Here is a 40,508-nt window from a genome sequence, read left to right as displayed (position 1 = left end):
TGGCGTCCCCTAGGGGACTCGAACCCCTGTTACCGCCGTGAAAGGGCGGTGTCCTAGGCCACTAGACGAAGGGGACAAAACCTTCTGTACAACATGATCAGCGCTGAGAACTGATCGATTCAAGGACGGTGTGGCCAGACCTTGAACCTGTAAATTGGTGGAGCTAAACGGGATCGAACCGTTGACCTCTTGCATGCCATGCAAGCGCTCTCCCAGCTGAGCTATAGCCCCTCATCGGTGAGGACGGGGCGAATCTTAATGGCGGTTTGGAAGTGTGTCAAATTTATTTTCAACAATTTCCAAAGTTTTTTGCCGGGATAACAATCACTTACCGGCGAAACCCCGGAAAACCTGGGTTTCGCCGTTGCAGCAGGCTGATTAAGCGATAGCGCCCAACAGCTTTTCCCACTCTTTGTTTTCTTTCTTCGACACACCACCAAGCAAATCAAGGGCTTGGCGAAGACGGAAACGCGTGAGGTCCGGGCCGAGAATTTCCATCGCATCCAGCACCGATACCGAACTGGCCTGCCCGGTGATCGCGGCAAACATCAGCGGCATGGCATCGCGCAATTTCAATTCAAGGGATTCCACCACCGCCTGGATCGTCGCGGTGATCGCGTCCTTCTCCCATTGGCGCAGGCTTTCCAGCTTCCACAGGATCAACTGCATCAACTGGCGCACCTGATCGCCCGAGAGCTTCTTGGATTCGAACAACTTGGCATCCGGGTTCACGCCACCGGCAAAGAAGAAGCTGGCCAACGGTGCGACCTGGCTGAACGTCTCCACCCTGCCCTGCACCAGCGGTGCGATCTTCATCATGTACTCGGGGTTCAACGCCCACTGCTGCACGCGGCTGGCGAACTCTTCCACCGGCAGGTCACGCAACCATTGGCCGTTGAGCCACGACAGCTTCTCGATGTCGAAGATCGGCCCCCCCAAGGACACGCGGGACAGGTCAAAATTGTCGACCATTTCCTGCAGCGAGAACTTCTCGCGCTCGTCCGGCATCGACCAGCCCATGCGGCCCAGGTAGTTGAGCATCGCTTCCGGCATGAAGCCCATGCGCTCGTAGAACGTCACCGAGGTCGGGTTCTTGCGCTTGGACAGCTTGCTCTTGTCCGGGTTACGCAACAGCGGCATGTAGCACAGTTGTGGTTGTTCCCAACCGAAGTACTCGTAGAGCAGGATCAGCTTAGGCGCCGACGGCAGCCATTCTTCACCGCGCAGCACGTGGGTGATGCCCATCAGGTGGTCGTCGACCACGTTGGCCAGGAAGTACGTCGGCAGGCCGTCGGTCTTCATCAGCACTTGCATGTCCATGCGATCCCACGGGATCTCGACGTCACCGCGCAGCATGTCCGGCACCACGCACACGCCTTCGCTCGGCACCTTCATGCGGATCACATGGGGCTCGCCGGCCGCCAGGCGCTGGGCCACTTCTTCTTTCGACAGCAGCAGCGCGCGGCCGTCGTAACGCGGGGTTTCGCCACGCGCCTGTTGCTCGGCACGCATCTGGTCCAGCTCTTCGGCGGTGCAGAAGCATGGGAACGCGTGGCCCATGTCGACCAGTTGCTGGGTGTACTGCTTGTAGATGTCGCTGCGCTCGCTCTGGCGATACGGGCCGTGGGGACCACCGACGTCCGGGCCCTCGGCCCAGGTAATGCCCAACCAGCGCAGGGCATCGAAAATCTGCTGCTCCGACTCACGGGTCGAGCGCAGTTGGTCGGTGTCTTCGATCCGCAGGATGAATTCACCACCGTGCTGCTTGGCAAAGCAGTAGTTGAACAAGGCGATGTAGGCAGTGCCGACGTGGGGATCCCCAGTAGGCGATGGCGCGATGCGCGTGCGGACGGTGGTCATGGCGGGTCTCGAATTGGCGATAAAACTGGAATTGAAACAAGGCGCGAATGGTAACAGCCCTCGGCACTTGGGCTCCAGCAGAAGGGCATTTAGGCCAAGCTTCGGTCTGGAGGCCAGTCATGGCTATTGGACAGATGCTTGGCTGGCTATATTCCATTACCTCTTGTTACAGACACCTCGCCCATGCCAGCCCCACTGAAACGCCGACTGTTTATCTTCGTGTGCCTCGTAGTCCTGATCGGCCTGGGCTTCTTCGCCCAGTGGTTCTTCAAGGGCCGCTTCTATGAGAGCACCGACAACGCCTATGTGCAGGGTGAGATCACCCGCGTGTCCAGCCAGCTCGGCGCCCGCATCGTCGAGGTCAAGGTCGGCGATAACGAACACGTACAAAAAGGCCAGCTCCTGGTACAGCTCGAAGCCGACGACTTCCACCTCGCCGTCGACCGCGCCAACGCCGCCCTGGCCATGCGCGAGGCCGAACGCACCCAGGCACAAAGCAAACTCACCCAGCAAGCCAGCCTGATCGCCGCCGGCGCGGCCAAAGTCGCGTCAAGCCAGGCCAGCCTCGGCCGCTCGCAGATCGACCTGTCCCGCGCACAAACCCTGCGCAAGCCCGGCTACGTCTCGGAAGAACGCGTGACCACCCTCTCCGCCGACAACCACATCGCCCGCTCCCAGGTGACCATGGCCCAGGCCGACTTGCAGGGCCAGCGCCAGCAGGTCAACGCCCTCAACGCCGAGATCAAGCGCCTCGACGCGCTGATCGCCAACGCCAGGACTGACCTGGCCCAGGCCGAACTCAACCTCACCCGCAGCGAGATCCACGCGCCGATCAGCGGCCTGGTGGGCCAGCGCGCCGCACGCAACGGCCAGTACGTACAGGCCGGCGCCTACCTGCTGTCGATCGTCCCCGACCAAGACATCTGGATCCAGGCCAACTTCAAGGAAACCCAGATCGGCCACATGCAGCCCGGGCAAAAGGCCAAGCTGACCTTCGACGCCTACCCCGACACGCCCATCGAGGCCAAGGTCGACAGCCTGTTCGCCGCCTCCGGCGCGCAGTTCAGCCTGTTGCCGCCGGACAATGCCACGGGCAACTTCACCAAAGTCGTACAGCGCATCCCGGTAAAACTGACCTTCGCCACGGATAACCCGCTGCACGGCAAGATCCGTCCCGGCATGTCCGTGACCGTCAAAGTGAACATCAAAGACCAGCCCGATGGCCGGTGATCAACTGCTGCGCCCGCTCGGCGAACCGAGCCGGCGCGACTGGATCGCGGTGATGAGCGTGATGCTCGGCGCGTTCATGGCGGTGCTCGACATCCAGATCACCAACTCGTCGCTCAAGGACATCCAGGGCGCGCTGTCAGCCACCCTGGAAGAAGGCTCGTGGATTTCCACGTCCTACCTTGTAGCCGAAATCATCATGATCCCCCTCACCGCCTGGCTGGTGCAGTTGCTCTCGGCGCGGCGGCTGGCGGTCTGGGTGTCGGTGGGGTTCCTGATCGCCTCGTTGATGTGCTCCATGGCCTGGAGCCTGGAAAGCATGATCGTGTTCCGCGCCCTGCAAGGCTTTACCGGCGGTGCGCTGATCCCGCTGGCGTTCACCCTTACCCTGATCAAGCTACCCGAACACCACCGCGCCAAAGGCATGGCCATGTTCGCCATGACCGCCACCTTCGCGCCCTCCATCGGCCCGACCATCGGCGGCTGGCTCACGGAAAACTGGGGGTGGGAATACATCTTCTACATCAACGTGCCACCGGGCCTGCTGATGATCGCCGGGCTGCTCTATGGCCTGGAAAAAAAGGCCTCGAACTGGGACCTGCTGAAGAGCACCGACTACCTGGGCATCGCCACCCTGGCGGTGGGCCTCGGCTGCTTGCAGGTGTTTCTGGAGGAAGGCCACCGCAAAGACTGGCTTGAGTCGAACCTGATCGTCAGCCTCGGCAGCATCGCCCTGCTCAGCCTGATCACCTTTGTCATCGTGCAACTGTCCAAACCCAACCCACTGATCAACCTGGGCATCCTCGCCAACCGCAACTTTGGCCTGTCGAGCATTGCCAGCATCGGCATGGGCGTCGGCCTGTACGGCTCGATCTACCTGCTGCCGCTGTACCTGGCGCAGATCCAGAACTACAACGCCTTACAGATCGGCGAAGTGATCATGTGGATGGGCGTGCCCCAGCTGTTTCTGATTCCGCTGGTGCCCAAGCTGATGAAGTACGTGTCGCCCAAATGGCTATGCACTGTAGGATTCGGCCTGTTCGGCCTGGCGAGTTTTTCCTCGGGGGTGCTCAACCCGGACTTCGCCGGCAGCCAGTTCAACCAGATCCAGATCATCCGCGCCCTGGGGCAGCCGCTGATCATGGTAACCATCTCGCTGATCGCCACCGCCTACATCCTGCCCCAGGACGCAGGCTCGGCGTCGAGCCTGTTCAACATCCTGCGCAACCTGGGCGGCGCCATCGGCATTGCATTGCTGGCGACGCTGCTGGATGCGCGCACCAAGACCTATTTCGATTATTTGCGCGAGGCGATCGTGCCGACCAACCCGCAGGTGGCGGAGCGACTGGCAACACTGGCGCAGCAGTTCGGCAGCGACACCGCGGCGCTGGGCAAGCTCAGCGAGATCGCGCACCAGCAGGCGCAGATCATGGCCTACAACGATGCGTTTCACTTTGTCGGGTTGGCGCTGGGGGTCAGTATGGTCGCGGTGTTGTTGACCAAGACGTTGCCGGCGGGGTTGAAGGCTGGGGAGAGTCATTGAGACCGTGGTGCCGCTTTCGCGAGCAAGCCCGCTCCCACACTTGACCGCATTTCAACGTTAGAACACGGTCAAGTGTGGGAGCGGGCTTGCTCGCGAAGAGGCCAGTACCGTCAGCGCAAAATCAAACCGCCAACAACCGCTCGCGCAACTTGCCAATCTCATCGCGCGTCTGCGCCGCCGCTTCAAACTCCAGATCCCGCGCCAACTGGTACATTTTCTCTTCCAACTGGCGAATACGCTTGGTGATCTCGCTCGGCGAGCGCAGTTCGTTCTCGTACTTGGCGCTTTCCTCGGCCGCCTTGGCCATGCCTTTGCGCTTCTTGCTGCGCGAACCCGGTACGACAGCGCCTTCCATAATGTCGGCAACGTCCTTGAACACGCCCTTGGGCGTAATGCCATTGGCCAGGTTAAAGGCAATCTGCTTGTCGCGACGGCGCTCGGTCTCGCCAATCGCGCGCTCCATGGAGCCGGTGATGCGGTCGGCATAGAGAATCGCGCGGCCATTGAGGTTACGCGCGGCACGCCCAATGGTCTGGATCAGCGAACGCTCGGAGCGCAGGAAGCCCTCCTTGTCCGCGTCGAGGATCGCCACCAGCGACACTTCCGGCATGTCCAAACCTTCACGCAGCAGGTTGATCCCCACCAGCACGTCAAAGGTGCCCAGGCGCAGGTCGCGGATGATCTCCACGCGCTCCACGGTGTCGATGTCCGAGTGCAGGTAACGCACGCGTACGCCGTGGTCGGCAAGGTAGTCGGTCAAGTCTTCGGACATGCGCTTGGTCAGCGTGGTGACCAGCACCCGCTCTTCCAGCGCGACGCGTTTGTGGATTTCCGAGAGCAAGTCATCGACCTGGGTCAGCGCCGGGCGGATTTCGATTTCCGGGTCGACCAGGCCGGTCGGACGCACCAACTGCTCGATCACGCGGCCGGCATGCTCAGCCTCGTAGTTGCCCGGCGTCGCCGATACAAAAATCGTCTGCGGGCTGATGGCTTCCCACTCGTCAAACCGCATCGGCCGGTTGTCCAGCGCCGAAGGCAGGCGAAAACCGTATTCCACCAGCGTTTCTTTACGCGAACGGTCGCCCTTATACATCGCGCCGACCTGCGGCACGCTGACGTGGGATTCGTCGATCACCAGCAGCGCATCGTCCGGCAGGTAGTCATACAGCGTCGGCGGCGGCGCGCCAGAATCGCGGCCCGAGAGGTAGCGCGAGTAGTTTTCGATGCCGTTGCAGTAGCCCAACTCCAGGATCATCTCCAGGTCGAAGCGCGTGCGTTGCTCCAGGCGCTGGGCTTCCACCAGCTTGTTGTTGGCGCGCAGGTAGTCGAGACGCTCGGCCAGCTCCACCTTGATGTGCTCAACGGCGTCCAGCAAGGTTTCACGCGGCGTAACGTAGTGGCTTTTCGGATAGAAGGTGAAGCGTGGCAACTTGCGGATCACTTCGCCGGTCAACGGGTCGAAGGCCGACAGGCTTTCGACTTCATCGTCGAACAGTTCGATGCGGATCGCTTCCAGGTCGGACTCGGCCGGGTACACGTCGATCACATCGCCGCGCACGCGGAAGGTGGCGCGGGCGAAATCCATGTCGTTGCGGGTGTACTGCAAGCTCGTCAGTCGGCGCAACACTTCGCGCTGGTCGAGTTTGTCGCCCCGGTCGATGTGCAGCACCATCTTCAGGTAGCTTTCCGGGCTGCCCAGGCCGTAGATGCACGACACCGTGGTGACGATGATCGCGTCCTTGCGCTCCAGCAGCGCCTTGGTCGCCGACAAGCGCATCTGTTCGATGTGGTCGTTGATAGACGCATCTTTCTCGATGAAGGTGTCCGACGACGGCACGTAGGCTTCAGGCTGGTAGTAGTCGTAGTAGGAAACGAAGTACTCCACCGCGTTGTTCGGGAAGAACGCCTTGAACTCGCCGTAGAGCTGCGCGGCCAGGGTCTTGTTCGGTGCCAGCACCAGGGTCGGGCGATTGATCTGCGCGATCACGTTGGCGATGCTGAAGGTCTTGCCCGAACCGGTCACCCCGAGCAGCGTCTGGTGCGCCAGGCCGGCCTCGATGCCTTCGACCATCTGGCGAATCGCCTCGGGTTGATCGCCGGCGGGCTCGAAGCGGGTGACGAGTTGGAAATCCGACATAACGTACCTCTTGAAGTCACCCCAGACTGTAAACCCGTCGGGAACGAAAAAGACCACCACCCGCGAATATTCAGAGCGGGCAGCAGGAAAAAACCATGATAGCCGTAGAAGTGGTGGCGAATGTGACGGGTTTCAAGGCAATCGTCCTGCATGCCGCTGTCGATCTGCGTTGCAATAAGACTAACGGTCGGCAAATAAACCGAAAAACTTGGCCGAAAAGCCGTTTCGGTTGTCGCTCTCAGCCGTGATGGCCTCTATACTAGCTCCCCGTTTGTGCACCGCTCTAGTGCATTCGGCTGGAGCGCGACACGTCCCTCCCTTCCCCCATAGAGCTGCCGCAAAAATGAGCCTGTTCTCCGCTGTCGAAATGGCACCACGCGATCCTATCCTGGGCCTCAACGAAGCATTCAACGCCGACACTCGAACCACCAAGGTCAACCTTGGCGTAGGCGTTTACTGCAACGAGGAGGGGAAGATTCCACTCTTGCGTGCCGTTGCCGAAGCGGAAGCCATTCGCGTGGCGCAACACGCTGCCCGTGGCTACTTGCCAATCGACGGCATCGCGGCCTACGACAAGGCCGTGCAGACCCTGCTGTTTGGTGCTGAGTCGCCACTGCTGAACGCTGGCCGCGTCACCACCGTGCAAGCGGTTGGCGGCACCGGCGCGCTGAAAATCGGTGCTGACTTCCTCAAGCAACTGCTGCCAGGCGCCGTCGTCGCCATCAGCGACCCAAGCTGGGAAAACCACCGCGCCCTGTTCGAAACCGCCGGTTTCCCGGTGCAGAACTACCGCTACTACGACGCCGCCACCCATGACGTAAACCGTGCCGGCCTGCTCGAAGACCTCAACGCCCTGCCGCCGCAGTCCATCGTGGTGCTGCATGCCTGCTGCCACAACCCGACCGGCGTCGACCTGACCCCGGCCGACTGGCAGAACGTGCTGGACGTGGTCAAGGCCAAGCGCCTCGTACCGTTCCTCGACATGGCCTACCAGGGCTTTGGCGATGGCATCCACGAAGACGCCGCGGCCGTGCGCCTGTTCGCCGAGTCCGGTCTGACCTTCTTTGTGTCCAGCTCGTTCTCCAAGTCGTTCTCCCTGTACGGCGAACGTGTGGGCGCGCTGTCCATCGTCGGCGAATCCAAGGAAGAAAGCGCGCGCATCCTGTCCCAGGTCAAGCGTGTGATCCGCACCAACTACTCCAACCCGCCAACCCACGGCGCCGCGATTGTAGCTGCCGTGCTGAACAGTCCTGAGCTGCGCGCGCAGTGGGAAGCCGAACTGGCTGAAATGCGCCTGCGCATTCGTGGGATGCGTGAGCAGATGGTGTCGGAACTGGCCAAGGCTGCACCGGGCCATGACTTCAGCTTCGTCGGCCGCCAGCGTGGGATGTTCTCCTACTCCGGCCTGACCGTTGAGCAAGTCACCCGCCTGCGCACCGAGTTCGGCATCTACGCCCTCGACACCGGCCGCATCTGCGTGGCGGCGTTGAACCAGTCGAACATCGACGCAGTCACAAAGGCAATCGTCCAGGTCCTGTAAGCCTGGAGCCGTTGCACAGAAGGGGAAGCCGCTGGCTTCCCCTTTTTCGTATCCAGCCCCTAGACTGAACCTTGCCCGCCCCTTTGCTGTGAGAACCTTATGAGAAACGACGACCTGGACCTGCGTGCCGACCGCGACGAGCTGGATGACTATGTGCCCCGCGCGCCGCAACCCAAGCGCCAGAAGAGCCTGGTGTTGCAGGTAGCGCTAGGGGTGTTCCTCGGTGGCTTGGCGTTGTGGCTGGTGCAACTGGGGGCCACGGCACTGATGGCCAAGCTCGCCATGGGCACCCTGCAATTTGGCGGCTGACACCGATCAAACTGTGGCAGCTGGCTTGCCTGCGATGGCCTCTACTCGGTCATGCAGGACGATCGCGTCGCCTGCATCGCAGGCAAGCCAGCTCCCACACCTGATCTATGTTGGCTCTAGAACGCGCTCTTGCAGCAGCTTCACAAAGCTGTTGAGGCTCTGCGACACCGTGCCCCGCCGCCAGATCAGCCAGGTGTGCAGCACCCGGAATTTGTCCGTCAACGGCCACACACTCACCGCCGCAAACCCCGGCATGCTTTCCAACATGCTGCGCGGCATCAGCGCCAAGCCCGCACCGGCGCTGACGCAAGCCAACATGCCGTGATACGACTCGATCTCGAAAATCTTCCCCGGCACCGCACCGTCCTGGGAAAACCAACGTTCGAAATGATGCCGGTACGAGCAGTTCGAGCGGAACGTGTAGATATTCTCGCCATTCACATCCTGGCCCCGGGTGATGGGCGCGTGATGCAGCGGCGCGATCACCACCATTTCCTCCTCAAACACCGCCACGCCTTCCAGGGTCGCGTGCAACACCGGCCCATCGACAAACGCCGCCGCCAGGCGCCCCGATAGCACGCCTTCAATCATGGTGCCCGACGGTCCGGTGCTCAGGTCCAGCTCGACCTTGGTGTGTTTCTGGTTATACGCCGCGAGCAACGCCGGGATGCGCACCGCCGCCGTACTCTCCAGCGAGCCCAGGGCAAACGCACCCTGGGGCTCCTCCCCCGCCACCGTGGCGCGGGCCTCCTGCACCAGATCGAGAATGCGCCGCGCATAACCGAGGAAATTCCAGCCGGCCGGTGACAAGCGCAGGCGGCTTTTCTCGCGGATGAACAGTTCCACGCCCAGGTCCAGCTCCAGTTGCTTGATGCGGGTGGTCAGGTTCGACGGCACCCGATGAATCAACTGCGCGGCGGCGCTGATGCTGCCTTGCTCGGCAACGGCCTTGAAGATTTCCAGCTGCACCAGATCCAAGTCATTCTCCAATCGTGAATGTATTGCTCAATATTATTCAGTTTCCAGAAAAGAACCAGCCCCGTAACCTGAACTCAACTTATCCCTTGCGCAGGACGGTGCCATGAACGCAACTACCCACGCCCTCTCGATCAACCCGGCCAACGGTGAAACGGTCGGCAGCTACCCGTATGAAAGCGAGTCGCAGCTGAACGCCGCCCTCGACCGTGCCACCGCTGCCTTCCGCACCTGGCGCCACCAGCCGCTCAGCCAGCGCGCCGAACGGCTGCTGGCCCTGGCCGCCGCCCTGCGCGAACAAGCCGAAGAGATGGCGCAGATGATCACCCTGGAAATGGGCAAGCCCATCGCCCAGGCCCGCGCCGAAATCGAAAAATGCGCCCAGCTCAGTGACTGGTACGCCGCCCAGGGCCCGGCCATGCTCGCCCCGGAGCCGACCCTGGTGGACAACGGCAGCGCCCATATCGAATACCGCCCACTGGGCCCGATCCTCGCGGTGATGCCGTGGAACTTCCCGGTCTGGCAAGTGCTGCGCGGCGCCGTGCCGACAATGCTCGCCGGCAACACCTACGTGCTCAAGCACGCGCCGAACGTGATGGGCAGCGCCTACCTGATGCAGCAGGCATTCAAAAAAGCCGGCTTTGCTGAAGGCCTGTTCGAAGTGATCAACGTGACGACCGACGGCGTATCCAAAGCCATCGCCGACCCGCGCATCGCCGCCGTCACCCTCACCGGCAGCGTGCGCGCCGGTATGGCCATCGGCTCCCAGGCCGGTGCCGCGCTGAAAAAGTGTGTGCTGGAACTGGGCGGCTCCGACCCGTTCATCGTGCTCAACGACGCCGACCTTGACGCCGCGGTGCAAGCCGCCGTGATTGGACGCTTCCAGAACAGCGGGCAAGTCTGCGCCGCTGCCAAGCGTCTGATCATCGAAGCCGGCGTGGCCGAAGCCTTTACCGCCAAATTCCTCGCGGCCAGCCGTGCCCTGGTGATGGGCGACCCGACATCCGCCGCCACGTACATCGGCCCGATGGCCCGCTTCGACCTGCGCGACGAGCTGCACGGCCAGGTCCAGGCGACTCTTGAAGAAGGCGCGACCCTGCTACTGGGCGGCCATAAGGTCGCCGGTGCCGGCAACTACTATGAGCCGACCGTACTGGCAGGCGTCACCGACCAGATGACCTCGTTCAAACAGGAACTGTTCGGCCCGGTAGCCTCGATCATCACCGCCCGCGACGCCGACCACGCGGTAGCGCTGGCGAATGACAGCGAGTTCGGCCTGACCGCGAGCATCTTCACCACCGACGCGGCGAAGGCGCGGGATCTAGCCAACCGCCTGGAAACCGGCGGGATTTTCGTCAACGCCTTCAGCGTGTCCGACCCTCGGGTGGCGTTTGGCGGGATCAAGAAAAGCGGCTTTGGCCGTGAACTGTCACACTTCGGCGTGCGGGAATTCTGCAACGCGCAGACCGTGTGGCTGGACCGCAAATAACCCCCCGGCCGGGCTAACACCCTTGCCCCGCGCTGGGTGGCGAAGCCGCCCCAAATCCAGACAACCCGGTGTATCAGAAAGACCGAGGTGCCTGGGTTTGGGGCGGCTTCGCCACCCGGCGCGGGGCAAGCCCGCTCACTACAGACCGTTGGTCACTGGGTATTGATGAAGTGAAATTGCGCCCGGGCCTGTTCAACCGCGTGGCGCACTTTGTCCTGCTGCGCCTCACTGCCCGCGTAGTAGATATTCATCCCCTGCAAACCGAGGCCTTCGCAGGCGTTCTCAACAACCGCCACGTCGATTGAACTGCGCGCCCCAATGATCAAGAACCCACTGTCGCCCAGGCGCTGGGCGTTGAGCAGTTCTTGCCTGAGTTGGCCGGCATTCGCGCCGCCGCCCAGGACAGTCGCCAGCATGTCGCCGATCACACCATGGCTGGCGATCTTGACGCTGTGCAAACGCACCTTGTTGGCGCCGGCAGGCAGCGACATGACATGGGCAGTGGCGGCCTCGTCGAAAATCTGCGATTCGCTTTTACCCTGGGTCGCACAACCGGCGAGCAGGGTGATCAGGGCGAGGGCGACTAAACGTTTCACTGTATTTTCCTTGTATGGGGCGGTTCCGTGGCCGCGCATCATAAGAGACACGCGCCCTCACGTCCAAGATCGACTACCATACCGCGCCGGTTCCCCAACGGGACTAATAGGGAATCCGAAGCGCGGCCACCCGCGCCAATCGGAACTGCCCCCGCAACTGTAGGTGCTGAGCCTGCTCCCCACTGCCACTGGACGCTGTCCGGGAAGGCCGGAGCGTGGCGATGACGCATCAGTCAGGAGACCTGCCGGCCAAGCGTTATCACCAACCGGCGGGGTGTCCGGGAAGGGCATCCCTGGCCTGCCGGACCGGCAGCGTTCATGGCTGTATTTCCACTACCGTACCGCCCCAGCTCCCTGTACGGTCCCAACGGAGATTGCCCCATGCTGCCACGCATTACCGCCCTGCTCACCGGCCTGAGTGTTTGTGCCCTGGCCCACGCCGCGCCGACTGACTACCCGCTGACCCTGGAAAACTGCGGCAGCACCCTCACCTTCCAGCAAGCGCCGGCGCGCAGCGTGACCATCGGCCAGGCCGCCACCGAGATGCTTTATGCGTTGGGCGTGGGCGACAAAGTGGTCGGCACCTCACTGTGGTTCAACAGTGTGCTGCCGCAGTTCAAGGCACAGAACGAGCGCATCGAACGCCTGGCCGACAATGAGCCGAGCTTCGAAGCCGTGATCGCCAAGCGCCCGCAGTTGGTGGCCGCCGAGCTGGAATGGGTGGTCGGCGCACAAGGCGTGGTCGGCACCCGTGAGCAATTCCACGAACTGCAGATCCCCACCTACCTGCTGCCCTCCGACTGCGAAGGCAAGGACAACCTGGTGGGCGCCGACGGCACGCGGCTGGAGCCGTTCCGCATCGAGACCATCTACAAAAGCATCAGCCAACTGGCGGCGATCTTCGATGTGCAGGACCGCGGTCAACAGCTGAACGACGAACTCAAGGCGCGCCTGGCCAAGTCCGTCGCCACCGTGCGGAGCAAGGGCCTCAAGCAGGCCAGCGCACTGGTGTGGTTCTCCAGCGCCGAGCTGGCCAGCGACCCGTATGTCGCCGGGCACAAGGGCATTCCCGAATTCATGCTGCAAACCCTCGGCCTGCGCAACGTGGTGCAGTCCGATGAAGAATGGCCCGCCGTGGGCTGGGAAACCATCGCCAAGGCCAACCCGACCTTCCTCGTCATCGCCCGCATGGACCGCCGCCGCTACCCTGCCGACGACCATGAAAAGAAACTCGCCTTCCTGCGCAGCGACCCGGTCACCCGCAACATGGATGCGGTAAAAAACAACCGCATCATCATCCTCGACGCCCTGGCGTTGCAGGCCAGCATCCGCATGTTCGACGGCCTTGAGCAACTGGCCACGGCCATCGACGGCTACGACCTGCCGAAATGATTCGTGCCCTCCTCGCCCTGGCCCTACTCCTGGCCGCCGTGCTCGCCGGCGTGGCCATCGGCGAAACCGCCATCTCGCCGCAGGTCGTACTTCAGGTGCTGGCCAATAAACTGTGGGGCGCCGGCTACGTGCTCGACCCCATCGACGAAGGCGTAGTGTGGAACTACCGCCTGACCCGCGCGCTGGTCGCCGCCGCCTGCGGTGCCGGGCTGGCGACCTGCGGGGTGATCCTGCAATCGCTGCTGCGCAACCCGCTGGCCGACCCGTACCTGCTGGGCATCAGCGCCGGCGCCTCGACAGGTGCGGTGCTGGTGGCGCTGATCGGGGTGGGCGGCGGCTTGATTTCATTGTCGGCTGGCGCGTTTGTCGGCGCGATGGCGGCGTTTGCGCTGGTGATTTTATTGGCGCGGGCCAGCGGCTCGTCCAGCGGCACCGGGCAGATCATCCTCGCCGGCATTGCCGGTTCGCAGCTGTTCAACGCACTCACCGCATTCCTCATCACCAAATCCGCCAGCTCCGAACAGGCGCGCGGCATCATGTTCTGGCTGCTGGGCAACCTCAGCGGCGTGCGCTGGCCGTCGGTGTGGCTGGCGGTGCCGGTGGCGCTGGTGGGGTTGGCGGTGTGCCTGTGGCATCGCCGGGCGCTGGATGCGTTCACCTTTGGCACGGATTCGGCGGCGTCCCTGGGCATCCCGGTGCGCCGCGTGCAATTTGTGCTGGTGGGTTGCGCGGCGTTGGTGACGGCGGTGATGGTGTCGATTGTCGGCTCCATCGGCTTTGTCGGCTTGGTGATCCCCCATGCCGTGCGCCTGCTGCTCGGCACCGGGCATTCGCGCCTGCTGCCGGCCAGCGCGTTGGGGGGGGCGTTGTTCCTGATTGCCGCGGATGTGCTGTCGCGCACCTTGATCAAGGGCCAGGTGATCCCGGTGGGTGTGGTGACCGCGCTGGTAGGCGCGCCGGTGTTTGCGCTGATCCTGATCGGCCGGAGGAATGCGCGATGAGCGTGCTCAGTTGCCGTGGCCTGGGCTTCAGGGTGCGCGAAGCCGAGTTGCTGCGCGACATTCACCTGGAAGTGGAGCTGGGCGAGACCCTCGGTATCGTCGGGCCGAACGGTTCCGGCAAATCCACCCTGCTCAAGCTGCTCGCCGGGTTGCGTACCCCGGCGTGTGGCGACGTGCTGCTGGGCGGCCAGCGCCTCGGGCAGCTGTCGCGCCGCAGCATCGCGCAACAGTTGGCCGTGGTAGAGCAACAGGCCGACACCGATGACGCCATCCGCGTGTTCGACGCCGTGGCCCTGGGCCGCACGCCGTGGCTGTCGGCGCTGAGCCCGTGGTCGGATGCAGACGACGCCATCGTGCGCCAAGCCCTGCACGACGTGGACGCCACCCACCTGGCCCAACGCGCCTGGCGCAGCCTTTCCGGCGGCGAGCGCCAACGCGTGCACATCGCCCGCGCCCTGGCGCAACGGCCGCAGATCCTGTTGCTGGATGAGCCGACCAATCACCTGGATATTCAGCATCAACTGGCGATCTTGAAAGGCGTGCAAGCGCTGCCGGTGACGACGCTGATTGCCCTGCATGACCTGAACCAGGCGCTGACCTGTGATCGCCTGGCGGTGTTGGACCACGGGCGATTGGTGGCGCTGGGCAAGCCGCTGGAAGTGCTGACGCCGCAGCGTTTGCAAGACACATTCGGGGTGCAGGCGCACTACCTCACAGACCCGTTCGACGGCGCGCAGATACTGCGGCTGCGTTCCAACTAAACACGGGGAGTCCAGTGGTGCTTCTTCAGGCCACTACAGCAGCCGCTGCATGTGCGTGGTCTGCCACACCGGATCAGCTTCCACGTCCACCACCGCAAACCCCTGCCGCCGCCAAAACTCAATCGCACCCGGCAGAAACGGATGGGTGTGCAGGTACATCACCTCCACCCCCTGCGCGTGCGCCAGCACCTCCAGCGCACGGTACAACTCCCTCGCCAATCCAGAACGGCGGAACGCTGGCAGCACAAACAGGCGCACCACTTCCACGGTCCGGCGCCCCTGGTAATCCAACTGGGGAAAACGCCCGTCATAGGGCAAGTAGCCAATCGCGGCAACAATTTCGTCGCCAGCGCGGGCGATCAAAAACCGGCCGCTGCCTTGCACGTAAACCGCCTCGAACTGTGCAAGATCGTTCGGCATACCTGCATCGCTGAGCTTGGGAAACAGCTCGCCACGGGCGTGCAGCACAAAGGCCAGTACCTCGGGAATAGCCGGCGTATCAACCGGCTGGATCAGCATTGTCACGCTTCACCCACGGCGCTTACCGCCTGAATCCGTTGCAGAATCCACGCCCGGCTGTGCTCCAGCACCGCCGCCCCCACCCCCAGCGGAAAATGAATAAACCCATGTGCCGCTTCGGGCACCAGGTACGCCTCAGTCCCAGGCCAGCGCTCGGCGATCAACAGCGTGTCGTCTTTAAGCGGGTCCAACGTGCCCACCCACATCAACGCCGGCGGCAACCCGTTGAAGTCGCCATACAGCGGTGACAATGGTGCCTGCCGACGTCCTTCATCGCTCAACCCCGGCGTCAGCAGGCGTAGCGCCTCGACCATGCCCGGCCCGTCCAGCAACAAGGTGTGCGGCCCCGCCGCGCGTACGCTGGGCGTGCCGCTCAAATCGTAAACGCCGTAGTACAACAGCGCGCCGCACACCCGCTGGAGCAGCTCTGGTGATTGCTTCAGCGCCAGCAACGTCGCTGCCGCCAGATGCCCGCCGGCCGATTCGCCGACAACGACCACCGGCAACCCGGCAAACTCCTCGGCGCTGAGCAACCAACGCGCCGCCGCCAGGCAATCGTCCATCAAGCCTGCCACCGGCGTGTCCACCGCCAGCCGGTAGTCCACCGACACCACCGCGACGTCGCAGGCATTGACCATGCCCAGGTTGAGATCGTCGTCCATCTGCGCGTTGCCGATCACCCAGCCGCCGCCGTGAATATCCAGCACCACGCCCTTGGGTTTGCCGACTGGCCGCAGGATACGCACGGGGACGTTGCCGGCGAGCCGGGTTTGCGCCACGGGCGAGCGCTTGAACACCTGACCGGCGCGCAACAGCGCCTGGATCAAGCGCGGCGTCACACGGTTGCGGATCTTGAAGCGCGGCAGCCACGCGAGCTTTTTGTTGAAACGGCGCATTTCGGCCAGCTGGGGTTCGCTGGCAGGCCATGGTTTATAGGGCATCAGCGGTTACTGCGCAGGATCGAGAAGTTCAGCGCCGCCGCCACACACAGCCACGCCAGGTAGGGGAACAGGATCAACCCGGTGATCAGATCCAGACGCACCGCCAGCACCACCATCGTCGCCACGGTCAGCCACAACACCGCCAGGATCACCATCCCGGCCAGGATGCGATGCGCGCCGAAGAACACCGGCGTCCACAACGTATTCAACGCAATCTGCGCCGCCCACAACGCCAACACCACCTGGCTGTCCGGGATCAGGCTGAGGCGATAACCGGCCCAGGCCAGCAGCAGATAAATCAGTGTCCACGCCACCGGAAACAGCCAGTTGGGCGGCGTGAAGCTGGGCTTGACGAGGGATTCGTACCACGCGCCGGGCTTGAACAGCAGGCCGGTACTGGCGGCGGCGACGCAGGCGAGCAGGAAGATGAAGAAAGTCATGGTCGGTCCTTGGCTGGGCATTTCAACTTGGACGGGCAGCACAGGGGTAAAAGTTCACGCCCCCTTCAAACACCCGCTTGCGCCGCGCCGGGTGGCGCAGCCGCCCCACCCCAGACACCGCGTTATCCCGTCAAACCGTGTCGGCAGGGTTTGGTTCCAGGATCTTGAGCCAGGGCCAGCGGGCCTGATAACTCAGCGCCTTCTGGGCAAACAACTGCGGCTCCGGGTGATGGGGATTGATCCGCAACACCCCCTGCTCGACATCTTCCAACCCATACGGCGCATACACCTCGCCCGTCGCCACGTCCAAGCCAATGCACGTGCCCGCCACCAGGTAACGATCAATCCCCTGTCTGGCGGTGTGCAATTGCGGGTAAGGCCGCCCAAACCGCTGGCCATACCAAAGATGCACCCGCGCCTGGTTCCTCACCTCGACATTCACACCCAGGTCGTCGAACAACCGCTGCGCCGCACGTATGACCTTGTCCTCAGCCTCATAGGACAGATCCGTATCAAAGTAAAAAACGTCGTAGTCCTTCACCCCATGCCCAGCAGGCCGGTTCGCCTGATGGTTCCACACCGCCTGGAACAAGCAGCCGGCGGTGAGCAAACACTGATCCAACCCCAGCGTCGGCAAACGCGCGGTGATCTCGGCATTGATGGGGTTGGCCATGGCCAATTCGAGCAAGCGGTCGACGGTCAATGTCATGTGTATTCCCTTCAAACCATGTGTCGCGCCACGCCCTTCAATTCACTCCTGGGTAGGACTCCACATATTGAATGGTGAAGTCCGGATACGAATCGACAATCTGGATCTTGTAATCGGGAAACGAACTCACCGTCTGCCATTTTCCAACTGAGTCAGGGTAAATACTCACCTGTTGCACTTTGAGGTCAGGGTATTGGTTCACTACCTTGACCTTGTAGTCGGGGTAGCTGTCGACGAACTGGATCTTGCCGTAAATCCTCGAGACATCCACCGAAGACGCGGCCGAAACGCACAGAGGGGAAATCAGCAGCAGTGACGCGACAACAGCTTTAAACATGAGCATTTCATCCTGAAATATGAAGCGTCCACGGACTATCAGCCCTTCAACTCACTGGCCCGGTGGCTTGCCGCGTCATCGTAAGCCACGTACAGCGACTCGGCGACCTGGCTTTTGATGGCTTTGGTCGACTCCAGCCCCAACACAAAACCTTCCGCCTTGCCGCCGGCACGGTTGAGTTCTTCGTGGGTCGATGCACCGGTGATGGCGTCGAGGAGCTTAGCGGCGTGGGGGCCGACGCCTTTGGGCAGGCTGATCTGGTCGATGGACATGGGCGATACCTTGAAAAAGAGAGGTCGGTAGCGCGTGCAACAGCTGCCGGGGGCGACATGGTAGACCTATCTGCCCAGCGCTTTGGGAAATATCTCCTCCGGCGCGAGTACATCGTCAGCTCTTACCTACCGACCAGACTTTTCCTAAATGAAGCCAGGAAGCGTCCGACTGTACTTCAAAAAACCAGATCATCAGGGTAACTGCGCGATAAGCGCGCGTTTACTTTGTACGAGAGAACTCAGCCATGACCACGGAGGAATTTTGGAACTCATGGCTAGCAATCTGGTTTTTGGCTGGCCCATTGCTGCTCGAAATCGTAAGTATTGGGTACAGCCTGCACCTAAGTCACCGGCACTTGAGCGCCATGAAAGACGCGCTGAAAAATAGCCGTTATATCTATCTTTGGGGACCGAGTTTGGGAAAGCGCGGTTTAATTTGGTCGCTTCTTGAAATGGCAAAAATCACAAGGATGATAATGATGCCAAGAACGTATATCCGCATTGGCGACCTAAATGCAGCCAATCACGAAAAGTTTCCCCCTCACCTCAAGCGCCTGCTCAAAATCCATCTAGCGATGATAATTGTTACTGGTGTTTGGCTAGCGATAATCTTCGTGCTTTTAAAATTCAGGTAATTAGAACGGGCCTCACCCGAGGCCCGCGGGCGGAATTCAATTTCAGAAAGTGGCTACAAAAGGGCTGGCCGGAACCTACAGCGATGGCCTAAAAATTCGACCGTTGCACCAATCAATTGCGCAGTTCAAGCCAGGATAAATCCCAAAGCCATCCGGCACCTTGCTCCGTTGCCTACGCCTGCGTCAGAATCCGCCGGCTTGTGCGCTGGAGTGGCGAAATCTAAGGTTGCGCGGTCGCTGAATTTCTCGGTGATCGGGTTTAGTAGCCTACGATTTAACCTAACAACTGCATGAGCATCATCTATCAGACGTCCTTGTCTGTGCTTGATGGTGGCTGTGCGCAGGGCGCCCTCGGGCGCGCCGGTTTTGTTAGGTTCCACCGGTCTACTAACCTGCGTACAGCTACCGCCTTATTGTTTAGTAGCGATGAGGTAGTGGCCCCAAGCAAGGAACTTAACCATGACTAACGATTCAACCGGTCTCTTTAGCGTCGCTCCCGGCGCAAGCAATGAAGCTCTCATCACCAATAGCTACGAAACCTTCACCTCGGTCAGCACCCTGCTGCTCGACCTTTCCGAAGAGTTGAACGGCAAGCAGCGCGACATTGCGCTGGCCATTCATCAGCTGAGTGAATTGGGCGTGCTACTCACCGCCAAGCTTTTGGACCGTGAGACGCCTTGTTCCGGATGAGCATTTGCCATTCGGGGTGCTAATTCGACTGGAAGCGGAATTGGAGGGTTGAAAAAGGGACGGGTTGTTTTTCAGGACAGTAATTCCGTGCCCTTTTTCCAGATTGGGGAAGGCTGCTTTCGGCCAAAAGCAGTCACTCTGCCGATTACAGAAGGTATCGGCTTAGCACCGGTTAACGCTTGTGTGAGGGCGTGTAAACGCGCACGCCCATGATTTATGGCATTATGATGCCGTCCGCGGGTGAGCGTCACTGACGCGGCGTACATTATCAGCATCGGGGTTTCAACCCAGTCGGTTCTAATCGTTACAGCGTGGATCAGGGAATGGATGGCTATCACGGAAACTACAAATACAAAATAATTAAAAGAATCGGGGAAGGCGGCTTTGGCTTTGTAGAAAAAATTGAGCTGTTCAATATTGCCGATCATCGATGCGGTGAGTATGCCCGCAAATCCCTTAGCGATCTCGAGCCAGAACTTCGCGATGAGTTCCGAAGACGCTTTGCCCGCGAGGTTTCATATCAGGCTTCCTGCGTGCATACTAATGTAGCGAACATCTATCTGTGCGATCTCAAATCAGACCAGCCATGGTTTATTATGGATCTCGCGGCGGGCGATCTGCAGAAGGATATCGAAAAAGGGACACTGACGCCCTCCCAGAAAATCGATGTACTAATGATGGTAGCGGATGGTCTTATATATTTGCATTCTTTGGATTATCTACATCGGGACATAAAGCCTTCCAACATTCTCCGATTCAAGGATGGCATTTACAAAGTGTCAGATTTTGGGCTAGTCAAAAATTTGGATAAAAGCTCAGAATCCGAAGTTATCACAAAAATTGCAACAGCAATGGGCACCGCTAAGTACATGGCTCCTGAAATATCCATTGCAGGAGATTACAGCAAAAGGACCGATATTTTCGCGTTCGGTGTGCTGCTAGAGGATCTGGAAATGTTGGAAAATCCAGGCGTTCATAAAGTCTACATGAAAAGCACTGCCCGGCGCCCACCCGACCGTTACGCAGAAGTTCAAGAAATGCGAAATGAGCTTGTTGCCGCCATCTCAGGAGAGCCCAAATGATTAAGTTATTAAGCTCAAGTGTATTCTCATTTCCGAAAGAGCTAACGCGGAAAAATGAAGATTCTGTTCTGCCGCCACGCAAAGTAGGTAGCGGATTTCTGATGGCGATTGCAGATGGTGTCGGGTCGTATGCTGGGGCAAGCAGCGCATCCGAGTCTGCTATCGAATATTTGATAAGCTTGCAACCGGCGGCGTTCGAAAGCTCTGATGCTGTTGAACAAATATTTGATCAGATCAAAATTCGCGTTTCGAATCTAACTAATGAAGATCCTAGTTTCTATGATGCCGCGACTACTTTAACTTTCTGTTATGCGGGAGAGAAGGGTATAAAAATTGGACATGTTGGAGATTGTCGAGTTTATTTGAAAAGTGATCGCAAGCTTATTCAAGTCACTAAAGATCATACCCAGCATCAAATGCTTATAGACGAAGGTCTATACAAACCTTCTGAGCTTAAAGAGGCTGGCGGGAAAAACACTCTGTTTTCGGCCATATCAAAAAAAATAAACTTGCGTTTCCAAGAGATCTTTTTGAGATATGACCAAATTTGTGCGCATGATGGAAGTGTTAGTCTGTTCATTATGTCTGATGGCGCTTATCACCCGTGGGAGTTGAGGCCTCGCTTTTTGGAAAGTACTCTGGAAGATCCAAGCCGATTCGCAGCAAACCTACGTAGACGTATTGTACGGATGGTGCCCACGGATGATTGTTCGCTTGTGGCTGTTAAATTGACAGTGAAACCACAGCTTGAACTTTTCGATTAGAATTTTACGTTAAATCTGGCTGCATTAGGTGCAAGCTTAATTGTAGCCAGCTTATTTCTCTTTGAAATGCAATAACTGTAAAGCTAAGCACCCGGTTGCCTATAGCCGTTCATTACTTCAGCCCTAATGTGATAGCGCAAACTTGAACGGATGACGCCTTGCCCACTGAGTGCCGAAGCACCGGGGCAGAAAATTTCGTCCTGAGTAATTAGATATTCTACAAACATTCCTGCCAAATGTGCCCAGTCACCCGCATCCAGCTTTTTTGAATTTAGTAAATTTCGTATTTTAAATAGCGCGTCACATGATCGGATTGGCGTTGATAGTCCAACATGCTCAACATAGGTAGCATCATCTGATGCAAGCTCTATGTGGATTAATCCAGATGGGGTGATTTTTACCCGCGTATTATCCTCAAGAGTCTCCATGGTTGGGTCGTATGCTTCGACTAATCTATAGGAAAAAAGAGCGTCCAAATGCCTGCGTGTAATTTTTCGGGCCAAACCAATGGGCTCCAAGTAATCCATCAAAAGATTAACTTCAAGATACTTGGATTCAATGTCGTCAGTCACTGCACTCTTATTCTTCAACACCTGCATGATCGAGAGTCTAGCTAACGGCGAAGAAATATGATCGGCGTGAATGGCGTACATGTTGAGTATGAAGGCATTGTCCTCTTGAGAGAAACAGGTGTAATCACCAAGATAAATCGCTTTTTTTATTTTTGAAGTTGGAATGCGAAGCCTTTGCCCTTGGGACATATAAGTTTTTATCAGGTCTTCGATTGCGATATGAGGGGAAACAAGCGTTTTTCTCGTGAGTTCAAGACTCCGCCTGATATCGTAATTGCACAGCGAGCTAATCAGTCGAGATATATATTCGGTTTCGATAAAAATGGTTTCAATGCAAGCAACGAAGGCTTTTAAGTCTTGCAGGCCAACCCTTATTCCTTTCGTCAGAAAATAGCGAGTTGCTTGGCCGGCATCATTGTCGTCAAGTTTTGTTTGTACAAAGGCAGCGCGCTTTTGAAGTATTTCCTTTGTCGAGGGTGTTGGCAAATAAAATGCCTTATAGTTATATGATTGAAATGGTCCATGCTTAGAAAGCTGCCAAATAGTTCTATCGGTGACTGGACATATGACAAAAGACTTTTTGATGGATCTAAATATAGCTTGTGCGTATTGAAAAACCGCTTCTTGAAACTCTCTTGAAAAGTGATCTGCATTATCAAACACCAAGCATGGCATCATCTGTCGAGCTCCTACGCAATGCCATAGCAAATTACTTAAATACAAGTCCAGTTGTTCAAGTCGCTGTTTGTTAATATGCTTGCCAAAATCTATCTTAAATTGTGATTTGTTGGTAATGTATAACTCTTTCATCTCGCCAGTAGACCACCGCTTATACTCGCGCCAATACACACCCCGTAAATCGTCGTACTCTGGCTCATTCGGAAATAATGCCTGCTCACAAATCGAAGCTAGCCGAGCGTCTAACCAGGCAGTAATGCCTTCAATGCTACCAGGCGAATCCCGCAAATCAATTTTTAGAACAAGGCATTTGGATCTGAGTTCATCATTTAAAGTAACCTTGAAAAAACGATCAATGTAAGTGGATTTGCCAGCCCCCTTGTTTCCAATAATTAAGGCGAATTCGCCGCGCTCGCTTGCTACAGCGTCACGTATATCTGCCTCCAGCCCATAATGTGGATTCGAGTCGACGTAAGAGATACTATCCACAATGTTCTTTGCAATTTTTTCAAGATGAATGTCTGTTTCTCTGCTTTCTTTGCTTTCAACAAAGCAATTGATGAGCATGTCAGGATCATGATCGCCAGACATTGAGCTAAAAAAACTCGAAAATACTTTGTCGATATCCCTGGCTAAGTCAGTTTTTCTCATCATTGATGATTGAGAATCTATCTTTGCTGACTGAAGAAGCTCCGATTGCGTTACAGATATACCTTCACTTTCATGGAAGTAATATTTGTATAGATCTTGCGTTACACCTTCTATAGAGAAAAGCTCATAAAATTCGGAAAAATCATCTTCTATTGACTTCAGATTAGGAAACGTCGCCACTTTGTAATCTTTTTTAGGTCTGCCGTCACCTCTTATCGGCCAATGACCTATCCATTCATATCCGTTAGTTAGTGCGCAAAATTGTACGCCAACGTCTAAACAATATATTTCAGCTTGCCTTAATGTTGACTGCGCATTCTTCGCCGCAGGTCCGTCGTATTTATAATACGCACGCTTTTCTTGTTTCGTTGTAACAAGAGAGATTTCGCTTCGCTTTGCTTCAACAACAAAACGATTTCGATCCCCATACTGCAGCAAATAATCGATCCGCCCATCATCTAGATGAGGCTCAGTTTTAAAAGACTCTCTAGGCCAGCCAAGCACCTCCATCAAAAACCTGTCGATTAATTGAAACCGCGCATCCTGCTCTGTGATGATCGAGTCAGCATTAGCTTCAGCATATCTTTTGATCTCTAAAAACGCTCTGAATGCTTTATCTGTATTCATGGGGGGCGTTCCTTTGCGGTGATCTATGTTGTTCACTTAGCGGCCAGACTCAGTCAAGACCTAATCAGCTCAAATGTCCATGTGCGCATTAACGCGCGGGAGCGCAAAAATCGATATAAATCGAAGGCGTCTGCCATCAACTAGAGAAAGCTCTAGTCGCTGCAACGACTCAGGAGGTGGGAGGACGGGTGCATTCCTCTTCTTGTCGAGTTCGACGTTCAGCTATGTTCCCTGTAGCTCACGTCAGCCTCCGTTTGTTTTTGGCCGGAAGCTGACCTGTCATCAGCGTCCGCTTTTGGCCGATAGCTGCCTGTCGCTAGCGTCTGCTACCGGCCAAAAGCAGCCAATCGCAAACAGCACTAACCGCCCCAAACCATCACCTACCCGCCCGCAAATCAGGCCATCGCGGAGAACCGCTGCGCTGCTCGCCGCTCAAGCATCGCGCTTTCCGTCTCGCGCGTGGCCCGTTCGCCTTTATTGGACAACTGAGTGAAAAAAGTCGCGTCCTTGAACTCTGCGGGAACCATGGTGCGCGTGTCTTTCAGCAAGGGCGCCAGATCAATAGTGCTGGCGAAGTTTTCCTTCGTCAGGCTGTAGTAACCCATGTAGCTGCCCGACCACGGTGAATCGGCGTCAACCAGATCGATAGACGCATCTCGATAAGAAACGGCGGCGGCTTTGAGGCCAAGGGATTTGTTTAGCAGATCCGTGAGCCGCTGGGTGTCCGAGCGGCTGAGCTGCGCGGCGGTATCGAGTACCTTGAGGTTGCCGTCGGCCTCAACAGTGAAACCATATTTTTTGCTGGCCAAGTCGGGAGCGCTGTTCGACAGCGTTGCCTGGAATGCCTGGAAAGAGGCTTTCAGCGCTCCATGCGCCCCAGCGGCAATCTCAGCGAATCGAGGGAACTCCGGGGATTGGGAGCGGCCGATCCACGTGTCGACGACCTCGAGTTGTTTCACCGTGGTGCTGGTGTCTTCATTGGGATGGTAGATGACTGCGGGCGAGGCATTTGCCAGGGTGTCCTGGTTGGCATCTGTCAGCGGCTGGGGCTCGAGCTTCTGTTCAGAAGGCGTAAGCTGGGTGTTTGCTGGCGGGATGAAGGTCGAGCTGACGGAAAGTACCATTTCAATCAATCCATGATCGGTGGGTTCCTACAGGTTATCGACGGGCATAGAGTGAGCTTTAGGTTGACCGAAGCGACCCCATCGGCGCCTCACTCAATCTCGGCACCTCCCACCGTTGGGCAGTGCCATGGCTGAAACTGCGCTCGGCCCCTGCTAACCTGCGGCCCTTGCCTTTTTCCGGAGCGTTCCATGGCCCTCTCAAAACGCGACAGCGCGCGCATCGACCGCAGCCTCGTCGCCAGCCTGACCGAAGCCTGCGAAACCGCCAAAGCCGAAATCCCGGGCTTCGAGTGGCTGACTCATACGGTCAACTACGCCGACTTCCCACGCAGCCTGGTGATCACCTGGGTCTTCGACACCCGCGCCCACCGCGACCACGCCCTGGCCACCGGCCTGGACACGCGCATCCGCGAACTCACCGCCACGGCCCTGCACGCTGCCGACATCGCGCCCGTGCCGCTGAACCGCTGCGTCCAGTTCGACTGCGAAGAAGACTGCCAAGCCCGTCACGGCGGCAATTGGCGTTTGCGCCTGACCCGCTCCGCCAACTAGAGCCCGGCGCCCAACTGCTGGATAATGCCCGACCCTGCTCCCCGCCCTTCGATAAGGAAATCCCGCCCCATGAAGTTGCCGTTCGCCCTGCTGACCTGTGCCCTGCTGCTCCCCACTGCTGCCCACGCCAGCGATGCCGCGCTGACCGACACGCTCAAGGCCTTCACCCGTTGCGATGCGAGTTTCTTCAGCAGCCTGAACAGCCACCGCGACGCCTGGCAGGCCTACGCGCCGCTCAAGCAGGAAAAGAACTTCACCTGGATCGCGGTTAAAAACCGTGCCGACCACAAGGCCAACCAGGTGCCGGTCAGCGCGCCGGCCATCGGCGGGCTGAAGCTGCTGTCGTACAACGATGAGGTCACCGACCTTGGCGCGCTGGGCCTGTTTTATTACTGGGGCTTCATTGTCGATGGCGGTGTCGATGAGGTCGCACAACGCCTCACCGCGTTGCTGGAGCAGCCCGGCTCGCTGCAAAAAGGCGACAAGGAATACACCCGCAGCGAGCTCAAGGTCGGCAACGGCTGGCTGTCGATCAAACCGCAGCCGGGCAAGGCGCCGGGCCTGCGCCAGGTGGAGCGTGTGCTGATCGTCGAACCGGAAGGCAAGCAAGGCACGCAATCGCGCATCAGCTGTTCGGTGCAGGGCGGGGTCAACGCGGGGCTGCTGGCGCAGTTGCGGCCGGACATTGCACCAGTGGACTACCCACGCACGCAGGCCGAAACAGAGATCGGCGATGTCGAAGTGCCGGCCAACGTGCTCCAGCGCCTCGACTCGCCGCTGCTGCAACCCAAGTTCAAGACACTGAGCTACACCTATTTCGCCCGCAAAGGCGATGGCAGCCAGGACCAGCCGACTTCGGTCACGTTCAAGGCCGAGGGTGGTTTGCTGGTGAAGAACGAGGTCTACGGCAAGACCTTTAACGTCGACCGCCTGACGCAGGCGGACATGATCCAGCTGAAATCGAAAATGAACGGCGTGGGCGATGGCCGGGTGCTGCAAACCCGTGAAGCCGAGCTGCACATCCCCGCCAGCTGGACCCAGGGCCAGACGCTGAGCGCGAAGTTGCACATGGTCAATGTGCCCGCCCGGCCGACCGACAAGGCCATCGACACGTCATTGACCTGCACCGTCGGTGCGCGCATTCCGGCGCGCCAGGTGTTTGCAACCTTGACCGGTGACGCGATCAAACTGGCCTGCGACCAGGGCGACTACAAGACCTCACGCGTGTTCATCGAAGATCTGGGCGTGGCCCTGACGCTGGAATCGACCTCGAGCCAAACCCATTACGTAAATGAATACACCGCGCTCGAAGTAGTCCGCTAACCCACCCTGCCTCGACGCACCCGTAGTGAGCGGGCCCGTTTGGTGTACATCAGGGGGGTTATTTGGCGAATGCGTACTCGCCACCTTGCTCCACTGCCTTGCGATACGCCGGGCGTGCCTGGAATTTCTGCACCCACGCCGCCAGGTGCGGATACGCCGCCAACTTGCCCTGCGCCCCGGCGACTTCGCCGATAAAGCTCATCTGAATATCCGCGCCGCTCAACTCATGCCCAAGCAGGTACGGCGTCTGCCCCAGCACGTCGTTCAGGTACCCCAGGTAATTGGCCACTTCCGATTCGATGCGCGGATGCAACGGCGCGCCCGCCTCGCCCAGGCGGCCGACATAGAGGTTGAGCATCAACGGCAACATCGCCGAGCCTTCGGCGAAGTGCAGCCATTGCACATACTGGTCGTAGGCGGCACTGGCCGGGTCCGGTTGCAGGCGGCCGGCGCCGTGGCGGCGGATCAGGTAGTCGATGATTGCGGCGGACTCGATCAGCACCTGGCCACCGTCCTCGATCACCGGGGATTTGCCCAGCGGGTGGATGGCCTTGAGTTCAGGCGGTGCAAGGTTGGTCTTCGGATCGCGCTGGTAACGCTTGATCTGGTACGGCAGGCCGAGCTCTTCGAGCAGCCAGAGGATGCGCTGCGAGCGGGAGTTGTTGAGGTGGTGGACGGTGATCATAGGGTGGCTCCGCTGGGCGACAGTGAATGACTGAGCAAGAGACTACGCCACTGGCCTGGAGTGCCAGGAAATATATTTCAGTGTGACGGGCGCCATGGTTACGATGGGGATCGGCTCGTACGGAGAGGCACCATGGATCTGAAATTCAGTCACGTCGACATACTGGTCGAAAACCTCGACGAGGCCTGCGCCTACTACGCGCACATCCTCAAGGCCCGCATCTCCAAGACGTTCGTGTGGGAACGCGGCGGCCTGCACGTGCGGTATGCCGTGGTGCTGCTGGGGCAGGAGCGCTTCATGCTGGTCCAGCCCATTGCGGGGAGCTTGCGCGCATTGCTGGACGCCCACGGCGAAGGGATGATTTACCGGCATTGCTACACCACGCCGGACATCGAAATCGCCTACGACGAACTGGTCGCCGCTGGGGTGCAACCCGAAGACGAAAACGGCACACCGCTCGCCCGCGAAAACCTGCAATCGCCGTCCGGCGGACGCATCATCTGGTTGCCCAAGCGCTTCGGGCATTTCTCCATGGAAATCCTCGAAGCGGCAACGCTGGAAGCCTTTATTGCAGAGGCATTTGACTGATCGCCGCCCGCTCCCATCGAAATGCTGAAAGGCACTCAAAGATGGGAAGAGGCTCACCCCCTCCCACACAAGCGCGCGACACAAACAGAGATCAGCTCAGCCGGAACCGTGCAGTGTTATCACTCAACGCCTGGCTGCCCTTGCTCAAGGTATCGGCCGCCTGGTTGACCGCCCGTGCACCGTCAAGCAAGCGCCCCGCCGCCTGGTCCACCTGCTGGATATTGCCGCTGACTTCATCCGCCGTCGCGGCCTGTTCTTCTACCGCCGTGGCGATCTGCGCCAGGGTGTCGGTGACGTTCTGCACCGCGCCGGCGATCTCGCCCAGGCGCGTGCCGAGCCCGGTGACGGACTCGGCATCGGTCAGCGCTTGCTCGCACGCGGCGCCCATCAGGGTGACCGCCTGGCTCACCGTCGCGCGCAGGCTGTCCACGGTGCTGGCGATCTGCGCGGTGGAGGCCTGGGTACGTTGCGACAGGCTGCGCACTTCATCGGCCACCACCGCAAAACCACGGCCCTGTTCGCCGGCGCGGGCGGCTTCGATGGCGGCGTTGAGCGCCAGCAGGTTGGTCTGCTCGGCAATGCCACGGATGGTGTCGACCACCGATTGAATCTGCTGGCCCTGCTGGCTGACTTGCTCCAAGGCATTGGCGGTGTCGGTCAGGCGCCGGTTGAGCTGCTGGATGCTCGCGGTGGTGCGCTGGCTGTCGCGGCTGCTGTCTTCGGCGATGCGCCGGGTCTGCTGGGCGCTGCCCGAGGCTTGTTCGCAACTGCGCGCGACGCCCATGGACGTGGCGGCCAACTGGGTCGCGGCGGCGGCAATCTGGCTGATCTGTTGTTGCTGGTCTTCGACTTCGTTGAGGGTGCTGCCTGATTGCGAATTGAGGGTGAGCACCGCCGAGCCCAATTGCTGGGTCTCGTTATTGACCCCCAGCAGGCTGGTGCGCAATTGCACCACTGCGACGTTCAGCGCAGTGCTGATCGCCGCCAGTTCGTCACGCCCTTGCACCGCCACTTCCACACACAGGTTGCCGTCACGCAGCGACTCCGCCAGGGTGGTGATGCCACTGGCGCTGCGGCGGATCGAGGCTTGCAGGCACATAAACAGGTACAGCGCCGCCAACGCCAGTAGGCTGAACGTCGCCGCCACGGGAATGATCTGCTGCAGCGAGCGGTTGTGGTAATAGCTCAACCGCGCATCCAGGGACTTCAGCGTCTGGTTGCGCAGCGCGCCGAGGCTGTCGAGCATGGTATCGACACTGCTTTCGAACGCTGTGGTATCGAGCTTGATGGTGCCGCCGAACACGCCGTCGTCGAGGACCTTGAGTTGGTTATCCAGGCCTTGCAGGCTGCTGTCGTACTGCGCGGTCCACGCCTCGATGCCCGCGTATTGCTTGGCCTTGAGCGAGGCGGCGGCCTTGACCAACTGATCCCGCGCATCGCCGATACGGCCGCGCAGGTCGCGCATCTGCAAGCGGCTTTGCAGGGTGAACTGGCCAGACGCGATGGACGACTGGCCCACACTGGCCATGCGTCCGATGCGCTCGATCAGGTCGGGGGTGTGCTGGGTGGAAATCTGCATCAGCAGGTAGGTTTCCAGCCATGGGTCGAGGATCAGGCCGGTGTCCAGGGTCACCTGTTCGCGCAGGGCTTGCATCGCAGTCAGGGCTGCGGTGAAGCGATCATAGCCGTCCGGCCACCAGCCCACGGTACGCAAGGCTTGGGAATCCATACCCTTGACCGTGGCCTGCAACGCCTCGAAGCGCGTCAGGATATCGGCGCTGGCATGCTGGGCCTTGAGCGCCTCGCCGAGGGTTTGCAGGCTTTGCAGCAGCACCGGGAAGTTGGCATCGACCTTGTCCATCGCCGCCTTCGCCGCCGGTGTGGGGGCGTGCAGGATGTCGGCGGCTTTCCAGCGTGCGGCCAGGTTGCGCTGGGCGGTCAGCTGGGCGTCCAGCGCGTCCATCGCCAGCAGTTGGCGCACGCCGGACTGCTCGCTGGAGATCACAGTCAATTTGGCGCGGTAGTCCTGCCCGATCATCCACAGGCTGCCGGCCAGGGGCAGCATGAACAGGAAGAACAGGATCTGGAACTTGCGCGCGAAACCAAAACGGCCGAGTAGGCGGATACCGGGTGATAAAAAGCTGTGCATGTCCGACCACTCCCTAAAACGACCCACGCGGTGCACCGCACGGTGAAGCCTTGAAATGACTAACGGCAAAACGCCATGTCATTGATTAACTTGGCTCAAGCAAGATACGGGCCGTAGGGTGGGAGGCTTGAGTTACGCGGGGTGGCACACAAAAAGCGCACGCCACTTGCCCTGAAATGGGGCAAAAGCACTCAGTACCGCTCACAGGCGTAACCATTGGTACAAAACAACGGATCTGGAGCGGGCCCTGGTGCCAGTCAGTCAAGGGCGAACGCTGTGCTTGTGGAGAGGGTGCAAGCGGCCTCGCCACATTTTGTTTTCACTCGCCTTTCAACAGTGCGTTGATCCAGCTGACGTGCCGCGCAAGCGCTTGCAACTTGTCCTCAAGCCCCGCCTGGCGCGCCTGTTCAAGGCTGGCCAGGGTCTTTTGTTTCTCGCGCAGCGTACGTTGCCACTTGGCCAAAAACACCGGGCTGCGGGCCTGCAAGTGCAACGGGCCGAAGTATAGTTGCTCGGCGCTGTAGCGCACGGGCTCGCCGCGCTCGGCGACGATGATTTCGTAGTAGAAGCGGTTCTCGTGCAGCAGCTCCTCGTGAAGGATGGCGTAGCCGTTGTCCATCAACCATTGGCGTAACGGTTGCTCACCGCCGTTGGGTTGCAGGATCAGCCGCTCGCGGCCGTTCAGGTGCGCCTTGCCGCTGGCGAGAATGTCGCGGATGGTTTCGCCGCCCATGCCGCACAGGCTGATCGCGGTGATGCCGTCTTGCGGCTCGATGGCCGCCAAGCCTTTGGCCAGGCGCACGCTGACCTGTTGTTCCAGGCCGTTGTCACGCACGGTGCGCTGCGCCGCGTGAAAGGGCGTAGCCGCCACCTCGCCCGCCACCGCCGCGGTGATTGCGCCACGACGTAACAACGCCACCGGCAGGTAAGCGTGGTCGGAGCCGATATCGGCCAGGCGTGCACCGGCGGGCACGTTCGCCGCCACGCGCTCCAGGCGCATGGATAAAGTGTGTTCGTTCAACTGCCCTACTCTCCCGAAAAACGATCGCGACTGTTGCTCAAGTGCAGCACCATCGCGGCGCGTGCGGCGTCCGGGTCCTGGCGCTTGATCGCATTGAAGATTGCCTCATGCTCCAGGTGCGCCAACTGGCCCAATTGGGCGAAGTCCGCGCCGCCGCGCTCGGCGCCCTTGACCTGGGTGCGCGGAATCATCGCATTGCCCAGGTGCAGCATGATTTCGGTGAAGAAGGTATTGCCGGTGGCTTCGGCGATCAACTGGTGAAAGCGCTTGTCTGCTTCCACGCAACTGTCGTTGTTGGCCAGGCAAGCCTGGTAGTTACTCAGCGCCACACGCATGCGCGACAATTGTTCATCACTCCTGCGCAGTGCGGCCAGCGCCACCGCCTGCACCTCAAGGCCCAAGCGCAACTCGAGCACGCTGCGCACGCTGGCCACCGTGTCCACATGCAGGCGCAGGCCGGATTGCGCTTGCGGCGCGAGCACAAAGGTGCCGATGCCGTGGCGTGTCTCCACCAGCCCCGAGGCCTGCAACTTGGACAGCGCCTCGCGGACCACGGTACGGCTTACCCCGTGTTCAGCCACGATGGTGGATTCGGATGGCAGCTTTTCACCGGGCTGCAATTGCCCGAGCAGGATGCGCTGGGTCAGCGCGTCGAGCACGCCTTGGGCGAGGTTGTTGGAACGTTTACGGACAGGCGTTCCGTTTTCATTGGGCATCGTTACGGGTCCACGGGGCTGGGCTGGTGGGAGCTTAACACCCTGCCCGCAGACGAGGCCGGGCAGATTCAAAATCCCACACAACTTGTATGATGACTATTTTTTGCTTGGCACAGACTCAAACACATCGCCAAGGCATCCACACCTATCCACACCCACCAAACAGCCTAAAAAACCCAGCAAACACTGACAAATAACCAAAACATCAATAACCCCTACGGCCTTATAAAAACAAAAATCACAGCGCCCGATTGCGGCTTCAAGAAAAGCACTTGTATGATGTCTATCAACAAGACGCACAAACCCGCATAAAAACAATCAGGGGGAGTTTTGAACTGTGACCCATTCAAGCCATGCATCCGCCGCTTCAACCAGTGATCCCGTCCTCGCGCGCGCCGTGAGCAAAGTGAAGCGCCACGTGCTGCCACTGTTCGTGATTATGTTCATCCTCAACTACATCGACCGGGTCAACATTGGCTTCGTGCGCACGCACATGGAGCATGACCTGGGCATCGGCGCAGCGGCCTACGGCTTCGGCGCCGGGTTGTTCTTTATCGGCTACGCGCTGTTCGAAGTGCCCTCCAACATGCTCCTGCAAAAGGTCGGCGCACGGATCTGGCTGACCCGCATCATGTTCACCTGGGGCATCGTCGCCACGCTGATGGCGTTCATCCAGAACGAAACCCACTTCTACATCCTGCGGTTTCTGCTGGGTGTGGCCGAGGCGGGTTTCTTCCCGGGGGTGATCTACTACTTCACCCGCTGGTTGCCCGGCGTTGAGCGCGGCAAGGCCATCGCGATCTTTCTCAGTGGCTCGGCGGTTGCCTCGCTGATTTCCGGCCCCTTGTCGGGGGCGCTGTTGCAGATCGAAGGCTTCGGCCTGCACGGCTGGCAATGGATGTTCGGCATCGAAGGCCTGGCCTCGGTGGCGCTGGGGTTCTTTGTGTGGTTCTGGCTCGACTCCAAGCCTCACGACGCGAAATGGATGAGCCGCGAAGAGCAGGACGCACTGGTCAACGCCATCGACCAGGAACAACGCGATCGTGAAGCGCTGAGCACGGTCAAGCCGACCATCGGCAAGCTGCTCAAGGACCGCCAGATCATGCTGTTCTGTGCGTTGTACTTCTGCATCCAGTTGACGATCTACGCCGCGACGTTCTGGCTGCCGAGCATCATCAAGAAGATGGGTGAGTTGAGTGACGTGCAGGTCGGTTTCTTCAACTCGATCCCGTGGCTGATCTCGATCATCGCCATGTACGCCTTCGCGTCGCTGTCGGGCAAGTTCAAGTTCCAGCAGGCGTGGGTTGCGGCGGCGTTGTTGATTGCGGCGGCGGGCATGTTCATGTCCACCACCGGCGGGCCGGTGTTTGCCTTCGTAGCGATCTGTTTTGCGGCGATCGGTTTCAAGTCGGCGTCGTCGCTGTTCTGGCCGATTCCCCAGGGCTACCTGGATGCGCGCATCGCTGCGGCGGTGATCGCGCTGATCAACTCCATCGGCAACCTGGGCGGCTTTGTTGCGCCGACCACGTTCGGCTTCCTGGAACAGACCACCGGGTCTATCCAGGGCGGCCTCTACGGCCTGGCCGGCACCTCGGTGCTGGCCGCGATCCTGGTGTTTTTTGCCAAGACTTCGCCCTCTGCCGCGCTGGCGGCACCCAGCGTCGTGCCCAGCGGCGCGGCCATCAGCAAACCTCTCTGAACCTATTTAGGAACCTGCCATGAACACGCCTATCGTCAGCGATTTCCAAGTCATCCCGGTCGCCGGCCATGACAGCATGCTGCTCAACCTCAGCGGCGCCCACGGTCCGTATTTCACGCGCAACATCGTTATCCTCAAGGACAGTTCGGGCAACACCGGCGTCGGCGAAGTGCCCGGCGGCGAGCGCATCCGCGAAACCCTGGAAGACGCCCGCAGCCTGGTGATCGGCCAGCCCATCGGCCATTACCAGCGCATCCTCAACCAGATGCGCAGCACCTTCGCCTCGCGGGACTCTGCCGGGCGCGGCCTGCAAACCTTCGACCTGCGTATCACCATCCATGCCGTCACCGCGATGGAAGCGGCGTTGCTCGACTTGCTGGGGCAGTTCCTCGAAGTACCGGTGGCCGCCCTGCTTGGCGAAGGGCAGCAGCGCGATGCGGTAAAAATGCTCGGTTACCTGTTCTACATCGGCGACCGCAACACCACCGACCTGGCCTACCGCAACGAAGCCGACGCCGATGACGACTGGTTCCGCCTGCGCCATGAGCAGGCGTTGACTGCCGAAGCCGTGGTGCGCCTGGCCGAAGCCGCCAAGGCCAAATACGGCTTCAACGACTTCAAGCTCAAAGGCGGGGTATTGAGCGGCGACGCAGAAATCGAAGCCGTCACCGCCCTGGCCGAACGCTTCCCCGATGCACGCATCACCCTCGACCCGAACGGCGCATGGTCTCTGCAAGAAGCCATCCGCCTGTGCCGCGACCAACACCACGTGCTCGCCTACGCCGAAGACCCCTGCGGTGCGGAAAACGGCTATTCCGGCCGCGAAGTAATGGCCGAATTCCGCCGCGCCACCGGGCTGAAAACCGCAACCAACATGATCGCCACCGACTGGCGCGAAATGGGTCACGCGATCCAACTGCAATCAGTGGACATCCCCCTGGCCGACCCGCACTTCTGGACCATGCAAGGCTCGGTACGTGTCGCGCAGATGTGCCATGAGTGGGGCCTGACCTGGGGTTCGCACTCCAACAACCACTTCGACATTTCCCTGGCGATGTTCACCCAGGTCGCCGCCGCTGCACCGGGCGACATCACCGCCATCGACACCCATTGGATCTGGCAGGACGGCCAGCGCCTGACCCGGGAACCCCTGAAGATCGAAGGCGGCTACGTGAACGTGCCGGCCAAGCCCGGCCTGGGCGTGGACATCGACATGGACGCCGTGGCCAAGGCCCATGAGCTGTACAAGGGCATGGGCCTGGGCGCACGGGATGACAGCGTGGCGATGCAGTTTTTGATTCCAGGGTGGAAGTTCAACAACAAACAGCCGTGCCTGGTGCGATGAACTAAAACACAGAGATCAAAAATGTGGCAGCGGGCTTGCTCGCGAATGCGGTGGATCAGTCTATCTATCGGGTGACTGACACTACGCATTCGCGAGCATGTCCATACAATATTCTTGAGTGCTGTACGGACGGTAATAGCATAACCGCAGGAAACTCCGAAGAAGTAGCATAGAAATTTGAAAAACCAACAGCGGGAACGGTATCAGCATTGGATAAATTCAGCACCGGGCCGGGCGCAGTGGATTGAGTGATTGATCCCTCCCCGGCAAAAGCGGCTTCATTGTTAAAAACAACTAAAACAGCAAACAGCGCAAGAACCGCTCCAGCGAGATTTACGCGCTGAGGAAACACGATAAAACCTTTCATAATCTTCACCCTAGCGTCAGGTATTAACACTTAAGGTTCCAATCAAGCCAACTGTAAGAATCACGCCACTACCTGTGCACGATTCAATAACCGCATAAACCCACACTTCCTAAAATCAAGAAAGACAACTGCGTCATACTTGAAAGTTGGAGTTCGTCAGCAACTTCCTAGTCCCGCCGGCCCTCTACTCAAATCGCCGATTTCCAGTCATGATGCGAGCCTCACTTCAAGGACGATAACAACAGTGAAAACCACCCTTGCCGCGTTGTTCCTGGTCTGCCTCGCCACACCTGCATTCGCCGACAACAACCCCATCGGCTTCCAGAACACCACCCTCCCCGACGCCCACGGCAACCGCCCGTTGCAGATGGTCGTGTGGTATCCCGCTAAAACCGCCAAAGCCCCAGAGCTGATCCGCGACGACGCCGTCTTTCACGGCGCCCTCGCCGTGCCCGACGCACCGCCCGCCAGCGGCAGACATCCGTTGGTGGTGATTTCCCACGGCAATGGCGGCAATTGGGGTAATCAGGTGTGGCTGGCCAGTGCGTTGGCGCATCAGGGTTATATCGTCGCGGCGGTCAACCACCCCGGCACCACCAGCAAAGATCGCAGCCCCGAGGCCGCCGCGCAGTTGTGGCAACGGCCCAAGGACCTGAGCCGCGCCATCGACGCGGTGCTCACGCAGCCCAAGCAATTCGGCGCCGTGGAGAATCGTCGGATTGCCGTGATAGGCCATTCACTCGGCGGCTGGACCGTGCTGGAAGCCGCCGGCGCGCGCTTCGACCCCGCGCTGTTCGCCCAAGACTGCACCGCTCACCCGCAATTGGTCGCCTGCACGGCGTACCGGCAGATGAACCCCGACAACGCCAAGGTGGCCGCAGACTTGAGCGATAAACGCGTCAGCGCCGTGGTATCGCTGGACCTGGGCCTGTCACGCGGCATGACCGACGCCAGCCTGGCGGCACTGCCGGTGCCGGCATTGATACTTGCGGCGGGCGTGACGGAACCGCAACTGCCGGCCGAACTGGAATCCGCCGACCTGGCCAGGCGCCTGCCGAAAGCATCGACCCAGTATGTGCAGATCAGCGACGCCACCCACTTCAGCTTTATGGCGATCTGCAAACCCGGCGGCGAGGCGCTGATTGAAGAGAGTTCGCCCGGTGACGGCATGATTTGCCGCGATGGCGAGGGCGCGCGACCACGGGAGGTGATTCAACAGCAGGTGGTGGCCCTGATCAGCGAATTTCTCGCCCAACCTGCGGGCAAATAAGGCCGTGTCAACGTGAGAAAAGTAGTCTTCAGCACACTCTTAACTTGCGCAGCGCTGTGGGGCGCTTCGCAGTGGTGGGAAAAAGGCCTGGCGCAACCCTCCGGCTCCGCCCATATCAGCCCCAACGGCTGTTATCGGGTGCAGCAATTCAAACCTTTCTGGGTACTGCCCAGCGCCTTTCACCCCCAGGCCCATCCGGACGAAACAGCCGAGGTTCACCTGTTTGTGCGCTGGGAAAGCCCGGCGTTCTTTCGCCTGTACGATCAGCGCAACGGCCGGTTGATCAGTGAAAGTGCGATCTATGATCTGGTCAGTGATGGCGGGCCATTGTTCTGGGGGATGGAGGGTATCGCTTCGGTGTCGGCCGGTATGATCGAGATTGGGCCGATTCGGCTGGATTGCGCGCTGTAGGGCTGGGATTTTTAGCTGGTATCATCCGCACCTTAACCCGTCGGATAAAACCCCATGAATCGCCAGAAAAAGCTCCAGCAACTGTTCAAGGCCAAAGCCAAAAAAGCCAGTGCCAAACTGGCGCCCAAATCCAAAGACAAATACATCAGCAAAGCCGACCGCCTGAAACTCGCCGAAGAAGCCGCCGCGCCTGCGGAACAAGCGTAAACACCCGGCAGCGCCGCTGCCTTGTTATAGGGGGGTGGGGTATGCAATGATCGCCCCCTTCATAGGTAGGGGGGGTATAGGCATGGGCCACGTCTCGGCAAACAAAGACAACCTGATCAAACGCGTCAAACGCATCGCCGGGCAGATCCAGGCCCTCGAGCGCGAGCTTGAAGCGGATGCCGACTGCGCCAAGACCCTGCACTTGGTGGCGGCCACCCGCGGCGCGATCAACGGGTTGATGGAAGAAATCATCGAAGACCACGCCAGGTCGCACGTGGCCGACCCTGCCCTCTCCGAAGAAGAACGCAGCAAGGGCGTCGAAGAATTGCTTGAAGCCATTCGGCGCTATTCCAAATGAGCCTCGTCAATAGCCATAGCCACGAGCATGTGTTCCTTGGTGCATCCCACGATGAAAACGCCAGGCGCACCCTGTGGGTGGTGATGCTGACGGTGGTGATGATGGTCGTGGAAATCGCCGCCGGTGCGCTCACCGGCTCCATGGCCCTGCTCGCCGACGGTTTTCACATGGCTACCCACGCGGGCGCCCTGGGCATTGCCGCCGCCGCATACGCCTTTGCCAAACGCCATGCGCACAGCCCGCGCTACAGCTTTGGCACCGGCAAGGTCGGCGACCTCGGCGGCTTTGCCTCGGCGCTGATCCTGGCGCTGGTGTCGTTGGGTATCGGGGTGGAATCGGTGATGCGCTTGCTGACGCCCTCCGAGGTGCAATTTGGCACGGCTACCCTGATTGCCGTGGTGGGCCTGGTGGTGAATATCGCCAGTGCGCTGCTACTGGGCCACGGCCACAGCCATGATCACGGCCACGCACACGACCATCACCACCACGGCCACGACAACAACCTGCGATCGGCCTACGTGCACGTCATCGCCGATGCGCTGACCTCCGTCCTCGCCATCGCCGCGTTGCTGGCCGGGCGCTACCTCGGTTGGGTGTGGCTGGACCCCGTGATGGGTATCGTCGGCGCCATCGTCATTGCGCGCTGGGCCTGGAGCCTGATGGGCGCGACCGCCGGCGTGCTGCTGGACCAGACCGATGAGCACGTCGCCGCCGAGATCCGCGAGTTGGTTGAGCAGCCCGGCGATGCGCGGATCACCGACCTGCACGTCTGGCGCGTGGGGCCAGACGCCCATGCGGCGATTGTCAGTGTGGTGGGCGCCGCAACGACGGATGCCGAGCGCATTCGCGAGCGCCTCAAGCCGGTGCATGAGGTGAGCCACCTCACCGTCGAGTTTCGTGCGGCGTAACCGCGACCACTGACGCCATCTATGGGTGCCCCCTTGGCTAAAGATATAGAAAACCCCTGCATCTCCACCTGCCAGCTCAGCGGCGACCTCTGCGTCAGTTGCGGGCGCAGCAAAGACGACATCCGTAAATGGAAAAGGATGAAACGGCCGGAGAAAATGGCCGCCGTGCAACGCGCCACCCTGCGTTTGAAAGCGCTGAAAAAGGCCAAGTAAGCGTACGACTAAGTACGCCCCACCGACCCCGATACCGGCAGGTTACCCAGCAGCTTGAGCCCGGTGCTTTTTACAAAGGTGTCGTAGTCCATCGGTTTCTGGATGCGGGTTTCGGCGTTGGGCAGCACGTAGGCCCAGGCGCGTTTGGACGAAGCGTCATACACCAGCTTGAACAGGCGCGTCGGCACCCAGACCTGATTGGCGCCGATGGTGCTGTGGCCGGGGTCGAACAACGGGCCGGTGAACACATACACATCGCCGCCGGCGCGCACGGCGAATTTGCGCACGTCGGCCTCGACCTTGCTCCAGATCTTGCGGTTGTTGGTGGGGTCTTGCGGCACCATGTTCGACAGCGCGAACGACTGCGCCATCGCGTTAGCGTTCGGCGCGTCGGCAGCCGGGGCTTGGTGGCCACGGTCCACGGCCGGATGCTGGCTGCGGTAGTCGCTCAATTCCGCGCGCCCACCCTTGGGAATACGCGGGTCAGCGTAGAACTGGTTGGTGCGTTCCTCGCCCTTGGCGTCTTTCAACTGTGCGGCGTTCAGGCGCTCGACCACCACCAGCGGGGTCTTGCTGGTTTGCGAATAGAGCACGGCGAAGTGGTCGGAGCACAGCGCCAGGGGTCTCATCGTGGCGGACACAGTGGCGGTATTGATCGGTGTTGCAGCGGGAAACAAATCAGCGCAATTGTCAAATGACGCCTGCTTTTGCTGCTTGGAGTAAAGGTCCGGCAGACTGCGCGCGTTGGCCCCGGAGGAAAGTAAAACAAGGGCGGTGAGACCAACTGCAATATTGCGTAGGTACATGCATTAAATCTTCGACAGAGAGTGACGCGACAGGCGGCGAAAAACGCCGCCAAGTGGATGATATTACGAGGATTATTGACTATCGAATGTCAGATTAGTGCCCGACCGCTGCAGGTTTTCCCGCACCCCGAGGCCCTGGTTTGAACCCATGGCTGCGTGCACTCCAGGCCAGCGCGAATGACAGCGCAATCAACAGCAGCATCGCCCAAGGGAACGACGCCACGCCCCAGGTCTCCAGCAACACCCCGCCGACGATGCCACTGGCGGCAATTGCGCTGTTCCACGCCACCACATTCAGCGACAGCGCGACGTCCGCACCATCCCCCGCCGCATCGGCCAGGGCGGTTTGCAGCAGCGTCGCTGCACCGCCGAAGCTGAGCCCCCACACCGCGACACCGAGATAGATCACTGCGGGCAGGCTTCCTACAACACCAAACACCACGCTGACCCCTGCAAATGTCGCCAGGCTCACCAGCACGGTTTTGCGCAACAGCGGCTCGACCAGCCTGGCCGTCAGCCAAATCCCCGCCAATGCCGCCAGCCCGAACACCAGCAGCACCCCATCCACACGCTCCGCCAACCCGGCCTGCGCCACGAACGGTGCGATGTAGGTGTACAGAATGTTGTGCGCCAGCATCCAACTGATTACCACCGCCAGCACCGGGCGCACGCCCGGCGTGGTCAGCACCTTGCCTAGGGACAAACGCTGATGCGCGGCCTGGGGTGGATAGTCCGGGACTTTCACCAGCACCCACACAATCAGCCCCAGCGTCAGCGCCGACATCAGCCCGAATGTGGTGCGCCACCCCACCAGCCCGCCCAGCCACGTGCCCAGAGGCACCCCCAGCGACAGCGCAATCGGCGTGCCGACCATCGCCAATGCCAGCGCCCTGCCCTGTTGGCGGGGCGCGACCATGCGCCGGGCGTAACCAGCCAGCAGGCTCCAGGCCAAGCCCGCGGCGACGCCGGCGAAGAACCGCGCGACCAGGGTCACCCCGTAGTGGGATGACAGCGCGGTG

General features: G+C 59.9%; 42 protein-coding genes, 2 tRNA genes and 1 riboswitch (1 of these 45 running past the window's edge). Of the genes, 23 read left to right on the top strand and 21 right to left on the bottom strand.

The features are described from left to right. From OPU96_RS20655 to gltX, 3 genes are all read right to left on the bottom strand, one after another. Nucleotides 1-76, bottom strand: a tRNA-Glu gene (locus tag OPU96_RS20655). Between the two features lie 79 nt (nt 77-155). Beyond that, nucleotides 156-231 (bottom strand) — tRNA-Ala (locus OPU96_RS20650). Nucleotides 232-378: 147 nt separating this feature from the next. Then, the gene (gltX, locus tag OPU96_RS20645) at nt 379-1,860 is read right to left on the bottom strand and encodes a glutamate--tRNA ligase (protein ID WP_053128828.1); all 1,482 of its coding nucleotides are present in this window, start codon (nt 1,858-1,860) and stop codon (nt 379-381) included. Between the two features lie 183 nt (nt 1,861-2,043). Between gltX and OPU96_RS20640 the strand changes: the two genes are divergently transcribed. Together OPU96_RS20640 and OPU96_RS20635 are read left to right on the top strand one after the other, a co-directional pair. Further along, nucleotides 2,044-3,090 (top strand): HlyD family secretion protein, encoded by a 1,047-nt coding sequence (locus OPU96_RS20640; RefSeq protein ID WP_498559594.1) that lies wholly within the window; start codon nt 2,044-2,046, stop codon nt 3,088-3,090. After that, the gene (locus OPU96_RS20635; protein ID WP_498559593.1) at nt 3,080-4,630 is read left to right on the top strand and encodes an MDR family MFS transporter; all 1,551 of its coding nucleotides are present in this window, start codon (nt 3,080-3,082) and stop codon (nt 4,628-4,630) included. The genes OPU96_RS20640 and OPU96_RS20635 overlap by 11 nt, the downstream gene beginning before the upstream one ends. A gap of 121 nt (nt 4,631-4,751) precedes the next feature. Here the strand turns inward: OPU96_RS20635 and uvrB are convergent, their stop codons facing one another. Continuing rightward, complete coding sequence (gene uvrB / locus OPU96_RS20630; protein ID WP_192296851.1) at nt 4,752-6,767, bottom strand: excinuclease ABC subunit UvrB; 2,016 nt, start codon at nt 6,765-6,767, stop codon at nt 4,752-4,754. 343 nt (nt 6,768-7,110) lie between these two features. On the opposite strand from uvrB, the gene OPU96_RS20625 reads away from it, so the two are divergent. Both OPU96_RS20625 and OPU96_RS20620 read left to right on the top strand, forming a co-directional pair. Further along, on the top strand, nt 7,111-8,307 hold the full coding sequence (locus tag OPU96_RS20625; RefSeq protein ID WP_192296852.1) for an amino acid aminotransferase: 1,197 nt from the start codon (nt 7,111-7,113) through the stop codon (nt 8,305-8,307). Between the two features lie 99 nt (nt 8,308-8,406). Further along, on the top strand, nt 8,407-8,616 hold the full coding sequence (locus OPU96_RS20620; RefSeq protein WP_105524885.1) for a hypothetical protein: 210 nt from the start codon (nt 8,407-8,409) through the stop codon (nt 8,614-8,616). A 105-nt stretch (nt 8,617-8,721) separates the two neighbouring features. Here OPU96_RS20620 and ptrR read toward each other — a convergent pair whose 3' ends face one another. Then, nucleotides 8,722-9,594: a putrescine utilization regulator PtrR gene (gene ptrR / locus OPU96_RS20615; RefSeq protein WP_498559592.1), complete on the bottom strand. Its 873-nt coding sequence runs from the start codon at nt 9,592-9,594 to the stop codon at nt 8,722-8,724. A gap of 103 nt (nt 9,595-9,697) precedes the next feature. Between ptrR and OPU96_RS20610 the strand changes: the two genes are divergently transcribed. Further along, complete coding sequence (locus OPU96_RS20610; protein ID WP_498559591.1) at nt 9,698-11,080, top strand: aldehyde dehydrogenase family protein; 1,383 nt, start codon at nt 9,698-9,700, stop codon at nt 11,078-11,080. Between the two features lie 152 nt (nt 11,081-11,232). Here the strand turns inward: OPU96_RS20610 and OPU96_RS20605 are convergent, their stop codons facing one another. After that, nucleotides 11,233-11,676, bottom strand: coding sequence for a hypothetical protein (locus OPU96_RS20605; RefSeq protein ID WP_226455100.1), 444 nt, complete (start codon nt 11,674-11,676; stop codon nt 11,233-11,235). A 70-nt stretch (nt 11,677-11,746) separates the two neighbouring features. Beyond that, nucleotides 11,747-11,940: riboswitch (cobalamin riboswitch) on the top strand. 117 nt (nt 11,941-12,057) lie between these two features. Here OPU96_RS20605 and OPU96_RS20600 point away from each other — a divergent pair. From OPU96_RS20600 to OPU96_RS20590, 3 genes are read left to right on the top strand one after another with little or no spacing between them, the layout of a single operon-like run. After that, complete coding sequence (locus OPU96_RS20600; protein WP_498559590.1) at nt 12,058-13,068, top strand: ABC transporter substrate-binding protein; 1,011 nt, start codon at nt 12,058-12,060, stop codon at nt 13,066-13,068. Continuing rightward, entirely contained in the window at nt 13,065-14,069 is a 1,005-nt protein-coding gene (locus OPU96_RS20595) for a FecCD family ABC transporter permease (RefSeq protein WP_192296857.1), read from the top strand. Before OPU96_RS20600 ends, OPU96_RS20595 begins: the two co-directional genes overlap by 4 nt. After that, a complete protein-coding gene (locus tag OPU96_RS20590) occupies nt 14,066-14,830 on the top strand; it encodes an ABC transporter ATP-binding protein (RefSeq protein ID WP_498559589.1) in 765 nt (254 codons plus the stop codon). Before OPU96_RS20595 ends, OPU96_RS20590 begins: the two co-directional genes overlap by 4 nt. 33 nt (nt 14,831-14,863) lie before the next feature. Here the strand turns inward: OPU96_RS20590 and OPU96_RS20585 are convergent, their stop codons facing one another. The 6 genes from OPU96_RS20585 to OPU96_RS20560 all read right to left on the bottom strand — a co-directional run bounded on the left by OPU96_RS20585 (nt 14,864) and on the right by OPU96_RS20560 (nt 18,048). Continuing rightward, entirely contained in the window at nt 14,864-15,349 is a 486-nt protein-coding gene (locus OPU96_RS20585; protein WP_498559588.1) for a GNAT family N-acetyltransferase, read from the bottom strand. Nucleotides 15,350-15,351: 2 nt separating this feature from the next. After that, complete coding sequence (locus tag OPU96_RS20580) at nt 15,352-16,290, bottom strand: alpha/beta hydrolase fold domain-containing protein (RefSeq protein WP_498559587.1); 939 nt, start codon at nt 16,288-16,290, stop codon at nt 15,352-15,354. Next, a complete protein-coding gene (tspO, locus tag OPU96_RS20575) occupies nt 16,290-16,730 on the bottom strand; it encodes a tryptophan-rich sensory protein TspO (protein WP_305391245.1) in 441 nt (146 codons plus the stop codon). Before tspO ends, OPU96_RS20580 begins: the two co-directional genes overlap by 1 nt. A gap of 130 nt (nt 16,731-16,860) precedes the next feature. After that, nucleotides 16,861-17,439 carry a nucleotidyltransferase family protein gene (locus OPU96_RS20570; RefSeq protein WP_192296861.1) on the bottom strand — a complete coding sequence of 193 codons (579 nt, stop codon included), beginning with the start codon at nt 17,437-17,439 and terminating at the stop codon, nt 16,861-16,863. A 37-nt stretch (nt 17,440-17,476) separates the two neighbouring features. Then, entirely contained in the window at nt 17,477-17,776 is a 300-nt protein-coding gene (locus OPU96_RS20565; RefSeq protein ID WP_305391247.1) for a 7(1) septoil knot domain-containing protein, read from the bottom strand. A gap of 38 nt (nt 17,777-17,814) precedes the next feature. Continuing rightward, complete coding sequence (locus OPU96_RS20560; protein WP_498559586.1) at nt 17,815-18,048, bottom strand: hypothetical protein; 234 nt, start codon at nt 18,046-18,048, stop codon at nt 17,815-17,817. Nucleotides 18,049-18,293: 245 nt separating this feature from the next. Between OPU96_RS20560 and OPU96_RS20555 the strand changes: the two genes are divergently transcribed. The 4 genes from OPU96_RS20555 to OPU96_RS20540 all read left to right on the top strand — a co-directional run bounded on the left by OPU96_RS20555 (nt 18,294) and on the right by OPU96_RS20540 (nt 21,219). Then, nucleotides 18,294-18,683 carry a hypothetical protein gene (locus tag OPU96_RS20555; RefSeq protein WP_498559585.1) on the top strand — a complete coding sequence of 130 codons (390 nt, stop codon included), beginning with the start codon at nt 18,294-18,296 and terminating at the stop codon, nt 18,681-18,683. A 459-nt stretch (nt 18,684-19,142) separates the two neighbouring features. Further along, nucleotides 19,143-19,373 carry a DUF6124 family protein gene (locus OPU96_RS20550; RefSeq protein WP_226455091.1) on the top strand — a complete coding sequence of 77 codons (231 nt, stop codon included), beginning with the start codon at nt 19,143-19,145 and terminating at the stop codon, nt 19,371-19,373. 323 nt (nt 19,374-19,696) lie between these two features. Then, nucleotides 19,697-20,455: a serine/threonine-protein kinase gene (locus tag OPU96_RS20545; RefSeq protein ID WP_498559584.1), complete on the top strand. Its 759-nt coding sequence runs from the start codon at nt 19,697-19,699 to the stop codon at nt 20,453-20,455. Continuing rightward, nucleotides 20,452-21,219: a PP2C family protein-serine/threonine phosphatase gene (locus OPU96_RS20540; RefSeq protein ID WP_498559583.1), complete on the top strand. Its 768-nt coding sequence runs from the start codon at nt 20,452-20,454 to the stop codon at nt 21,217-21,219. The genes OPU96_RS20545 and OPU96_RS20540 overlap by 4 nt, the downstream gene beginning before the upstream one ends. An 83-nt stretch (nt 21,220-21,302) precedes the next feature. On the opposite strand, the gene OPU96_RS20535 is transcribed toward OPU96_RS20540, so the two are convergent. Then, nucleotides 21,303-23,747: a hypothetical protein gene (locus OPU96_RS20535; protein WP_498559582.1), complete on the bottom strand. Its 2,445-nt coding sequence runs from the start codon at nt 23,745-23,747 to the stop codon at nt 21,303-21,305. A 395-nt stretch (nt 23,748-24,142) separates the two neighbouring features. Continuing rightward, nucleotides 24,143-24,871 (bottom strand): hypothetical protein, encoded by a 729-nt coding sequence (locus OPU96_RS20530; RefSeq protein WP_498559581.1) that lies wholly within the window; start codon nt 24,869-24,871, stop codon nt 24,143-24,145. A gap of 189 nt (nt 24,872-25,060) precedes the next feature. On the opposite strand from OPU96_RS20530, the gene OPU96_RS20525 reads away from it, so the two are divergent. Together OPU96_RS20525 and OPU96_RS20520 are read left to right on the top strand one after the other, a co-directional pair. After that, nucleotides 25,061-25,423, top strand: a complete 363-nt coding sequence (locus OPU96_RS20525) for a hypothetical protein (RefSeq protein ID WP_192296870.1) — start codon at nt 25,061-25,063, stop codon at nt 25,421-25,423. A 69-nt stretch (nt 25,424-25,492) separates the two neighbouring features. After that, nucleotides 25,493-26,746, top strand: coding sequence for a hypothetical protein (locus OPU96_RS20520; RefSeq protein ID WP_498559580.1), 1,254 nt, complete (start codon nt 25,493-25,495; stop codon nt 26,744-26,746). A gap of 58 nt (nt 26,747-26,804) precedes the next feature. Here the strand turns inward: OPU96_RS20520 and OPU96_RS20515 are convergent, their stop codons facing one another. Continuing rightward, complete coding sequence (locus OPU96_RS20515) at nt 26,805-27,431, bottom strand: glutathione S-transferase family protein (protein WP_226455086.1); 627 nt, start codon at nt 27,429-27,431, stop codon at nt 26,805-26,807. A 132-nt stretch (nt 27,432-27,563) separates the two neighbouring features. Between OPU96_RS20515 and OPU96_RS20510 the strand changes: the two genes are divergently transcribed. Further along, entirely contained in the window at nt 27,564-28,019 is a 456-nt protein-coding gene (locus tag OPU96_RS20510) for a VOC family protein (protein WP_498559579.1), read from the top strand. Nucleotides 28,020-28,110: 91 nt separating this feature from the next. Here the strand turns inward: OPU96_RS20510 and OPU96_RS20505 are convergent, their stop codons facing one another. From OPU96_RS20505 to OPU96_RS20495, 3 genes are all read right to left on the bottom strand, one after another. Then, complete coding sequence (locus tag OPU96_RS20505) at nt 28,111-30,168, bottom strand: methyl-accepting chemotaxis protein (protein WP_498559578.1); 2,058 nt, start codon at nt 30,166-30,168, stop codon at nt 28,111-28,113. Nucleotides 30,169-30,487: 319 nt separating this feature from the next. Beyond that, nucleotides 30,488-31,189, bottom strand: a complete 702-nt coding sequence (locus tag OPU96_RS20500) for a tRNA (adenine(22)-N(1))-methyltransferase (protein ID WP_498559577.1) — start codon at nt 31,187-31,189, stop codon at nt 30,488-30,490. Nucleotides 31,190-31,194: 5 nt separating this feature from the next. Beyond that, nucleotides 31,195-31,905 (bottom strand): FadR/GntR family transcriptional regulator, encoded by a 711-nt coding sequence (locus OPU96_RS20495; protein WP_498559576.1) that lies wholly within the window; start codon nt 31,903-31,905, stop codon nt 31,195-31,197. 337 nt (nt 31,906-32,242) lie between these two features. On the opposite strand from OPU96_RS20495, the gene OPU96_RS20490 reads away from it, so the two are divergent. Together OPU96_RS20490 and gudD are read left to right on the top strand one after the other, a co-directional pair. Then, nucleotides 32,243-33,604: an MFS transporter gene (locus OPU96_RS20490; RefSeq protein ID WP_498559575.1), complete on the top strand. Its 1,362-nt coding sequence runs from the start codon at nt 32,243-32,245 to the stop codon at nt 33,602-33,604. A 19-nt stretch (nt 33,605-33,623) separates the two neighbouring features. Further along, a complete protein-coding gene (gene gudD, locus OPU96_RS20485; RefSeq protein WP_226455081.1) occupies nt 33,624-34,949 on the top strand; it encodes a glucarate dehydratase in 1,326 nt (441 codons plus the stop codon). A gap of 64 nt (nt 34,950-35,013) precedes the next feature. Here gudD and OPU96_RS20480 read toward each other — a convergent pair whose 3' ends face one another. Then, nucleotides 35,014-35,316 carry a hypothetical protein gene (locus tag OPU96_RS20480; RefSeq protein ID WP_498559574.1) on the bottom strand — a complete coding sequence of 101 codons (303 nt, stop codon included), beginning with the start codon at nt 35,314-35,316 and terminating at the stop codon, nt 35,014-35,016. Between the two features lie 244 nt (nt 35,317-35,560). On the opposite strand from OPU96_RS20480, the gene OPU96_RS20475 reads away from it, so the two are divergent. From OPU96_RS20475 to OPU96_RS20450, 6 genes are all read left to right on the top strand, one after another. Next, entirely contained in the window at nt 35,561-36,586 is a 1,026-nt protein-coding gene (locus OPU96_RS20475; RefSeq protein ID WP_498559573.1) for an alpha/beta hydrolase family protein, read from the top strand. Nucleotides 36,587-36,598: 12 nt separating this feature from the next. Beyond that, complete coding sequence (locus tag OPU96_RS20470) at nt 36,599-36,997, top strand: hypothetical protein (protein WP_226455078.1); 399 nt, start codon at nt 36,599-36,601, stop codon at nt 36,995-36,997. Between the two features lie 54 nt (nt 36,998-37,051). Then, nucleotides 37,052-37,204 (top strand): DUF2986 domain-containing protein, encoded by a 153-nt coding sequence (locus OPU96_RS20465; protein ID WP_192296881.1) that lies wholly within the window; start codon nt 37,052-37,054, stop codon nt 37,202-37,204. An 82-nt stretch (nt 37,205-37,286) separates the two neighbouring features. Next, nucleotides 37,287-37,562 carry a metal/formaldehyde-sensitive transcriptional repressor gene (locus OPU96_RS20460; protein WP_192296882.1) on the top strand — a complete coding sequence of 92 codons (276 nt, stop codon included), beginning with the start codon at nt 37,287-37,289 and terminating at the stop codon, nt 37,560-37,562. Then, nucleotides 37,559-38,470, top strand: coding sequence for a CDF family Co(II)/Ni(II) efflux transporter DmeF (dmeF, locus tag OPU96_RS20455; RefSeq protein ID WP_498559572.1), 912 nt, complete (start codon nt 37,559-37,561; stop codon nt 38,468-38,470). Before OPU96_RS20460 ends, dmeF begins: the two co-directional genes overlap by 4 nt. A 33-nt stretch (nt 38,471-38,503) precedes the next feature. Beyond that, nucleotides 38,504-38,683, top strand: coding sequence for a DUF1289 domain-containing protein (locus OPU96_RS20450; RefSeq protein WP_064453335.1), 180 nt, complete (start codon nt 38,504-38,506; stop codon nt 38,681-38,683). 8 nt (nt 38,684-38,691) lie between these two features. Here the strand turns inward: OPU96_RS20450 and OPU96_RS20445 are convergent, their stop codons facing one another. Together OPU96_RS20445 and OPU96_RS20440 are read right to left on the bottom strand one after the other, a co-directional pair. After that, a complete protein-coding gene (locus OPU96_RS20445; protein WP_498559571.1) occupies nt 38,692-39,489 on the bottom strand; it encodes a DNA/RNA non-specific endonuclease in 798 nt (265 codons plus the stop codon). Between the two features lie 94 nt (nt 39,490-39,583). Beyond that, on the bottom strand, nt 39,584-40,508 hold the 3' portion of the coding sequence (locus OPU96_RS20440; protein ID WP_498559570.1) for an MFS transporter. It continues 293 nt past the right edge of the window; only the last 925 of its 1,218 coding nucleotides appear in the window; its start codon lies off the right edge, out of view; its stop codon occupies nt 39,584-39,586.

The organism is Pseudomonas sp. RP-B7 (assembly GCF_059803535.1).
Note: the sequence above shows the minus strand (reverse complement) of the source record. Positions and strands in the feature narration are given on the sequence as shown.

Coding starts and splice junctions, on each gene's coding strand:
- OPU96_RS20600 (WP_498559590.1), top strand. CDS start 12,058: ATGCTGCCACGCATTACCGCCCTGCTCACCGGCCTGAGTGTTTGTGCC.
- OPU96_RS20595 (WP_192296857.1), top strand. CDS start 13,065: ATGATTCGTGCCCTCCTCGCCCTGGCCCTACTCCTGGCCGCCGTGCTC.
- OPU96_RS20560 (WP_498559586.1), bottom strand. CDS start 18,048: ATGTCCATCGACCAGATCAGCCTGCCCAAAGGCGTCGGCCCCCACGCC.
- OPU96_RS20620 (WP_105524885.1), top strand. CDS start 8,407: ATGAGAAACGACGACCTGGACCTGCGTGCCGACCGCGACGAGCTGGAT.
- OPU96_RS20585 (WP_498559588.1), bottom strand. CDS start 15,349: ATGCTGATCCAGCCGGTTGATACGCCGGCTATTCCCGAGGTACTGGCC.
- OPU96_RS20505 (WP_498559578.1), bottom strand. CDS start 30,168: ATGCACAGCTTTTTATCACCCGGTATCCGCCTACTCGGCCGTTTTGGT.
- OPU96_RS20525 (WP_192296870.1), top strand. CDS start 25,061: ATGGCCCTCTCAAAACGCGACAGCGCGCGCATCGACCGCAGCCTCGTC.
- OPU96_RS20460 (WP_192296882.1), top strand. CDS start 37,287: ATGGGCCACGTCTCGGCAAACAAAGACAACCTGATCAAACGCGTCAAA.
- OPU96_RS20545 (WP_498559584.1), top strand. CDS start 19,697: ATGGATGGCTATCACGGAAACTACAAATACAAAATAATTAAAAGAATC.
- OPU96_RS20590 (WP_498559589.1), top strand. CDS start 14,066: ATGAGCGTGCTCAGTTGCCGTGGCCTGGGCTTCAGGGTGCGCGAAGCC.
- OPU96_RS20530 (WP_498559581.1), bottom strand. CDS start 24,871: ATGGTACTTTCCGTCAGCTCGACCTTCATCCCGCCAGCAAACACCCAG.
- OPU96_RS20570 (WP_192296861.1), bottom strand. CDS start 17,439: ATGACATTGACCGTCGACCGCTTGCTCGAATTGGCCATGGCCAACCCC.
- OPU96_RS20480 (WP_498559574.1), bottom strand. CDS start 35,316: ATGAAAGGTTTTATCGTGTTTCCTCAGCGCGTAAATCTCGCTGGAGCG.
- OPU96_RS20515 (WP_226455086.1), bottom strand. CDS start 27,431: ATGATCACCGTCCACCACCTCAACAACTCCCGCTCGCAGCGCATCCTC.
- OPU96_RS20535 (WP_498559582.1), bottom strand. CDS start 23,747: ATGAATACAGATAAAGCATTCAGAGCGTTTTTAGAGATCAAAAGATAT.
- OPU96_RS20510 (WP_498559579.1), top strand. CDS start 27,564: ATGGATCTGAAATTCAGTCACGTCGACATACTGGTCGAAAACCTCGAC.
- OPU96_RS20565 (WP_305391247.1), bottom strand. CDS start 17,776: ATGTTTAAAGCTGTTGTCGCGTCACTGCTGCTGATTTCCCCTCTGTGC.
- uvrB (WP_192296851.1), bottom strand. CDS start 6,767: ATGTCGGATTTCCAACTCGTCACCCGCTTCGAGCCCGCCGGCGATCAA.
- gltX (WP_053128828.1), bottom strand. CDS start 1,860: ATGACCACCGTCCGCACGCGCATCGCGCCATCGCCTACTGGGGATCCC.
- OPU96_RS20540 (WP_498559583.1), top strand. CDS start 20,452: ATGATTAAGTTATTAAGCTCAAGTGTATTCTCATTTCCGAAAGAGCTA.
- OPU96_RS20445 (WP_498559571.1), bottom strand. CDS start 39,489: ATGTACCTACGCAATATTGCAGTTGGTCTCACCGCCCTTGTTTTACTT.
- OPU96_RS20610 (WP_498559591.1), top strand. CDS start 9,698: ATGAACGCAACTACCCACGCCCTCTCGATCAACCCGGCCAACGGTGAA.
- OPU96_RS20580 (WP_498559587.1), bottom strand. CDS start 16,290: ATGCCCTATAAACCATGGCCTGCCAGCGAACCCCAGCTGGCCGAAATG.
- OPU96_RS20555 (WP_498559585.1), top strand. CDS start 18,294: ATGACCACGGAGGAATTTTGGAACTCATGGCTAGCAATCTGGTTTTTG.
- OPU96_RS20625 (WP_192296852.1), top strand. CDS start 7,111: ATGAGCCTGTTCTCCGCTGTCGAAATGGCACCACGCGATCCTATCCTG.
- OPU96_RS20550 (WP_226455091.1), top strand. CDS start 19,143: ATGACTAACGATTCAACCGGTCTCTTTAGCGTCGCTCCCGGCGCAAGC.
- dmeF (WP_498559572.1), top strand. CDS start 37,559: ATGAGCCTCGTCAATAGCCATAGCCACGAGCATGTGTTCCTTGGTGCA.
- tspO (WP_305391245.1), bottom strand. CDS start 16,730: ATGACTTTCTTCATCTTCCTGCTCGCCTGCGTCGCCGCCGCCAGTACC.
- gudD (WP_226455081.1), top strand. CDS start 33,624: ATGAACACGCCTATCGTCAGCGATTTCCAAGTCATCCCGGTCGCCGGC.
- OPU96_RS20640 (WP_498559594.1), top strand. CDS start 2,044: ATGCCAGCCCCACTGAAACGCCGACTGTTTATCTTCGTGTGCCTCGTA.
- OPU96_RS20520 (WP_498559580.1), top strand. CDS start 25,493: ATGAAGTTGCCGTTCGCCCTGCTGACCTGTGCCCTGCTGCTCCCCACT.
- OPU96_RS20635 (WP_498559593.1), top strand. CDS start 3,080: ATGGCCGGTGATCAACTGCTGCGCCCGCTCGGCGAACCGAGCCGGCGC.
- OPU96_RS20465 (WP_192296881.1), top strand. CDS start 37,052: ATGAATCGCCAGAAAAAGCTCCAGCAACTGTTCAAGGCCAAAGCCAAA.
- OPU96_RS20495 (WP_498559576.1), bottom strand. CDS start 31,905: ATGCCCAATGAAAACGGAACGCCTGTCCGTAAACGTTCCAACAACCTC.